We start from the raw sequence: 55,853 nt of genomic DNA, 5'->3' as shown, positions 1-55,853 counted from the left end.
ACCCCTATGGTCACGGGTCGATCGTGACGGCGCTCCTCGGAGGAGCGACCCAAGGCACCTACGACAATACGCAAGGGCCAGTGAACTTCTTTGCTGGCGGCGTTGCGCCAGATGCGACGCTTTACGTCGCCCAGACCTGCGATGCCACCGGCGCCTGCACGCTCTACGGCAAGACGTATCAGGACCTGATGGCCAACGGTGTTCATCTGTTCAACCAGTCCCTCGCAGAAAATGCCAGCAGTTTCTCGACGGCCTCGGCCGCCATCCAGGCTTCGCAGCAGATCGGGGCACTATTCGCGCCATTCGGTACCGGCAATCTTTATGTGTGGGCAGCGGGCAACAACCCGCAGTCGCCAAACGACATCAGCGTCGAGGCAGAGGCGCCGGCTTACACGAATTCGTTGCAGCCCCAATGGATCTCGGCGGTGAATGTCGACATCAATAGCCTGGGTCAGGTGAGCGGCCTCGACCCGACATCCAACGCCTGCGGCATCACCGCCCAATGGTGCATTGCCGCGCCGGGTTACGACCAGGTGCCGATCGTCGCCGGGACCTCATTCAATACCGGCTTTGCAGTTGGCACGTCTTTTTCCGCGCCGATCATCACCGGTGTGGCCGCGCTGATCTGGCAGAAATTTCCGTGGTTCACGCCGGCCAATGTCTCCGATACACTCCTGACCACAGCGACGCCTCTCGGCTCGGCGCCCGCCCCCAACACCACCTATGGCTGGGGCCTTGTGAACGCCGCCGCTGCGATCAACGGACCCGCTCAGTTCGCCTTCGGCACCTTCACCGCCAACATTGGCAGCGATCAGGGCACGTTCTCGAACAATATCGGCGGCTCCGGCGGCCTCGTCGTTGACGGCACCACCGGCACGCTCACCCTCACCGGCAACGACGGATATGCCGGCGGCACCACCATCAACGGCGGAAACCTTGCCCTCACGGGTTCGCTCGGCTCGGCCGTCACGATCAACGGAGGCAGCTTCGGCGGCTCCGGCACCGTCAATGGAAGCGTGACAAACGCCGGCGGCACGTTGGTCAGCCAGGCCGCCGCCGGTGGCAGCGGCCTTACCATCAACGGAAACTACGCAACAGGCTCCGGGAGTTCGACGGCGATCGCGATCGGCAATCCGCTGACCGTCAGCGGCAAGGCGCAACTCAACGGAACCTTCAAGGTTCTGGCGCCGCCGCAGACCTACCTGCCGCAATCGATCGAGACATTCATCAGCGCCGGCTCGATTCAGGGCGCCTTCTCCAACCAGACCTATGGCGCTGGCGTTTATTATACCGTGAGCAACCTGCAATATGGCGCTCAGGATCTGACGGCGACGGTAACGCGTTCGAACGTCGCCCAGGTCGCTGCGGCCATGCCGGGCGCAACCCCGGTTGCGGTGGCGGCGGCTTCCGGCGTTCAGGGAGCCCTGCAGCAGATCAACACCTGGTCAGCTGGTGAGGCGGCGGCTAACCCGACCTTCCTCAACGCTGTCGCCGCCGTTCTCTCCGCCAGAACCGCCCAGCAGGCACAGGCAAGCCTCATCAGCCTGTCCGGTGAAATCTATCCAACGCTTCGCACGATCACGATCGACGAGGACATGTCGATCAGCCGTGCGATCGCCGGTCATGCGGCCGAACACCAAGCCGGCCCGACGACCTCCGTCTGGGTGCGCTATCTTGGAACCTTCGGCAGCTTCCGTGAGACCGGGACAGATGGCGCCCATTACAACGACAACGGGGTTGTGGTGGGCCTTGACACGCCTATCGCACCGGACTTCACGGCCGGGGTCGCCTTTGCCCATGATCAGGCCAATGCAAGCCTCAACGGCTTCGGCGGGCGGTTCCACAGCGACCTTGATACCGCAACCGCCTATGCCCGGCTTGGCGGTGCCGCCGGCCCCTACCTGACAGGTCAGGTCAGTTATGGGTGGATGAACGGGCGGGTCGATCGCTCGGTCCTGCTCGGCTACCAGACGGCCCCCGTCAGCAGCGAACCGACGGGAACGATCGGCGGCCTCGCGGCGGAAGCGGGCTATCGCATCGGGGCCTGGACGCCCTATGTTCGACTCGGCGCCGTGCACCTCTATGAACACGCGGTCAGTGAAACCGGCGGCCTCGGGTTCGGCCTCGCGATGCCGGCTGTCGACCAGACAGACGGGTATGTGACGACCGGCCTGCGCGGCCGGACGGTGCTCGATCTCTTCGGCCACGCGATACTGGCCAGCGGGCGTCTGGCATGGCAGCATCGGCTGGGCGGAAGCAGCAATAGTCAGGGTGCCTTCGAAGCGACGCCGGCTGCCACATTCAACCTGTCGGGACAGAACCTGCCGGTGAATGTCCTTCGGGCCGGCTTTCAGCTGAGCGGCAGGCTTGACCGGGCATGGAGCTGGAATGCCGGTGTCAGCGTAAATTACGCGCCGTCCGGCATGAATGCCGAGGCCGTCAATGTCGGGCTCAAGGCCCGGTTCTGAACGCCGCGTGACGCATCATTGCGGCAGCGGCTGCCCTTTCGTTTCCGGCATGAACGGCGCGACAACGAGGCCGATGACATAGATCACGGAAAAGGCCAGCGCGACATGTGCCAGCCCGCCCAGCGCGCCAATCAATTCCCCAGCCATCAGCGGACCGAGAAACGCGATAAACCGCGAGGCATTGAAGACAAATGCCGAAGCAGTACCGCGCACATTGGTTGCGAAGAGTTCCGGCAGATAGATCGCGTACCAGGAAAACGCGCCGAGGGTCCAGAAGCCGTTCAGCCATGAGGCGAAGAGCAGCGTGGCGAGGGAATGTGACCATAGATAGACCGCCGGTGTCATGACGAGGCCACCGACGAACAGGAAGACTAGGTAACGCCGCCTGCCCATCCAGTCGGCAAGGAAGCCAGAAACGAGATAGCCAACCACGGCTCCCGCAGTGTAGACGAGCCCGGCAACGCTCGCCCAGTATGGCCCGTGAAGCCCGTGATGGGCAGCGAAGCCCCCGACGAAGCCGGGTATCCAAGTGGCGATTCCCCACCACCCCATCGTCGTGCTGATCGACATCAGGCAGGCCAGCACGGTCCGGCGCCGGCCCTCCGGATCGGCGAAGAGCTGGAAGAGCGTGAAAGGACGCGCCGACAGGCTCAGCCTGCCGGAATTTTCAGTCACGGCCCAGCGCTTCTCGCGAACCGCCCGTGCCCATGCTTCTGAATCGTCGATGCGGCGACGCAGAAACAGCACAAGAAAGCCCGGAAGGACGCCGACCAGAAACATCGCACGCCACGCGTCGGGCCCCAACGGACGCAGCAGGTACCAGACGGCTGCAGCGAGGAAGGCGCCGAACCCGAAGCCGGACTGCAGAAAGCCGGCGCCCTTGGGGCGGGCCTCGTTCGGCCAGGTTTCGGCCAGCAGCGAATTGCCAGTGCTCCATTCGCTACCGAGAAACAGGCCGGTGAGGAAGCGGAACGCCACGAGCATGCCGACCGACGTGCTGAATGCGGTCAGACCGGTAAACAGGCTGTAGCCAACCACCGATATCAGCAGCATCCGCTTGCGGCCGATATAATCGGCAGCAATGCCGCCAACCGTTCCACCGGCCGCCCAGCCGAGCAGGGTAATGGCAATGGCAAGGCCGGCGGCGGCATGGATGTGCCCGCGTTCGGACGCTGGCAGAAGCGCGGCCATCGCAGGGCCAATCACGGTGATCAGGGCGTAGGTCTCATATCCGTCGAACACCCAGCCGAAGAAGGCGGCGGTCAACACCCGCCAATGGGCGGGGGTCAGACGCGCGCTCCAGGACGAAGGCGCAGCGGCGCTCGTGGTATCGGTCATGGTCTCATCCTCCCCGGACGCTATGCTGGATGAAGAGATGACGCGGACAGATTGCGCCCCGCACCCGCCGCCCCGTTTCATGGCCCGCATTCCGCAATTGATCACGGTATCGGGACGGCGCGGTCGGATGTCAATCAGAGTCGAAATGAACCGGGAGGCGCGGAATCACGCCATCGATGACGCAGCTTCCTGGCGCGGTGATTGTGGCGGAGCATTGTCCCTCTGGGACAGGATGAGACGCGCCCGCAGGCCCGGCTCGTTGTTTTCCAGGAGCAGCGAACCTCCATGGAGTTGTGCGATTGCGGAAACAAGCGCAAGCCCCAACCCTGACCCCGGCGTGGAACGCGCCGCCTCGGCGCGATAGAATCGCTCGGTGGCACGTGACAGGTCTGCCTCCGGAATGCCCGGACCATGATCAGCGATCTGGATTTCCACATGGCCACCGCCGGCATGGGCGGCTATGACCACCCTGTCGGTTTCACGGGAAAACTTGATCGCGTTATCCAGCAGGTTGGAGACCGCCTGCTGCAGCATGTCGCGGTCGCCAAAAATCGGGATCGATTTCGGCCAGTCACGGACAATGAGAATGCCTCGTTCCTCGGCCAACGCATCGAAAAACTCTGCCAAATCGTCGAGCACAGGCGCGAGATCGACATCCCTGAACGCCGAACGGCGGGCGCCGGCCTCGATCTCGGCGATGCGAAGCAGGGCCTGAAACACGTTAACAATTCCGTCGAGATCCAAGGTCGCCCGCTCAACGGCGCTTTGCAGTTCCTCGGTGGTTCGCGCATGTGCGGCGGCGTCTTCGAGCCTCGCACGGGCGCGCGTAATCGGCGTGCGAAGATCGTGCGCGATCGAATTCGACACTTCGCGGACGCCGTCCATGAGTTTCGCGATGCGATCGAGCATGTCGTTGATCGTTTCAGCAAGTTCATCGAACTCGTCACCGTTGCCCGAGCGGCGGACCCGCCGGGTCAGGTCTCCGCGGGCGATGGCCCGGGTTATGCCGGAAATGTCGGCCAGTGACCGCTTGAACAGGCCGCGAATGACGATCGCTCCGAGCACACCAAGAAACGCCATTGCCGCAAGGGCCCAGAGCAGCCCATCGCGGAGAATGCGCCGCAACTGGGCGCGCGTGCTGACATCCCGGCCGACCAGCAGTTGAAACCCGCCCGGCAGTTCGTAATAGCGCATCAGAGCCGTCGATTTGCGGCCGCCTCGCTCGAGCGGCACCTGATACCAGACGTGAGCAGTATTGATGCCTTGCGGCCATCGGCTCATGTTGCCGGCGATCCGGTTTCCCAGCGGATCGACCAGCAGGTAGATGGCGTGGTCGTTGATGTCCTCGCTGATCCGACTGTCCAGGGTCAGAACCAGTCCGGTCAACCCGCCTGCCTCGAAATGAGCGGCCAGGCTGCGCGCGTCGACGCGGATCGCCTCATGGGTCTGCCTCCCGAGCAGGCCGATCGTCGAATAGTAGAGCGAGCCGGCCAGAACGATGGCCGAAATCCCGAAAACAAGCGCGTAGAAAATCGCAAACCGAACGCCAGCCGAACGCAATAGGCGATTATGTCGGACGTGCCTCTGGGGCAAGCCTCGCAGTTCTTCGGTATCGGAGGCGCCGCTGCTCACAACGCGTTCTCAGGGTTCCTCGACCCTCAACATGTATCCGGCATTGCGTACCGTATGCAGAAGCGGGGTGTCGAAGGGCTTGTCGATCTTCTGGCGGAGACGGGAGATATGAACGTCGATCACGTTCGTCTGCGGATCGAAGTGATAGTCCCACACTCCCTCCAGCAACATGGTCCGGGTCACGACCTGGCCGGCATGGCGCATCAGATACTCGAGCAGCCGGAATTCACGGGGCTGCAGATCGATCTTTTGTCCGGCCCGCTTCACGCCTCTCGACAGCAGGTCCATTTCGAGGTCGCCGACGTTCAGGCGCGTCGCCGGACCTTCGCCCTTGCCACGCCGGGCCATCGCTTCGACCCGGGCCAGAAGTTCGGCAAACGCGAAAGGTTTGGTGAGATAGTCATCGCCGCCGGCCTTGAGGCCCTTGACGCGATCATCCACCTCACCCAGGGCCGACAGGAACAGAACCGGCGTCACGTTGTCCTGCGCACGAAGCGTCTCCAGAAGGCGCAGGCCGTCGATCCCGCCCGGCAGCATCCGGTCGAGAATGATCGCATCGAAATTCTCCGATGCCGCCATGAAAAGCCCATCCCGCCCGTTATCCGCATGCTCGACCGTATGCCCCGCCTCGCGCAGCCCCTTCACCACGAAGCCGCCGACATCCTTGTCATCTTCCACCACGAGTATTCGCATCAGTCGCTCCCAAGTTCGCCGGCCTGCGGCCGACCATGACAGACAGGCCAGAGATGTCGCCGTCTCGCATCACCTGCAATGTTCAATATGCGCCGACCGCACCGAGATGAAGGCTCGCATCAACACACCCGCATCATATATCGGAACTCTGTTCATCGCGTGAACGATGTCACCTCGCCGCAGCCCCGGATTCGAGGCAAGTTCAGGGAATTCAACGCCAACCAGCCTCACCCCTGCACTCGTTCCGGCCGATCGATCCCTGATACGCCAGACGGGCCTTATGGAATACAACCATCGGCTGTTGTGCCTGACAATGTGAGAAGGAACAGGTTGGCCACAGCCGCGCGTCACGGTGAACGTCCTGGAAGTCGCCGTAACCAGGCGATTGGTTGCGATGAAGTCTGCGCCGCCTTGATGGAATATCCACGCTTCGCCGGGCCAATCATGACATTGCCGCGACCAGATGCAGGACGCCGAAAGGAAATCCTGCTGGGCTGGATACATTCTCCGGGTCGCCGCCGCGCATCACTGTCGCTGGCAATCGCAAGGCCTGCGACCATGAGCAACGATCCGCCCCGAAAGCGCCGGGCGATATTCACCGGCATGGCTTCGCGGCCGGCCGTGACAAAACGACAGTGCGAACGATGAAGCCGATCAAAAAAGCACGGCATGAAGCCGGCATGGCAATTCCTACTGATTGGGCCAGACCGCCTGCAACATCAGCCGTCTGCAACCTAGGATCGCTCAAGCACCTTTGCATAAGCGTTGCAGCAACGTTACGACGCATGCATGTTTGCATCCGAATTGCTGCCGGAAGCGACAGAAAACAAAAGGAGTCCTTGAACAGCCCACACACCGGATTGCTCGCGTTGAAATTTTTTCATATTTTTGGATTATATTAATTAATTAAATTTTATCAAATCCTTATTTCCTGAAATATCTCGTTTTCTGCCTTTGTTGGCCTCACGGCAATACGTCGAACCGGGCCAGCGGCATCGTCAGAGCGGCATCGTCGGCTGCCCCCTTCCTCTTTCGCCTGAAACTTGCCACAATTAAACTCAAATGCTTTTGCATGGTTCTTGTGCGGCACTAGGCGACGACGCGGTTTTGCTGCTGGGCCCGCCCGGGTCCGGCAAATCTGACTTGTTGCTCAAGCTGATCGACCGCGGCTTCAACCTTGTGGCCGATGATCAGGTGCAGGTCGCCGGGGACCAGGTATCCGCACCGGACACACTTGCTGGCATGATTGAGTTGCGTGGGATCGGGCTGTTCGGCGTGCCAGCAGTCCGCCAGGCGACTTTGAAGCTCGTCGTTCAGCTCTGCGGGATCGAAGAACGTTTGCCGAAACCTCGCACCAATGACATCCTGAACGCACCGGAGATCACCATAAACCCGCATTCCTGCTCGGCACCGATCCGGATTCATTGGGCGCTCGACGCACTTGGCGGCCGCCGTATGCAGTATTGCGGGAGCTTCGTCGAATGAGCGCACGCATGGTGATCGTTACCGGCCTCTCCGGCGCAGGACGCAATTCCGTTTTGCGCGCGCTGGAAGATATCGGTTATGAGGCGGTGGATAACCCGCCGTTGCGGATCGTCGAAACGTTGGTGCGGGGCGACAAGCCGCTGGCAGTCGGCGTGGACGCTCGGACCCGGGATTTTTCGGCCGAGGATGTCCTGTCGACCATCGATCGGCTGCAGACACGGGGAAGTGTCCGCCCAGAACTCATATTCATCACGGCGAGCCCAGAAGCATTGCAGCGCCGCTTCAGCGAAACGAGGCGTCGGCATCCTTTGGCATTGGCCGGCACCGTGAGCGAAGGAATCGAAACCGAACAGGCCCTGACCCGCACCCTTCGCAATGCGGCGGACTGGGTTATCGATACCTCCGAACTCTCCCTGGCCGGGCTTCGGCAAATCATTGATCAGCGTTTCGGGCTTGGCGGCCCGGGAATGTCCATCACGCTGGTTTCATTCGGATATCCGTCTGGATTGCCGCAGGAAGCCGACCTTGTGCTCGACACCCGCTTCCTGCGCAATCCCCATTACATACCGGACCTGCGCGACAGGACCGGCCTCGATCCCCAGGTAAGGGACTATATCCGACAGGATCCCGATTTTCCCGAATTCTTCGAGCGGGTCAGCGGCCTGACCGATTATCTGTTGCCGCGTTTTGTTCGTGAGGGCAAGAAATACGTCATGATCGCGTTTGGTTGCACGGGCGGAAAGCACCGCTCGGTCTCTCTCGTGGAGATGCTGGGGAGCCGTCTGCGCAATGCTGACTGGAATGTCCTGATTGAGCATCGCAGCCTCGGCTCCAGATCCGCAGGCGGTGCGTGGAAGGCGATGCCGGGAGCCCATCAAGGTGCTCCGATGCCCGGAGTCCAGAAATGATCGGTATGGTGCTCGTAAGCCATGGCAAGCTTGGCGTCGCTCTCCGCGAGGCGCTGGAGCATGTCGTCGGTCCGCAGAGAAACATCGCGACCGTCTCCGTCGAGGCGGATGCCGATATTGAAACCCAGCGCAAGGAAATTGCCGATCGCGTTGCCGATGTCGATACAGGTGACGGCGTGGTGGTTCTGACCGACATGTTCGGAGGAACGCCGTGCAACCTGTCGATGAGCATGCTGGAGCGCGACGACGTGGAGGTAATCGCCGGGGTCAACCTGCCGATGCTGGTCAAGCTGGCAAAGGTCCGCGGCTCACATAGCCTGGCAGATGCCGTTCATTGCGCGGAAGAAGCCGGTCGAAAATACATTGCCTGTGGATCAGAGATCCTCCACCCCGTCACACCGAAGCGTGCGTGCGGATGAGCGCCGATCATTCGCCCGTTCGCTTGGCCCAGACGGTCACCATCTGCAATGCCCGCGGCCTTCATGCGCGCGCCGCAGCCAAATTGGTGACTTTGGCCGAGAAATTCAGCGCGTCCGTCGAGGTATCCCGCGATGGTCAGTCCGTTTCGGCGCAATCAATCATGGGATTGATGATGTTGGGGGCGGGACTCGGTTCAACGATCGAGATTACCGCCGAAGGCTGGGACGCTAAGGAAGCCTTGGCGGCCGTTGTCGAACTGGTCGAGGCCGGATTTTACGAGAACGGCTGAATTCGTTCCTCTGATCGTGACAGGTCTGAGCAAAAAAACAGGCTCCAGAAATCAACTGGAGCCTGCTCTGCAAGGATTTACAGATCCTGAAATCAGTTCCGACGATTGCCCATGAACTGCAACAGGAAGAGGAACAGGTTGATGAAGTTCAGATAGAGTTGAAGTGCGTCATAAACGCTCCGCTTCGCCGCCATTCCGGCGCCGAACCGGTAACCGTACTGGACATAATCAGCCTTGATCCGTTGCGTGTCGTATGCCGCAAGCCCAGTGAACACCAGCACACCGATCGCGCTGATTGCAAACTGCATGGCCGGAGAGTGAAGAAAGATGTTCACCACCATGGCAATCAGCAGACCGATCACACCCATCACCAGAAAGCTGCCGAATTTCGTAAGGTCGGTTCGCGTCGTGTAGCCGTAGATGCTCATCGCCGCGAAGGTGCCGGCCGTGACGAAAAACGTCGTCAGGATGGACTGCCCGGTATAAACTAGAAAAATATTGGTCAGACTTGCGCCCATCAGACCACAGAATGCCCAGAACAGGGCCTGAGCCTGCGTGGTGCTCAGCTTGTTCACTCCGAAGCTCATCACGAGCATGAACGCCAGCGGTGCGAAAATGCTGATATAGGCAAGGATGCCAGGCTCGCGGATCATTGCGCCGCCGGGCGTCGCAACCAGCGGATAGAACGCGTTGATCAGCCCGGTATGCGAGATCGCATACGAGACAATGGCCGTCAGCAGCAGGCCTGACGCCATCCAGTTATAGACCCGCAGCATATAGGCGCGCAGACCCTCGTCCAGAACGCCTGCACCTGCCGCAACGGTTGCGCTGCGATAGGAACGCATGTCGGGACCCATAGCCATGATTGCTTGATACTCCTCGTCGAGCGGCGGAATGCCGCTGTCGACCCTATTTTGGCCATTCGCGCCCGCCGATCAAGCGGAATCGGCGGGCGGCATGTGAGTTCGGCGTAACGATTTGGAGCGCGAAACGCTCCAGCCGGTCAACGGCGCAGGCCGAGACGGCCGATCAGGGCCTCGTAACGCTTGACGTCCTGGCGTTTCACATAATCGAGCAGTCGGCGGCGACGGCCAACCAGCATCAGCAGGCCGCGGCGCGAGTGGAAATCCTTGGCATGTGTCTTGAGATGCTCGGTGAGGTTGACGATCCGCTCGGTCAACAGCGCGACCTGCACCTCGGGGCTGCCCGTATCATTCGCCTTGTTGGCATATTCGCCGATCAGTTCCTGCCGGCGGTCCGGTGTAATCGACATCGCGTAGACTCCTGTTTCTGAAATTAAAGCACACGTTCCGGCTTGAGTTGGCCGTCAGTCAGACGACCTAGCGCCACGAAACGGCGACCCGCCATCAGCCGCGCCAATCCGCCATCGGGATCGCAGGCCAACGGAATCCGACCCATGAACTGGACAAGGCTCAATGCCTGGCCATTTCTAAGGGCAGCGGCTTCCGCTTCGGTCAGGGCCAGGGCCGGGATGTCGTCCAGCGCGGTCTCGACGGGAAGCAGGAAGTCCGGATCGCGGGCGAGGCTATCGCCGGAATCGGCGATCTTGTCCAGCGTCGTCGAGCCCGTTTCGGCAAAGGGGCCAACGGAAAGACGACGCAATGCAGCTATGTGCCCCACAGTGTTCACCGCACGCGCCAAATCGCGCGCCAACGACCGCATGTAGACCCCTTTGCCTGACTCCACCTCGAAAATCGCATGATCAGGGTCGGGCCGGTCGATAAGGTCGAACCGGTCGATCTGCGCCGGGCGAGGCGGCAACTCAGGCGGCAGACCGGCGCGCGCCAGGTCGTAGGCACGCTCACCATCAACCTTGATTGCTGAGAACGCCGGCGGAACCTGCATGATCGTACCGCGAAACGCGACGAGGGCAGCATCGATGTCCGACGTTTCCGGCCGGAAATCGGACGTCATGACTACCGCGCCATCCGCGTCGTCGGTATCACGCGCCTCGCCGAAACGAAGGGTGAAGCGATACCGCTTGGTCCCGTCCATGACATAGGGCACCATCTTTGTCGCCCGGCCCAGGGCAATCGGCAGGACGCCCGTCGCCAACGGATCGAGCGTGCCGCCGTGGCCGACTTTCGCGGCCTGGAGCAATCGCTTGATGCGGGCCACAGCATGCGCACTGGTAATCCCCGGCGGCTTGTCCAGCACGATCCAGCCGTCGATAATACGTCCACGCTTCTGCCGCGTCTGATTCGGCGCCATATTGACCTTCGGATTGCTCGGGTTGTGCGGCTGATAGCGAAGCCGGTGCCCCGTGGCAAACCGGCAAGGCCTCGCTCAGGCCTGATTGATGTCGATCAGCGCCTGGCGGATCTTGCGGCCGCGCAGAACCTTGTCCTCGATGTAAGCGGCATCGCCCCACCGAACGGCGCGTGCCATGGCCTGCGCATCCTCAGTGAAGCGGGCCAGCATTTCCAGTAGTGCCTCGCGATTGTTGAGGAACACGTCGCGCCACATTGTCGGGTCGGACGCAGCGATCCGGGTGAAATCCCGGAAGCCCGAGGCGGCGAACTGCAGCACTTCCTGCCTGGTCTCGTCGGCGAGGTCGTCCGCCGTGCCGCAGATCGTGAAGGCAATGAGGTGCGGCAGATGACTGACAATCGCCACCACCCGATCGTGATGGGCGGCATCCATGACGCTGACCATCGCGCCACAGCGCTCCCAGAACGTCCGCATGCGGCTGATCGCATCCTGATCCGTGCCCGGCACCGGAGTAAGAAGACACCAGCGGCCCTTGAACAGACCCGCGAACCCTGCATCGGGACCCGAAAACTCTGTCCCGGCCATCGGATGGGCGGGGACAAAATGCACCCCTTCCGGCAGGTGCGGCCCGATATCGCGGATGACGGACTGCTTGGTCGATCCGACATCGCTGACGATCGCGCCCGGCGCGAGATGGGGGCCAATCTCCTCGGCCAAGGCGGCGTAGGCGCCCACCGGCGCGCAGAAGATAACGCAATCCGCCCCCTGCACGGCGCGTGCGGGGTCAATCTCGCATTCATCGGCAATGCCCAGTTCCATGACACGGTCGAGCGTTGCCTGCGTTCGGGCATTGGCTACGATCGTCCGGGCCAGATCGCCGCGCTCGCGGGCAACCCGCGCGATCGACGAGCCGATCAACCCGATTCCCAGCAGGGCAAGGCGGTTGAACAGCGGCTCAGCCATGGTTTTGGCCGAAATCATCGAGCGCGTCGGCGACGGTCGAGCATTCCTCGTCGGTTCCGATCGTGATCCTCAGGCATTGCGGCAATCCATAGGCCGCCACCTGCCGAACAATGATGCCCCGGCTGCGCAGATGAGTATCGGCAGCAGCCGCACGATCGGCGGTCTCAAGATCGGCCAGCAGGAAATTCGCCTCGCTCGGCCAGACGCGGAATCCCGCTCGTTCGATCCGCGCCGCCAGTTCCGTCCGGGCGCGGGTGTTATGGTTGCGGCAACGCTCGACCCAGCCCGGCTCGTCGAGCGCGGCAATCCCCGCGGCGGCGGCGGGGCCGCTCACGTTGAAGGGCATACGGGTCCGGTTCAGCACATCGACAATCGCGAGTGGCGCATAGGCCCAGCCCAGGCGCACGCCACCAAGCCCGAACATTTTCGAGAATGTGCGGGTCATCACCGTGTTCTGGCCGGAATCGACCAGTTCGACGCCCGGGTCGTAATCGGCGCGCTCGACATATTCCGCATAGGCTGCGTCGAGGACCAGCAATACATCCGGCGGTAGTTCCGCCCGAAGCCGGGAGACGTCCGAGGCGGGCACGAGGCTGCCGGTCGGATTGTTCGGATTGGCCAGGAACACAAGCCGGGTCGCCGGCGTCACCTCGGCGAGCATGGCATCGATATCGGCCGTCAGATTTCGTTCCGGCGCCTTCCGTACATTCATCCCGGCGAGCCGTGCGGCGATCTCATAGATCAGGAACCCGTGCCGGCTCATCACCAGTTCGGTCCCCGGCCCACCATAGGACTGGATCAGCAGGGCAATCAGGTCATCGGATCCGTTCCCACAAACGATCCGCGCCGGGTCGAGGCAGAAGCGACGACCGATCGCCGCACGCAGCGATGTCGCCCCTCCATCCGGATAGCGATGGGCGATTGCCGCCACTTCGGTCAGCGCCGCGATGGCGCCAGGCGGCGGGCCGAACGCGCCCTCGTTGGACGACAGCTTGATGACCCGGTTCACCCCATCGAGCCTTGATTCGCCCCCGACGTAGGGTGGAACCGAAAAGACGGCGGGGCGCGCGGTGGGCAGACCGCTCATCGCGAGGGACCAGACGCACCAACTGGCGCGGCATACGACCCGAGCACGACAGGCGGCGCGAGGAAACCGGCCAGCGTGCCGAGTCGGGCATCCTCGCGCGGCACATACCCCTCGACGTCAGCCAGCGCATAACCGACCTCCCGCCGCGTAACCCTGCGGAGCAGCAGGGAGCCGACGTCGAATCCGGCATCGCGCAACATCCCGACGATCCGCGCCGTGCTGGTATCGGGGACGATCTCAATGCCGATCAGGCTGCGGTCATTCCCGCTTGCGTCCGGCACAAAGGATGAGACGACATAGGCGTCGGCCTGCGGCACACCCTCCCCTCGCCGTCCCCAGAAGGGCAGCTTTGCAACGATGGACAGACGCGGCGGGCCTCCATGCATCAGGCCGACCCACCACGCCGCCTGATCATCGTCCTCATCGGATGGAAGCGGCAAAACCGCTGCATGCGCCGCAGCGCCGGTGACATCGGCGAGGGCCTGGGAGGGCGTGCGGTGGCGGCGCATGGCGGTCAGCGGCCCGAAATGCTCGCGCGCGACGGCCAGCAGTTCGGCCTGCACGCCGTCAGCGACGGCGATGACGAGCCCTCCCTCGATCATCAGGGCGCCGGAAAACAGTTCCCGCCAGATCCTGACGATCGTGTGCTGGGGGAGCGATCCCTGGTGCCGATCGAGCAGGCGGCGCAGGATCGCCGCCTCGCGCCCGGGACGGATCGGCACGCCGCGTTTCCCCCCCTGAGAGGCAACGCGCTCGATGATCTCCGCGCGCTGCATCAGCATGTCGTGGATCCGGTCATCCAGCGCATCGATCTCGGCGCGAAGCCTGGCAAGCGTCTCCGGAGCAGTATCGTTCGGGGTCGGCGAAGGCGGCGTTTCAGACATGATAATCCAACATACTGACTTTCAATCTATCTGATACAGGAGGCACGCCGCACGGCAAGCCCCATCCTTGCCGCCCGCATGGGTTGAGCGCATATCGGGCGGGCCATGGATCAGTCCCCTTTCCCTGACATAGCCCATCAGACGGCATCGTTTTCAGATGGCCTCGTTCTTGACTGCGGCACGACGCTGCTGCGGCTCGAGGTGGCCTACCGCACCTATGGCTCGCTGAACGCCGAGAAGAGCAACGCGATCCTCATCTGTCATGCGCTAACGGGAGACCAGTACGTTGCCGAGCCGCACCCTCTTACGGGAAAGCCGGGCTGGTGGAACGCCCTGGTCGGCGCCGGCAAGCCGGTCGACACTGATCGGTTCTTCGTGATCTGCGCGAATGTGCTGGGCGGATGCATGGGATCGACGGGACCACGCAGCCGGCGCGATCACGGGGCCGACGAGCCCTGGTCGATCGACTTTCCTGCGATCACCGTTCAGGACATGGTGCGCGCCCAGAAGAAGCTGGTTGACTGGCTTGGAATCGAACGCCTTTTCGCGGTTGTCGGCGGATCGATGGGGGGCATGCAGGTGCTCGCCTGGGCTTCGCTGTTTCCGGACCGCGTGTTTGCCGCCGTGCCGATCGCGACCGCGCCCTATCATTCCGCGCAGAACATTGCTTTCCATGAGGTCGGCCGGCAAGCGATCTATACCGACCCTGATTTTCATGGTGGCCACTACCGGACACATGGCGTGATTCCCGCCCGCGGCCTCGCCGTCGCGCGCATGACCGCACATATCACCTACCTCTCGGAAGCGGCCCTGGCCAGGAAATTCGGCCGCCGGCTACAGCGCCAGAACGCCCTCGCCGCGCCCGTCTTCGGTGAACGCTTCGCGGTCGAAAGCTATCTCGAACATCAGGGATCGAGCTTCGTGCGGCGATTCGATGCCAACTCGTATCTCGTGATCACGCGGGCAATGGACTATTTCGATCTCGCCGCCGATCATGGCGGGTCGCTGTCGGCCGCCTTTCGCGGCACGAAGACACGCTTCCTTCTGGTATCCTTCAGTTCCGACTGGCTGTTCCCGACAGCGGAAAGCCGGGCTATGGCGCGCGCACTGAATCAGGTCGCGGCGAATGTCAGCTTCGTCGAGATCGTCAGTGACAAGGGGCACGATGCTTTCCTGCTCGACGAACCCGACTTCCATCGTACCGTCGCCGGCTTCATCTCCGGCGCGGCCGAAGCGGCGGGCCTGCAATGAGCCAGCAAGCGCCGGTGCGGTTCGTCGGCAAGAACATGCGCGTCGACCTCGAACTGATCGCAGAGATGATCCCGCCAGGCTCGCGGGTCCTCGATATCGGCTGCGGCGACGGCGCATTGATCGACCTTCTCGCTCGCACGCGCAGGTGCGATGCGCGGGGCATCGAGATCGACATGGCGGAAGTCACGCGCGCCGTAGCCCATGGCCTGCCGGTCATGCAGGGCGATGCGGATGCGGACCTTATCCACTACCCCGATGCCGCGTTCGATTACGTCGTGCTTTCGCGCACGCTTCAGGCGGTCGAACAGCCGCGGGAGGTGCTGCGCCAGATGCTGCGGGTCGGCACCAGGGCCATCGTCAGCTTCCCGAATTTCGGCCACTGGAGCCTGCGCTGGCAGCTCTTTTCGACCGGGCGCATGCCGATGACGACGACATGGAACAGGATGTGGTACGAGACGCCGAATATCCATCCATGCACGATTCGCGACTTCTTCGACCTCTGCGCGACGGAACACTATCAGGTCGAGCAATGGCTTGCCGCCGACGAGGCCGGCCGCCGTGCCCCTTGGCGGCGCTTTCCACTGCTTGCCAATCTGTTTGGGGAACAGGGGCTTTTCGTGCTGAGGCGCGAGCCGGCGGCGGAAGACTGAAAACGGCCTCAGTGACATCGGCATGGATGCGATCAACGTCGAGAACCTGACCAAGAGCTTCGGCGCCGTGCGCGCGGTGGAGGGCGTGAGTTTCAGAGTCGCTCCGGGCACCACCTGCGGCCTGCTCGGGGGCAATGGCGCGGGCAAGACGACAACGATTTCGATGCTTCTTGGCATCCTGGCGCCCGACGCCGGAGCGATCCGCGTGCTCGGCCACGACATGGCGCGCGACCGGTTCGCCGCGCTGGCCCGGATGAATTATTCGTCGCCCTATGTCGCCTTGCCGATGCGGCTGACCGTCGAGGAAAATCTGCGCGTCTACGGTCATCTATACAACGTTCCGCAGCTTGAGCGGCGGATTCGCGAACTGGCCCGGGATTTCGATCTCGAGGCACTCCTGCGCCGCAAGGCGGGCGCGCTTTCGGCCGGACAGAAAACCCGCGTCGCGCTGGCCAAGGCGCTGATCAACCGCCCCGCCCTGATTCTGCTCGATGAGCCAACAGCAAGCCTCGATCCGGATACCGCGGATTACGTTCGCACCGGGCTCGAACGCTATCGCGACGAAACGGGCGCGGCGATCCTGCTCGCCTCGCACAACATGGCCGAAGTGGAGCGGCTCTGTGCCGAGGTTCTGATGATGAAGGGTGGACGCATCGTCGATCGCGGCACGCCGGCCGGGCTGATTGCGCGATATGGCCGCGGTGATCTTGAGCAGGTCTTTCTCGCCATCGCGCGCGGCACGGAGTCCCGGGCATCATGATTGCCGCTCTGCGCCGCATCTGGGGTCTGATGTATCGCCATTTCTGCCTTTACCGGCGGTCCTGGCCGCGCCTGCTCGAACTCGCCTACTGGCCGACGCTCGAATTGCTGATCTGGGGCTTCACGGCGAAATTCGTCGTTCAGGGCCATGCAGACCTGCCGGTACGCGCCGCCGGCGCGCTGATCGGCGGCGTGCTGCTCTGGGAAGTCGCCCTTCGCGCGCAGATGGGGGTAACGATCTCGTTCCTCGAAGAAATCTGGTCCCGTAACCTGGGCCATGTCTTCGTCAGCCCGCTGCGCCCGCGTGAGATGGTCTTCGCGCTGCTCGGTGTCTCCGTCATGCGCTCCCTCGCCGGCCTTGCGCCGGCCGCCGTCATCGCCTTTCTGCTCTACGACTTCAACGTCTTTACATTTGGCCCCGCCCTCATCCTGTTCATGCTGAACCTGTTTCTCATGGGCTGGTGGCTCGCCCTTGGCGTGATTTCGCTGCTGTTCCGCTATGGGGCGTCGGCTGAGGCGTTGGCCTGGACACTGGCTTTCGGCCTCACTCCGGTCGCCTGCGTCTTCTATCCGGCCTCGATTCTCCCCGGCTGGTTACGCCCCGTCGCCGAGGCGCTGCCGGCCGCCCACATTTTCGCGGGCATGCGCAGCGCGCTCTACCGGCACGTGACAGATTTCAGCCAACTTGGAATCGCGTTCGGCCTGAATGGCATCTGGATGGCTGCCGCAGCCATGATTTTTGCCGCCCAGTTCAGGGCGGCGCGACGCAGTGGCGCGCTGGTCACGATCGGCGAATGACGCCAGCCCGGCCCCACCTCGAATGACGGAACCCGACATGAAACCGACGACCTTCTGGCTGATCCGCCATGCCACCGTCACGCCGGATGCACTCGCCCTTCTCTATGGGCAGATGGACGTGCCGATCTGCGGCGAACGCCGCCTGCGGGACACGCCACGCTATGCCGCGCTCGCCAGCAGCCTGCCCCGCCCGGCTCATTGGGTCGTCACCCCGCTCTCCCGCACGCGGCTGACAGCTGAAGCGATCATGGCTGCCGGATACGGACCGGTCGTCCCTCAGGTCGAGGAAACCCTGATCGAGCAGGATTTCGGGATCTGGCAGGGAATGAACATGTCGGAGTTCAACCGGCGCGGTTCGCCGCATCCGTTCTGGCCGGTGGGCGGAGATGAACAGCCGCCGGAAGGCGAGAGCTTCGCCCAGTTGCGCGCGCGTGTCGGCACCGGTCTCGACCGGCTGGGCGAAGCGCACCGGGGGAAGGACGTCGTTGCCGTCTCTCACGGCGGAGCAATCCGGGCGGCCGTTGCCCACGCTCTCGACCTCACGGCGCACCAGGCGCTCAGCCTCGCGATCGAGAATCTTTCCGTCACACGGATCGAGCACCACGGTCACGCATGGCGGGTCGTCACGGTCAATGAACAAATTTCCATTTGAACGACAGGCGGATTGAGGCCAAATCAATTCCCCAGATCGTTCAGACGGAGACGGTTGATGATGAAACATAATGACGTGGTTCGCGGCGTCGCTCGCGGAACGACCAGGGTTGGCATCGCAGCGCTGCTGCTCGCGATTCCGCTTGCCTCCTGCGCATCGGACGCGGGAACGCCGAATGCGGCACAGGAACTCGTCGACCGGTCGACGCTCACCATCGAGACCATGCTGGGGTCGGGCACTGCGTCCGCCGGCCAGGCGACTCAGCTGCTACGCAACGCAAAGGCCGTCGTCGTTTGTCCAAGGATCTTCAAGGCCGGATTCTTCGTTGGCGGCGAAGGCGGGAGTTGCGTTCTCGTGTCGCGCGCGGCGGGCGGCTCCTGGTCTGATCCGGCATTCTACACCATGGGCAGCGGCAGCTTCGGCCTGCAGATCGGCGCCCAGGACGCCGAGGTCATCATGCTGCTGATGAACAACACCGCACTGAACGCGTTCCTCAACAGCCAGTTCAAGATTGGCGCCGATGCCGGCGTATCGGTGGCAACCCTCGGCGCCGGCATTGGCGGTTCCAGTGGCACCGCCCTCGGCGCCGATATCGTGACCTTCGCCAAGTCCCGCGGACTTTATGGCGGGATATCCTTGTCAGGCTCGGTTTTCTCGAATGACGCGGCACTAGACCAGCAATATTACGGCCAGACGGTCGGCCCGCGGCAGATTGTTGTGAACATGACGGTCAACAACGCAGGGGCCAATCCGCTTCGCGCCATGCTTGCCAAATACGGCGGATAATGCTTTTCCGGCACGTCCCGCCGGGCTAGGCTGTTGTCATGTCGAAAGCTGGCAACGCACCGTTCTGGCGCACGAAACGCCTCGAAGAGATGACCCCGTCGGAATGGGAGTCCCTTTGCGACGGGTGCGGCCGCTGCTGCCTGCACAAGCTGCGGGACGAGGAAACGAATGAACTTGCGTTCACCAATGTCTCGTGCCGCCTGCTGGATACGGCAACGGGGCGATGCCGAAATTATGAAAACCGGCTTCGCGAGGTGCCCGACTGTTCGGCGCTCACACCCGAGCTTGTCACTGCCATCGACTGGCTGCCGCCATCCTGCGCGTATCGGCTGATTGCCGAAGGCAAGGATTTGCCGGATTGGCACCCGCTGCTGACGGGTGATCCGGAAAGCACATTTCGTGCAGGCGCGTCGGTTGCGGGACGGGTGCGAAGCGAGACCTCGGTGCATCACCTTGAGGACCATATCGTGAACTGGCCGGCCCGTTGGCCGCGCGCCAGGTGCCACGCCGGATAGGAGCCAACGTGCCGGTCGTCCCGTTCGATGTCGAACCACATGACGGGGCCGAACCCGTAGTGATCGGCGGATTGCAGACATCGATTTTATGGCGACGAAGCGCCCGCGCGCGGCGGATCGCCCTGCGAATCGACCCTCAGGGCGGACGGATCGTGATCACGCTGCCGCCTCGCGGATCGCGGAAAGCGGGCCTGGCACTGCTCCGCGGCCATGAAATATGGGTTGCCGAACGTCTTGCCGCCCTGCCCGCTCCGGTCATCATCGCGGATGGCAACGAAATCCCGATTTTTGGACGGCCTCACCGGATCGTCCATGACCCGTCTCTGCGCGGTGGCGCAATCATCGAACAGGCCGCCATACGGATCGGCGGTCATCCAGAGTTCCTGGCCCGGCGCGTGAGGGATGCGTTGCACGACCTTGCGTTGCGGGAACTGTCGGCCCAGGCGCGCGACAAGGCCGCACATGTCGGCGCCCGCCCCGCGGCCATCCGGGTCAAGGACACCAGGACGCGATGGGGCAGTTGCGCGGCGAACGGGACCCTGATGTTTTCATGGCGCCTGATCATGGCGCCGTCTTTCGTTCAGGACTATGTCGTTGCGCACGAAGCGGCGCATCTGCGCCACATGAATCATGGCCCGGATTTCTGGCGGCTTGCCGAGATGCTGACGCCGCACCGGGTCACGGCAACATCCTGGCTCGCCGCTGAGGGGCCTGGATTGTTGCGGATTTCCTGAAACGGGCACGGATCTTCCGTCCCCAAAGATGAGGCCAACTCATGAAAGCTGTCGCCTTCACTCACTCTCTGCCAGTCACTGCCGACGAGGCGCTGATCGATATCGAGGCACCCGATCCGGTATTGCGGACTCACGACGTTCTGGTCGAGGTTCGCGCCGTGTCGGTGAACCCGGTGGACACCAAGATCCGGCGGCGTAACGAACCGCTCGGCGAGCCCCGCATCCTCGGCTTCGATGCCGCTGGAATCGTGCGCTCGGTTGGTCCCGGCGTCACGCGGTTCGGTATCGGCGACGAGGTCTTCTACGCCGGCTCCGTCGACCGCCAGGGCAGCAACGCCCAGTTCCACGCAGTCGATGAGCGGATCATCGCCCGCAAGCCGCGCTCGCTGAGCTTCGCCGAAGCCGCAGCCCTGCCGCTGACGACACTCACAGCATGGGAAATGCTCTTCGACCGGTTTTCCATCCCGCGCGACCGCGTGCATCACGATACGTTGCTGATTGTCGGCGGCGCAGGCGGCGTCGGCTCGATGGCGATCCAGCTTGCCTGCCAGTTGACGGGACTCGTCGTGGTCGCGACGGCCTCACGGCCGGAAACCATCAACTGGTGCTCATCTCTCGGCGCGCATCACGTGATCAATCACCACCATCCGCTGGCGCACCAGCTCGAGACATGCGAAGTGAGCGCGCCAAGCTACATATTCTGCACCAACCACGTCGAACGGCACTGGCGCGAATTGTGCCATGTGCTTGCCCCGGAAGGGCGGATCGGGCTCATCGAATCGACGGGGCCGCTTGATATGAACGAAATCTTCAACAAGTCGGCCTCGGTGCACACCGAATACATGTTCGCGCGCTCGCTGCATCAGACGACGCAGATGATCGAACAGCATCACATCCTGCAATCGGTGAGCCGGCTCGTCGACCAAGGTGTCCTCCGCACTACGATGACCGAGAATTACGGCCCGATCACGGCCGCCAATCTGCGCCGTGCCCACGCGGCAATCGAAAGCGGAACCACCCGCGGGAAGATCGTGCTCGAGGGGTTCTGAGTGCGGGTGATTCTCGCCAGCACCTCGGTCACCCGGCAGTCGATGCTGAAGGCGGCCGGTGTGCTGGCGGATACCGAGTCATCGGGGGTCGATGAAACGCCCATCAAGCGCGCCGGCACGCTGGCCGGCCAGTCGGCTGCGGTGGTTGCGGCCAGGCTTGCCCGGGAGAAGGCACTCGCGGTGTCTGCCCGTCATCCCGATGCGGTCGTGATCGGCGCCGATCAGATGCTGGATTGCGAAGGCACATGGTTTGACAAGCCCGCCGACCGGGAGGAGGCCGCCGAAACCCTGCACCGGCTTTCCGGCCGGACGCACCGGCTCGAGACCAGCATTGCCTGCGTCCGTGACGGCGAAGTGACGTGGTTTCACGGCGAGGCGCCGAGGCTGACCATGCGGCCTCTCTCGGACGCCTTCATTACCGCCTATCTAGCCGCCGAGGGCGAGGCCGCACTGCACTCGGTCGGCGCCTATCGCCTTGAGGGGCAGGGAATTCAACTTTTCGAGCGGATCGAGGGGGATTTCTTCACGATCCTCGGCCTGCCCCTGCTGCCGCTGCTTGGCTATCTGCGTCAGATCGGCGCATTGCCATCCTGATCCGGGACCGCCAGCGGACCCGATGCCGGCGCCTCGGCCACCCCGTCGGCACCGGCATCGGGTCCGACAGGGCGTGGAGCCGCCGGAATTACCATGTCCTCAAGATGCGCAACACGGGAGGCAAGAGCTTCGGATTCCGCACGCGCCCTGACCGCAAGCTCCATCACCGCATCGAATTCCTCGCGCCTGACAAGGTCGAGCCGCCGGATCGCCTCGTCGACCCGCGCCCGCACCAGGGCTGAGATTTCGTCGCGCAGGCCGCTGGCCGCCGAGAGCGCGCCGCCGGCAAGGCCTGCCAGATCATCAAAAAACCGCGGTCTCTCGGTCATGCCAATTCTCCTGCAGAGTGGTGATGACGGATCATCTCCGCCTCTCTATAAACGCCTCCATGATACTGGTCACGGGCGGAGCGGGTTTCATCGGCTCCAATCTCCACGCAGCACTGCACGAACGCGATCTGAACGTCGTCATTGTCGACAGGCTCCGCACAACGGGGAAATGGCGCAACCTGCGCGCTCACCCACCGGCGATGATCGTTGAACCGCGTGAACTCGGCGATTTCCTCGCCAGCCAGCCGCCACTCGATGCGGTGATCCATCTCGGCGCGATCAGCGAAACGACCGCCATCGATGGCGATCTGGTCTGGCAGTCGAATGTTGCCCTGAGCCAGATGTTATGGCGCTGGTGCGCGGCGCAGCGGTTGCCCTTCATCTATGCATCGTCGGCCTCGACCTATGGCGACGGTTCGGCAGGCTTTGACGACGACAATGACCTCGCGGCACTGCGAAGGTTGCGGCCGCTGAACCTGTATGGGTGGTCCAAACACGCTTTCGACTTGTGGGTGACCGGCGAATGCGCGGCGGGCCGACCCCGACCGCCGCAGTGGGCCGGCCTGAAATTCTTCAACGTCTACGGACCCAATGAATATCACAAGGGCCGCATGATCTCGGTCGTCAAGGTGAAGTTCGACGAGGTCGCTTCCGGCAGCCCGGCCCGCCTGTTTCGGTCTGACCGGGCTGATATAGCGGACGGCCAGCAGGCGCGCGATTTCATCTGGGTGGACGATGTTGTCGCCGCGATCCTCTTCCTGCTCGATCATCCCGAGGTGAGCGGGCTGTTCAACCTCGGCACCGGCACCGCGCGCAGCTATGTCGATCTCGCCCGCGCAGTCTGCTCTGCATGTGGCGTCGGCGAGCGGATCGAATTCGTTCCGATGCCGGAGAGTCTGGTCGGGCAATATCAATCCTTCACCGAGGCTCGGATGGACCGCTTGCGCGCGGCCGGCTTCGACCGTCCCTTCACGCCCCTCGAACAGGGCGTCGAGGCCTATATCAGGAACTTCCTCAGCCGGCCGGATCAGTACCGATGAAAAACGTTTATGTCTGGCCGCATTTCGATCCGATTCTTGTCCGGTTCGGACCATTCGCCATCCATTACTATGCGCTGGCCTATATCACCGCGTTGGTGCTTGGCTGGCGGCTGATGCGCCGCCTCGTGCGCGAGGCGCCGGTCGTCGCAACCCACGAGCAGGTGGACGATTTCCTGTCCTGGGCAACTCTCGGCGTCGTCCTCGGCGGTCGGCTCGGTTATATTCTGTTCTATCAGCCGGTCTATTTTCTCGATCATCTGAACCGGACCTATGCCGTGTGGGATGGCGGGATGAGTTTCCACGGCGGCATGCTGGGTGTGGCGGTCGCAATCCTGATCTATTGCCGCCGGCATGGCATCGACCCGTGGCGTTTCGGCGACCGCGTCGCCGTGCCGGTGCCGATCGGCCTGTTTCTCGGCCGCATTGCCAATTTCGTGAACGGCGAACTTTGGGGACGCCCCGCGCCAGCCTGGTTTCCGTTCCGCATGATCTATCCCGAATCCGGGTCGGACGTGCCGCGCTACCCATCCGAACTGATCGAAGCCACGCTCGAGGGGCTCGTGCTGTTCATCGTTCTGCTCATTGCCTCCCGCAACGAGCGGATCCGCAGCCAGCCCGGCTATCTCGGCGGCATGTTCGTCATGGGCTACGGCATTGCCCGCACGACCGCCGAATGTTTCCGACAGCCGGACTGGTTTCTCGGCTACCTCATGTTCGGGCTGACCATGGGACAGTTGCTGTCGATCCCGATGATCGTGATCGGCGCGACGATGATCTGGCGCGCGAAATACGTCGCTCGCCGCCAAGGCGCCCTCGCCACCGCATGATTGAGCGGCTTGACGCCTTCATGGCCCGCGCCAATGCAGCTTACTACGCGAGCCGCGATCCGTTTGTGGATTTCGTGACAGCACCGGAAATCAGCCAGGTTTTCGGTGAGCTGCTCGGCCTGTGGGCTGCCATGGCCTGGAGCATGCTCGGCAGCCCGGCCCCCTTTGCTCTGGTCGAGGCCGGGCCGGGCCGCGGTCATCTGATGACCGACGCGCTCCGCGCGGCAAAGCGGGCCATGCCCGCGTTCGTCGAAGCCGCCGACATTCATCTGATCGAAACCTCGCCCCGACTGATCGGGCTGCTGAAAGACAGGCTGCCGCAGGCGATGTTCCACGCCGATCTATCGACAATCCCGGATCAATCGATCATCCTTCTCGCCAACGAATTTCTTGATGCCCTGCCGATCCGCCAGTTCGTCCGGCGCGGTCCGGCATGGCGCGAGCGTTACGTCGCCGATGGTGCTTTCGTCGAGGCATCCGCGGAGACGGCTCTGCCCGATGCGCCGGAGGGAACGGTCATCGAGCGGAACGAGACCGCAGAGGCCTTCGTGGCCGCCCTTGCCTCGCGTATCTCCCGCCGTGGCGGCAGCGCACTTCTGATCGACTACGGCCATGATGGCGGCGCTACCGGCGAGTCCCTCCAAGCGATCATGGATGGCCAGCCGGCCGATCCGCTCGCCGAACCAGGCCGGCGGGATCTCACCGCCCATGTCGATTTTAGCCGTCTGGCCATGGCGGCCCGCAACGCGGGGGCCGAGATCCGAGGGCCAGCGGCGCAGGGTGCGTTCCTCGCAGCCTTGGGGATTCATGAACGCACTGCCCAACTCGGTCATCATGCGGGACAGGACGATGCGCTGCGCCTGCTGGCCGCAACACGGCGGCTGACCTCCCCTGAGGCTATGGGGAGCCTGTTCCGTGTGATGGCCATCTGCCCACGAGGGATGGAGCCACTTCCAGGATTTGGGGCATGATTTCGTTCGTCACCGCTTCGCTCGATGTTCCTCACGGGTTCTTCACCCGCGCGGGCGGCGTGTCTCCGGGGCCTTATGCAAGCCTAAATTGCGGCCGGTCCGGGCAGGACGATCCTGCCAACGTCGCGGAGAACCGTGCCCGCGCCGTCATGGCCATCGGCGGCCATCGCGACCGTCTGGCCGGACTGCGACAGGTTCACGGGGCGGTTGCCGTCACCTCCCCCGATCCGGAGGGGCCGTTCCACGAAGCCGACGCCATGGTGACCGACCAGCCGGGCCTCGCCCTGGGAATCATCACCGCAGATTGCGCTCCCGTGCTCTTCAGTTCCGCCGATGGCAGGATCGTAGGCGCGGCCCATGCCGGCTGGCGTGGTGCCGCCGCTGGCGTTCTCGAGCAGACCGCCGCTCTGATGCGCCGGATGGGCGCTTCAAAGATTGTCGCCGCAATCGGTCCCTGCATCCACAGGGAGAGCTATGAGGTGGGATTGGACATGAGAACGGCAGTGCTCGCCAGCGGCGCTGAAAGCGAATGTTTTTTCTCGGCCGGTCGTCCGGGCCATTGGCACTTCGACCTTCCGGGTTATTGCGCCGCGCGCCTGGCGATGGTGGGCATCGACGCAGCGATCCTGCCGCACGATACGCTCAGCGATGAAACCGCATTTTTCTCCCACCGCCGCCGAACCCTGCGCGGCGAAGGCGCGGGCGGCCACCAGATCTCGATCATCATGGTGCGGTCATGAGGCGGCGGCTGCTCGTTGCGCTGCCGTTGCTGCTGGCAGGCTGCGGAACGCTTCCCCAGCCTCTTCTGGGGAAGCCCGGGGCGATGGGCGCCCGCCTTGCGGTGCCGCCACCGCCGGTCCTCATCGTCCCTCCGCCGCCGGATGCGCTCCTTGGCAACCGCGCTGCCGATGCCTACGCGCACGATCTTGCCAAAGCGCTTGTCGACCGGAATGTGCCCAGCATCGTCCGCCCGGCGCGTCCCTATGACTGGCAACTGGAAGCAACGGCGCGCACAGCGAATGCGACGGTCATTCCCGGCTTCCGGATCATCGGTCCCGGTCACAAGGAATATGGCCACCTGACAGGCGCCGAAGTGAGCGGAGCCGCCTGGGCCGCGGGGGATCCCGCAACGCTCAGGCAGGCAGCGGATGCGGCGGCGCCCGGCCTCGTGAAACAGCTTTCCGCGATCAATGCCGCCGTGCAGCAAAGCAATCCGGCGTCTCTTGAAAACCGCCCTCCCCGCGTCAGGCTCATTCGCGTGACCGGAGCGCCGGGTGATGGCAACCATGCCCTGAAACTCGATGTCTCCCGGGATCTGCCGAAACTCGGTGTGGTCATGGTCGACCACACGGCCGACGCCGATTTCCTGATCGACGGCGTCGTGAAGGTAAGCCCGGCCAACAAGGACGGCAAACCGGGCGGAAGCGACCTGGTCGAACTTGACTGGACAGTCCGGAACCGGCGCGGCGGATTCATCGGCAAGGTCTCCCAGCTTCACGACCTGAAGCCGAGCGAAATGACACCCTACTGGGGCGACGTTGCCGCCGCCGCGGCCAGTCAGGCGGCGCTAGGCCTGCGGCAGGTCATTCGCAACGCGACACTCAAGCACGATGCCTTACCGAAACACCGCAAGACGGAGCCGGCACATCCCACACCGGCGCAACAGCCCTAACGGTGAAGGCCAGTTCGCGGGCGCCAGCCGCGTCGATCGTCGCGGTCCCGTCGGTCCAGCGGAACCAGCCATCTCCCGCATGTTCGGGACCATGAAATCCCCGGCCAAAGAATGGTGCCGCGATGTCGACCGGATCGCCGTCCAGCACAGCGTCGCATATGGCGATCCCAAGCCACCGCCAGTCCTCCGAAGCCGGGTCAAGTTCTGCCGGGCGAGAGGCGGTTGACAGCAGTTTGAGGTCGCAAGGCGCGGGCGGCAACCGGTAAATCCGGTGCCGGTCCGCCGACCAGACAGGCGCCACTGTCTTTCCATCTGCAACGACCTGGAAGTTTCCTGCCTTCTGGCGAATGCCACGTGAGGCAACCCGGTATTGCAGACCCGCCCGGATCCGCGCGAGATCCGGGCCACCGTCGACAACCGGCGCATAGAGGCGGCCGGGGTCGCGCGCCAGAGCCCCGAAGTCCGGGAACAGCGAAATGGTGGCGTCGCCATCCTCGAACTGGAAACGATTCCCGCAATCGAGATAGGTCTCCGCCGGCAGCATCTCGGCCAGAACAACGTCGTGGCTTTCCAGTTCGACATGATAATAGGTCACGGTCGGCACCGTTACCTGCCGGATGGACAGGCCGTTGATCAAACGTTTGATCTCGACCAGTGAACCGTCGATCCAGATTGCATGATCGGGCGAGAGATACAGGTCACGGCAGGGTTGCCCGACACCGAAGGCATCTTTTTCGATCAGCACGGGCAACACCGATTCCGGCACAGGATGCCGGCGACAATCAATCCGCCGCTGGCCGCGCCAGGCAATCTGCCGGACCTCTCCACGCAGCGTGATCACCTCATCCCCCTCGGAAAGGGTTTCCACTGGCCGCAGGCCCGAAGGCGTCAGCAGGCGTGTGCCGTGGCGGAAACAAGGCACAACGACCTCGAAAGTCTTCGGGTTCGTGCCGCCGATCGCCACGACGGCAAGTGGTCCAGGCGCCGTTGCAAACGTCACGTAAAGGGGTGCCAGACCGTTATTCAGGGTCAGGACATTACCCGCAACCGTTCCGCTCAGTTGCTGCGACGCGCCAAATCCGGTGATGTCGATCGTATCACCCGGCGTGAATCCTTCGACGGTACCGGAGAACGGATGCGACTGGTTGAACTGCATGAACGAGCCGGGCGCGTTGAAGTCGATTGTCGTGCCGGCGGCAACGGTGTTTGCGAAATCGACAAAACCACCCGCGAGGTCGATCACTCCGGAGCCGGAAACCGCCGCTCCGAAATCGATCGCATCTCCAGCCTGCACGAGGAGTGTTCCGTCATTCCGGAAGGGCGACGATATCGTCGAGATGCCCGCAAGATCCCACGTTGCTCCCGCCGCGATCGAAATCGTATTGAACTGCACGAATTCCTGCGTTGGATTGACGAAGGTGCCTTCCGTCGTCCCGCCAAACACGAGATCGGCGACCTGCCCGCCGATGGCGGCGCCGTCGAACGTGGCGCCCGGCAGAACAGTCAGGGTATCGGTTACCGTCATCACGGCTCCGCCAGTGAAGGAAATCGCCGGGCCGGAACTGGCACTCACCAAGCCGCCCTGGACGATGTCCACATAATTCTGGCCGATGGGAACCAGAATGCCAGTCGAGCCGCCAACGGTCCCGAAATTATCGAAACTGGCGACATTGCCGAGAACCACGCCCGCGGACCCGCCTTCGATCACCCCTCCCGCCTCATTGACGGCCACCGCCGCGCCGATCTGAAGACCGATTCCGGCGTTCCCCGCGGAGATCAGGCCGGCATTCAGCAGAGTGCTTCCCGTCACGCCGCCACTCAGCTTCACCGCATCGCCAGAGGCACTCGCGAGGGTTCCGCTGGCCTCGTTCTGGATGTCGAAAGCACGACCCGACGTGGACAACACGGCATCGCTCGCGGCGGTCACCAGGCCATGATTGTCGATTTGACCGCCTGCGAGAAGCAGAACTCCTCCGTCATCTGATGCGGCGATTGTCCCGGTCACGTCGATTGTCCACGTCAGGGGCGCCACGAGGGCATTTCCCCCAGCCACGTCGATGATGCCTTCGATGGCCACCGGGTCGGCATACTGCGCTGACGATAGGGTAACCCCGGAGAGCACGGTGCCGCTGATCGTGTCTGACATGACCACTCCTTAAGGTGCATCAAATGCAAAATACAACTCTACGGTTGTATTTAACATTAAACCTTAAGTTGTGTCGATGAAATTTTTAACCCGCCGTCAATCTTTCCGGATTCCTCCTGCGGGAAGATCGTCAAATCGAGCATCCGGGTTGAAGTATCCGTAAATCAGTCGGGCCGTCGTCCGGTTTATGCCGGAGACAGCTTCCAGATCCTTCAATCCGGCCTGGCGCACGCCCCGTGCCGAACCGAAATGATTGAGCAGGGCCTTCTTTCGCGCCGATCCGATACCAGGAATGCCATCTAGCTCACTCGTGGTGATTTTGCGGCTGCGACTCGCTCGATGGGTCGTGATCGCATAGCGGTGCGCCTCGTCGCGCAACCTCTGGAGAAAATAAAGCACGGGGTCACGGGGCGGCAGTTGAAAGGGAGAACGGTCCGGCAGATGAAACCATTCACGCCCCGCGTCACGATCGGGCCCCTTGGCGATCGCGACCAGCGGAACATCGCTTACCCCGAGTTCGTCCAGTACCGCGCGCGCCGCCGATAATTGCCCGGCGCCGCCATCTATCACGATAAGATCCGGCCAGGTGCCATCTTCACGCGACGGGTCTTCGGCCGTCGCCCGGACAAAACGACGTGTCAGCACCTCGCGCATCATTGCGAAATCGTCGCCCGGCGTGATCGGCCCCTTGATCGAGAAGCGCCGATAAGCCGGTTTGATGAAGCCCTCGGGACCGGCAACGATCATCACACCATAGGCATTGGTGCCCATGATGTGAGAGTTGTCGTAAACCTCGATCCGTTCCGGATTTCCCTCAAGACCGAACAGAGCGGCCGTCGCCGCAAGCAGTTTTTCCTGCCCCGCGGACTCCGCCAGCTTTCGCTCGAGTGCTTCCCGGGCATTGGTTGCCGCGTGCTCGACGACATGGCGCTTCTCACCGCGCTGCGGCACGGCAAGTTCAACCTTGTACCCTGCCTTGAGACCAAGCGCATCCTTGAGCAGGTCGGCCTGGGGGACGGTGTTGCTGAGCAAAATGAGAGGAGGCGGAGTCTTGTCGTCATAAAACTGGGCAATGAACGCGCCGAGCACATCGCCCGGCGTCGCTCCCTGGGCCTGGGTGGGAAAGAAACTCCGGTTGCCATAATTCCGCCCGCCTCGGATGAAGAAGACCTGAAGACAGGACTGACCCGCCGCCTGATGGATCGCGATCACATCGGCATCGCCAACACTTTCGGGGTTGATCACGTCACCGCCGCGAATGTGCGCAAGGCCACGGATGCGATCCCGGATCGCCGCCGCACGCTCGTATTCCATGACGTCCGCGGCAGCTGCCATTGCGGCGGCCAGATCGTGCTGCACCGTCCCCGCGCGGCCGGACAGAAAATCACTCGCCTGGCGGACCAGCGCCCCATAGGCCTCGGCATCGATGCGCCCGACGCACGGAGCCGAGCATCGCTTGATCTGGAACAGGAGGCAGGGCCGCGTGCGATTGGCGAAGACCGTATCGGGGCATGTACGGAGCAAAAAGACACGCTGCAGCGCCTGGATCGTCTGGTTCACCGACCACGCCGAAGCGAACGGCCCCCAGTAGCGCCCCTTGCGCACTTGTGCGCCGCGGTGCTTCGCGAGTTGGGGAAACTCCCCATCCTCCGTGATCACCAACCAGGGATAGGATTTGTCATCCCTCAGCAGGATATTGTATTTAGGCTTCAACCTCTTGATCAAATTGGCTTCAAGAAGCAGCGCCTCGGCTTCCGTATGGGTGGTGATGATCTCGACGGTGGAGGTTTCCGACACCATGCGCCGCAACCGTTCGGGCAAACGTGCGATCTGCGTATAGGTCGTGACTCTTTTCTTCAGGCTGCGCGCCTTGCCAACATAAAGCGCGTTTCCGGAGAGATCGAGCATCCGGTATACGCCAGGCGCCGCCGGCATGGAGACGAGCGCGCCTGAGATCACTTCAATCCCCTTTGGCGCGGGTCGCTGCGTATCACTCATCATCCTGGTCCATTGGCACCGTAAGGTTGTGGATAAGTCTGTGCATGGTTTGCAAGAATGGAGATGTGACTGACCAGTCAACCCCTCTCAGGAAATTTACGGCCCGATCCGATGATCTCTCTAAGGCTCTGATATTAAAACATTCCAGAATTGCCAAAAGTAAAAAAAAGAGGCCTGTGGAAGATGACATCGGAGTTATATGCGTCACATCCAGGAGTGGACAACTTTCCGAACGAAATGATCCAATGTTTTCAGCCTGCTGCGACCGGGCATTCAGGCTTCGATCGATGTCGGTCAAGAGTTGCCGATCACCTGCGGTTTCCGGCATTCTCGCACCGGATTTGCGGCTCAGCAACGACGTGACCGATACGCCTGTTATAACGTGCGGAAACCATGATGATTCTCACTCCTGATCCCCAGACATCACATTCCGGCCCCAGGCTACCGATCCGGGCGCTGCGTCCGGATGCCGTGGAACCGTTTCTCGCCACCGCAGATACGCCGACCGCAGCATCTGTCCGCATGCAGGGATTTACGGGGCAGGCCTCTGCGGTGGTTCTCCTACACGGCCCGAATGGCTGTTCGGGTGCATTGCTCGGGCTTGGCGACCGACCTACCCAGGCCACGTTCGGCGATTTGCACACGAAGTTGCCGCCGGGCGCCGAATGGTCGCTGCTGCCAGGCGACTACGATCCTGGCCAGGCATGGCTTGGAATTGCCCTGGGTACCTACCGATTCGAGCGGTTTCGTAGGCCCCGGCCTCCTCTGCCTCGGATTTCGGTCGACCACGCGCCCGACCGGGCCCGGCACCTCGCGTCCGCGATCTGCTTCGCGCGCGACCTCATCAATACACCAGCCAATCATCTCGGCCCTTCCGATCTAGCCGATGCGGGAACCACCCTGGCGGAACGCTACGGCGCCGCCGTCAGGCGAATCAGAGGCGCGGAACTTGAAGACGGATATCCCGCGGTGCACGCGGTGGGCGCCGGTTCAGAGCGCCCACCGGAGGTCCTGCAGTTCAACTGGGGCAGCGACAGTTCTCATCCGCTGATCTCGCTTTGCGGCAAGGGAGTTTGTTTTGATTCCGGCGGTTACGACCTCAAGCCGAGCGCCGCAATGTTACGGATGAAGAAGGATATGGGCGGCGCCGCAATTGCCCTCGGAGTCGCGCAGGCCGTGATGGCGCTGAATCTTCCGGTTCGGCTCGATGTGCGGATCGGCTGCGTTGAGAACAGCGTGTCCGGACACGCGATGCGCCCCCTCGACATCATCCGCACGCGCGCGGGCCTGAATGTGGAGGTAGGCAACACCGACGCCGAGGGCCGACTGGTCCTGGCCGACCTGCTAGCCGACGCAGCCGACGCAAAGCCCCATTGGCTGATCGATTTCGCGACGCTGACGGGGGCGGCCCGCGTTGCCCTCGGGCCGGATCTGCCGGCACTTTTCTCGAATGATGATGCGCTCGCCAACGGGCTCTTAGCGGCGGGCACGGCCGCCGATGATCCGCTCTGGCGCCTGCCGTTATGGCAAGGTTACGAATCCTGGCTGGACAGCCCAACCGCTGACCTGAATTCGGTCGCCTCGAAGCCGTTCGCCGGGGCGATCATCGCAGCCCTGTTCCTGCGCCGCTTCGTCCCCTCCGGAACGCCCTGGGCACATATCGACACCTACGCGTGGAACGACTCTACCAGAGCGGGAAAGCCTGAGGGCGGCGAGGCGCAGGCCCTTCAGGCCACTTTTGGCGCCATCGAAGCCCTTGCCAGCGTATCGACCACGAAACGGCCTTGATAATGACCTATGAATTAAGGCAAATATTCGGCAATGGAATTGCAATGTTTTCATGTTTCAATGTCTTGTGCGTAAGCTTCAGGATTCATAATTGATCTCAGGTTGTCCTCCTGAGACAAGGCTGCACGTAATTCGATCGTCCCTTTTTGGGAGGCCTGAGACCGCCAGTTCCCTCTGGTGATCATGAGCGTCAGACAACCGGAGAGGAGAAAAAGTTGCATGGGCCAGCAAATGAATTCTGAGGAGCTCGTCGGGGTTCTACGAGACACGATCGTTGCTCTGGTGAGACGTGAGGGGGTCGACCTGTCGGCACGACAGCTCGGCGTATTCCTCACTTGTTATCTGAATGATGACGCTCATACCGTCCGCGGGCTTGCGAGCGAACTCAACGTGTCGAAGCCCGCCATCACCCGGGCCCTCGACCGTCTGTCCGATCTCGATCTCGCCCGCCGGAAGGTCGATCCGTCGGATCGCCGCAGCGTTCTGGTGCAGCGCACGACCAAAGGTTCGGCTTTTCTGCGGGAAATCCGTAGCGTCATGACCGAGGTGACAAGTGACGGACGCAGCCGTCCGGAGCAGACGAGCCGCCGTTCGGTCGCGGCAAACTGAGTGGAATACGGGAACGGAATGATTGCCAGAAGAGCTTTGCTGGGCATTGCCGCAACCTGCGTTGCGGCATCCTTTTCCCCTGCGTGGTCGGCCCCCCTTTCGTCCGGCCACACACAGCAGGTCCTGGGTAAAGTTCTCGATTACCTGAACAGCCTGAAGACCGTCACCGCCCGCTTCATGCAGGTTGGCCCCGATGGTTCCGTCCGAACCGGCACCGCCATCGTGCAGCGCCCTGGGAAAATGCGGTTCGAATATGACAAGCCGGACCCTCAACTGCTCGTCGCGGGCTTCGGGTTGCTTGTGTATCACGATCCGCAGCTGGACCAGACAACCAACATTCCGCTGTCGTCCACGCCTCTCGGCATCCTTCTCGCCAAGCACATAACCTTCGGCGGCGATGTCAAGCTCCTGCGCGTCTCGACGCCACCAGGGGAAATCCAGGTCACGCTGACGCGGGCGGGCAGGGAAGCGCAGGGCCACATCACCCTCGTCTTCTCGACCAATCCGATCGAGTTGCGGCAATGGCGGCTTACCGACGCGCAAGACCGCGTGACCCAGGTCAGCTTGTACGACCTGAAGCCGGCCGCACCGTTCCCCGACAAAACCTTCGAATTCGTTCCCGGCTACAACACGAACTGAACCCGTGGAAGCCCAGGCGGCAACCACGGCCGCAACTCTGGCAGTCCCCAGCGCGATGCTGACACGGCGTTCCGGATTTGCGAGAAAGTCGAGCATGATATCGCGGTCATCGAAACTGATCGGCATTTCCTGTTGCCGAAAGCTCTTCGGCGTTTTCGGAATGCTCAATCATGCGGCCTCGGACACATATGTCCGGGCCGTCGACCTGGTCATCGGTGGTGTCCCTGTTCTGATTCCGGCCAATGGCGACCGTTCGCATGTCGACATCCTGCTTGACCGGCTGGACGGGCTGATCCTGACCGGTAGCCGCAGCAATGTGGCGGCGGTGTTCTACGGCGGCCCACCGCAACCGCCGGACGACGCGCCCGAGGATCCGGAACGAGACCGCGTAACGCTGCCGCTTGTCCGTGGCGCGGTCGCACGGGGCCTGCCGGTTCTGGCCATCTGCCGCGGCCTCCAGGAACTGAATGTCGCACTCGGCGGCACGTTGCATCAGCGGTTGCAGGATCTGCCGGGGCGCATCGACCATTCGACGCCGATGCAGCCACACGCCCCAGTGCGAACCGGAAAGGCCCATCACGTCACGTTGCGCTCCGGCGGACGTCTCGCCCGGATCGTGGAAAGCAACCTTCTCTCCGTCAATTCCCTTCACAATCAGGGAATCGACCGGCTTGCTCCCGGCCTGCTGGTTGAGGCCCGCGCCACGGATGGAACCATTGAAGCGGTGACAGGGACCGGTCCGGGCTATCTGGTCGGTGTGCAATGGCATCCGGAATATGATTTCGAACATGATGCGGCATCTCGCCGCATTTTCGAGAGCTTCGGGGCCGCCGTGAACAAGGCGGTCTGATCAGTCACAACAAAGGCAGGAACAGAATATGTCCGAATTCGTGATCGCACCGCCGGCAATACCGGCTGTTCCCGTTGCGGGCGGTGGGCTCTTCCCGGTCCGACGCATCTTCTGTGTCGGCCGCAATTACGCGGCGCACACGCGGGAAATGGGGGGCGATCCGAATCGCGAGCCGCCGTTCTTCTTCACCAAACCCGCCGATGCGATTGCGCTGGGCGACAGCGTCCCCTTCCCTTCGGCAACGCAGAACCTTCATCACGAGATGGAACTCGTCGTGGCGCTGGGCGCAGGCGGCCGGGATATCCCGTCCGACGCGGCGCTGGCCCATATCTATGGCTATGCGGCCGGCGTGGATCTGACCCGCCGGGATCTGCAGGACGAAGCAAAGTCGCTTCGCCGTCCGTGGGACATGAGCAAGGGTTTCGATCTCTCTGCGCCGATCAGCCTCATTGTTCCGGCCGCACGAATTGGTCATCCTGCTACTGGCCGCATCTCCCTCGCGGTGAATGGCGAGCGGCGCCAGAACGGCGATCTGTCCGACATGATCTGGCCGGTCGCCGACATTATCTCGTTCCTCTCGTCCCTCGTGGAACTGAAGCCGGGCGATCTGATCTATACCGGCACGCCCGATGGCGTCGGCCAGATCCAACCAGGCGACCGCGTTTACGGCGTCATCGATGGCGTCGGCGAACTGGAATTCATCCTCGCATGACCGCTCTGACCGTCGCGACCTGGAACATAAATTCGGTTCGACTCCGTCGGGATCTGCTGCATAGTCTCATGGATCAGGCCGCGCCCGATATCGTTTGCCTGCAGGAAACCAAGGTCCCCGACGACCTTTTCCCGGAAGACCTCGGCGCGGCACTCGGCCTGCCTCATGTGCTCAAACGCGGCATGAAAGGTTATAACGGCGTTGCGATCCTCTCCCGCCTTCCGCTTACAGCGGTCGAGGCTACGCCCGACTGGTGCATGAAATCGGACTGCCGGCACATTGCCGCGAGAATCGATACCGGAACCGATCCGCTTGTGCTGCACAATTTCTACGTCCCTGCCGGCGGCGATATCCCTGATCGGGCAGAGAACCCGAAATATGGGCACAAGCTCGATTTCATTGCGGAAGCCCGCGACCACTTCGCAATGAACCGCCCGCATCGCACCATGCTGGTGGGTGATCTGAATATCGCGCCGCTGGAAAACGATGTCTGGAGCCACAAGCAGCTATTGAACGTCGTTAGCCATACGCCGCCGGAAACCGAGGGTCTGAACGCCTGGCGGGCCGAAGGTTTCATCGACGCCATCCGGCATTTCGTCCCCGATGACCAGAAGCTTTTCACCTGGTGGTCTTATCGGAACAGGGACTGGCGGGCCTCCAACAGGGGCCGGCGACTCGATCACATCTGGGTCTCGACGGACCTGATCGGCAATCTGGCGCGCCATGCCATTCTTCAGGACGCCCGGGACTGGGAACGCGGTTCCGATCACGTCCCGGTGGTGTTGACCCTCGACCTGTAGAACTCGAGCGCGCGCTGCAGAGTCCGGCGCGCGGCGGCGGCTTCACGGCCCAGCGCGATCAGATCCGGGATCTGCGCGGGCCGGCGGAAAACGCTTTTCAGGACCTGTTCGATGGAGATTCGGCCGTCGGGGCCGAGCGCCACGAGGGCAGCCGGCGGCAAGCGCCGTCGCGCGGGATCGGCAATCGCGCGCAATACGGCAAAATCCAGACCGTACTCGGCGGCAACACGCGCAACGGCCGCTGATTCGAGATCGATCGCGGCAGCTCCGGTCGACGCGAACAGCACCCGCTTGTGTTCAGGGGTCACGGCCACGCTCCCGCCACCGATCAGGGCATCCACAGTCGCCCCCCCGAACATCTCCGTCAGCCGGAGCTCGCAAGAATACGTAGCCTTTTGTGAACCAAGGACCTTTCGCGGCACAAGAAGCGTTCCCGCCGCGAGGCCCGGATCCAGTCCTCCGGCAAGACCAAAGCTGATCAGCGCCGAAACCGCTTTGTCCTGAGCCAGAGTTCGGGCAGCATGCAGGGCACCGTCAGGAGTTCCGCCGCCGACAACCACCCTGGCTCTTACCCCACGCAGCAGGGCGGCTTCCGCAGTCAGTCCAGTCACAAAACCCAGCATGACGCTGCGCGGGTGCTCAGCGCGGGCTGAGCACCATGATCATCTGACGGTTTTCCATCTTCGGCATCTGCTCGACCTTGGTATCGGTTTCCATATCGAGTCGGATGCGCTCGAGCACCTTCACGCCGAGTTCCTGATGCGCCATTTCACGCCCGCGGAACCGCAGCGTGACCTTCACCTTGTCCCCATCGCCGATAAAGCTCTTCATGGCGCGCAGCTTCACCTGATAATCGTTCTCGTCGATGTTCGGGCGGACCTTGATCTCCTTGATCTCGATCACTTTCTGCTTCTTGCGCGCCTCGTTCTTTTTCTTCTGCTGCTCGTACTTGAACTTGCCATAATCGAGCAGCTTGCAGACCGGCGGGTCCGCGTTCGGGCTGATTTCAACGAGGTCCAGTCCCACCTCGCCGGCGCGGCGCTGCGCCTCTCTGGTGCTCATCACACCCAGCATTTCACCATCCTGGTCGATGAGACGGACCTGGGGCACACGAATGTCTTCATTGACGCGCGGGCCTTCGCGGCTGGGCGGGCTCGGCGGAACGGGTAGTCTGGCTATGTCGCTCTCCTGTCGTTGTGGAAGAAACGCGAATACGAGATCTTCGCTCTAGACGATATCGGGCTGTCAAGGCAACAGAACAAGCGCCATCCCCATCGGGGGGTCAGTTCCGCGGGAACGGATCAACCTCGTAGCGGACCGCGACCAGCACCAGCCCATCCGGCGGTGCGGTCGGCCCCGCCGCCGAACGATCGCGCGCCGCGAGCGCCTCGGCCACGCGACCGACGCGCCAGCGGCCCTCACCCACCAGCTTGAGTGTTCCAACCATGTTCCGCACCTGGTGGTGAAGAAAACTGCGTGCCTCCGCCTCGATCACGACCGTTTCGCCGTCCCGCCGGACATCGAGCCGATCGAGCGTGCGCAGCGGCGAATTCGCCTGGCACGAGCTGGCCCGGAAACTGGTGAAATCGTGGCGTCCCAGCAGCGACTGGGCCGCTTCGTGCATGGCCGGAGCATCGAGCGGCGCCTTCACGTGCCAGACGAACCCATCCCGCAGGGCCGGCCGGGCGGATCGATTAAGAATCAAATAGCGATAGGCCCGCCCGATCGCCGAAAATCGCGGACTCCACGCCGCCGACGGCGCAGGCGCCGCCTCGATTACCGCCACCGCGTGCGGCTTCATGTGGAAATTCAGCGCTTCGCGTACCGCCCGCGCATCGAGCCGGTCCGGTAGTTCCAGCGCCGCGACCTGTCCAGCGGCATGAACACCGGCATCGGTGCGGCCAGCAACCACGCTGTCAGGCACATCGCCGCCACATAGCCGGGATGCGGCCGTCTCCAGCACTTCCTGCACCGACAGCCCGTTCTCCTGGCGCTGCCAGCCCACAAAGCCCCGGCCGTCATATTCGAGCCTGAGCGCCCAGCGCCTCACCCCAGACGCGTCCCGATGGCGACCGGATGGCCGCGCAGGAACGCCTCGGCCGGCATTGCGGCCCGCCCCGCGCGCTGAACAAGAGTCGGCCGTATCGCAGCATCGCCGCAGGCAATGGCCAGGCGGTCATCAAGCACCGTTCCCGGTTCGCCCTGCCCCGCCGCCGGTTCGGCGCGGATAATCTTGAGCGCCTCGCCGTCGAGCCGCGTCTCCGTTCCCGGCCAGGGCCGGAATGCCCGAATCCGCCGCAGAATCACTGCGGCAGATGCCGACCAGTCGATCTCCGCGTCCGCCTTCGAGAGTTTCGGAGCATAGGTCACCCCCCCCTCCGGTTGCGGCACAGGCGGAAAATTCCCGTCAAGCACCTTGATGACCAGCGCGGCACCCAGATCGGCGAGCCGGTCAAGCAGATCCACCGTTGTATCCTCAGGGCCGATCGGCACCGCTTCGGCCAGCAGCGTCGCCCCGGTGTCGAGCCCCTCATCCATCTGCATGATGGTCACGCCGGTCTGCGCATCCCCCGCAAGAATCGCGGCATGGATCGGCGCGGCTCCACGCCAGCGCGGCAGCAGACTCGCGTGGATATTGATGCAGCCGCGTCGCGGGGCGACCAGCATGTCCGCTGGAAGAATCTGTCCATAGGCGGCGACGACTGCGGCATCGAGGTCGAGCGCGCGGAAATAGGCCCGCTCGGCATCGTCCCGGCGCAGGCGCTCCGGCGTCCGCACCGTCAGGCCGAGCGCCTCCGCAGCCTCATGAACCGGGCATTTGTGAATGCGATGGCCCCGCCCGACCGGTCGCGGCGGCTGGCAATAGACCGCGACGATATCATGGCCCGCGGCATGCAGCGCCCGCAGCGCCGGCACCGCGAATCCAGGCGATCCCATGAACGCGAGACGCATCAGCGTGCCGGCTTCCGCGCGGCCTTTTCGCGCAGATCCTTCGCGAGCTTGCGCAGGATCATGTTCCGTTTGAGCGCCGACAGATGATCGACGAACAGGACCCCGTCGAGATGATCGATCTCGTGCTGGATGCAGGCCGCCAGCAACCCGTCGGCATCGATCGTTCGCTTCTTGCCGTCCTCGTCCTCGAATGCCACGCTGATCTGCCCCGGCCGGATCACCTCGGCATACTGACCCGGCAGCGACAGGCAGCCCTCCTCGCGCGAGACGAGTTCTTCGCTCCGCGCCGTGATCTCGGGATTGATCATGACCATCGGCTGCTTCTGGTCGTCCGGCGCCAGATCCATCACCACCAGACGCAGCGACACGCCGATCTGCGGCGCAGCGAGGCCGATACCCGGCGCGCGGTACATCGCTGCGAACATCCGCGGCACCAGTTCCGCCACGTCGTCACGGTCCGCGCCGACCACACGGCGCGCTTTCATCCGCAGCCGCTTGTCGGGAACAATCAGGATCTCCGGGATTCCGGCATCCGCAATATCGGTCGTCGCACTCATGGCCGGCATGTAGCCCCGCCGCCGCGCCCGATCAATCGGTACTTGCAATGGACGCGATTTATGCCCATTTCGGAGGTGCGAAACGCCGTCCGGGTTTCGCTTGTCTCGCTCGAAAGGAGGAGGCTTTGACAACTCGCGTTTTTACTTCGCCCTTGTTTCTGGGCTTTGATCATCTTGAACAGGTGATCGAACGTGCCGCGAAGACGTCGTCGGAAGGGTATCCGCCCTACAACATCGAGCAACTCAGCTCGACAAGCCTGCGGATCACCATCGCCGTTGCCGGTTTCACGATGGACGATCTCCAGATCACGCAGGAAGACAACCAGCTGGTGATCCGGGGCCGCCAGAACGACGACATGCAGGGGCGTATCTTCCTGCATCGCGGAATAGCCGCGCGTCAGTTCCAGCGGGCTTTCGTTCTCGCGGAAGGTATCGAGGTCAAGGGCGCCTGGCTCGATAACGGGCTCCTGCATATCGACCTCGCCCGGCCATTGCCGGAAGCGAAGATCCGCACGATCGCCATCAAGAAGGGAGCAGGCGGCCAAAACGGCGCCAGCTCAGCACGCACGCTCGACAGTGATGCAGTTGCGTCGCGCATCGTTGGGCGTGAACTTCAGGAGGGTTCCTGACATGAACATCAAGACCCATGACGGTATCGCCGAAGACGCGCCGTTCCAGGCGTTTCTCGATCCGCATCAGATCACCGAGGCCCAGCTCGCCGAACTCGGACTCGAGGAAATCGCCTATGTCCGCCCGATCATGACACCGAACGGACCGGCCTTCGGCGTCTTCGCCGCCAACGGCGTGCCTATGGCCGTCGCCGCCGACAATAGCGTTGCGCGTGCCGCGATCGTCCAACACGAACTGGCGCCAGTCTCGGTTCACTGAACCATGCGCCGCAGCCGACCGGCCTGAAATGATACCTCAGGTTTTCAATCGGCGGGCATGACACCAGCGGGACAGGTCACGCCTGTCCCGCCAAGCCCGCAATAACCGTCAGGGTTCTTGGCCAGATATTGCTGGTGATAGGCTTCGGCGAAAAAGAACGTCGGCGCGGGAAGGATTTCTGTCGTGATTCTGCCGAAACCGGCCTCGGACAGCACGTTCTGATACGCGTCGCGTGACAACTCGGCGAGGCGAAGCTGTTCGTCGGACAAGGCGTAGATCGCCGAGCGATACTGCGTGCCAATGTCACCACCCTGACGCATGCCCTGCGTCGGGTCATGGTTTTCCCAGAACAGCTTCAACAGGTTCTGATATGAGGTCGCCCGCGGATCGAACACGACCAGCACGACCTCGGCATGGCCCGTGCGACCGGAACACACCTCCTCATAGGTGGGGTTCGGCGTAAATCCGCCAGCATAGCCCACGGCCGTGACCAGCACGCCCGGCGCTTGCCAGAACTTGCGTTCCGCGCCCCAGAAACAGCCAAGACCGAAGATCGCGACTTCCGATCCTGGCGGATAGGGCTCTGCGAGCCGCGCGCCGCTGACGTAGTGGAATTCCGGAATCGGCATCGGCGTCGCCCGCCCCGGCAGCGCCTCACCGGCTGTCGGCATCCGTGTCTTCATCGTGCTCATAATCGCCCTGATCTGATCCACCAGCGTCATGCACCATGCTCCGGCGCAACCTTGTCAGGCCAGTTCGGCCAGCAGCGAGAGTTGCGCGTCCCGCGGCTCGGCGTGGTCGGTCAACGGAATGGGATAATCACCGCTGAAGCAGGCGTCGCAATAGGCCGGGTCAGCGGCGTCGCGCCCCTGGTGGCCAAGCGCGCGATACAGCCCGTCGATCGAGATGAACGCCAGGCTGTCCACGCCGATCAGCGCGGCCATCTCGGCTTCGCTGTTGCGGGCGGCAAGCAGCTTGCCGCGCTCGGGCGTGTCGATGCCATAGAAGCAGGAATGCGTTGTCGGGGGCGAGGAAATCCGCATATGCACTTCGCGCGCCCCTGCCGCGCGCACCATCTCGACGATCTTCTTCGACGTCGTGCCGCGCACGATCGAATCGTCCACCAGCACGACGCGCTTGCCCTCGAGCGCCGGCCGGTTCGCCGAATGCTTGAGCCGCACGCCGAGATGGCGGATCTGATCGGTCGGCTCGATGAAGGTCCGCCCGACATAATGGTTACGGATAATGCCCAGTTCGAAGGGAATGCCGCTCCGCTCGGCATAACCCATCGCCGCCGGCACGCCAGAATCCGGAACCGGGACGATCAGGTCGGCTTCCACCGGCGATTCCTGCGCCAGTTCGCTGCCTATGCGCTTGCGCGCGGCATAGACCGACATGCCGTCGACGATCGAATCAGGACGCGCGAAGTAGATATATTCGAACACGCAGAAGCGCGGCTTCTGCGGCACGAACGGCTTGAGGCTCCGCACCCCGCCGCGGTCGATCGCAACGATCTCGCCAGGCTCGATATCGCGCACGAACTCGGCGCCGACCATCTCCAGCGCGCAGCTTTCCGATGCCAGCACCCAGCCCGGCCCGCTTCCATCGGCACCGTGCGTGCGGCCGAGGATCAAAGGCCGGACCCCAAGCGGGTCCCTTACGCCAATCAGCATGTCATTGGTCAGGGCAACCAGCGAGTACGCACCCTGGACCTGCTTGAGCGCGTCGATCAGACGGTCGAGCACTGTCGCATAGAGGCTGATCGCGATCAGATGAACGAAAACCTCCGAGTCGGTCGTCGACTGGAACAGACAGCCCCGCCGCACCAGGGCGCGCTTCAGCGTATGGGCATTGGTCAGGTTGCCATTATGGCCGACAGCCAGACCACCGAACTCGAATTCGGCGAACAATGGCTGCACATTGCGCAGAAGCGTTGCGCCGGTCGTCGCATAGCGGTTGTGTCCGATCGCCCGCGTGCCAGGCAAACCCGCCATGACCTTGGCATCGCCGTAATTGTCACCGACCAGGCCAATCCCCTTGTGCGCGTGAAAACGCACCCCGTCATGGGTGACGATGCCTGTCGCCTCCTGGCCGCGATGCTGGAGCGCGTGCAGACCAAGCGCCGTGATCGCCGCCGCATCGGTGACGTTCCAGACGCCAACGACGCCACACTCCTCGTGCAGCTTGTCATCGTCGTCGCGAATGACTGGATTTTCGGATTGTGTCACGCCGCCTGATCCCCTTGCGACCGGAAACTGTCACATAATGCCTAGGTTCGGCCCTGTCGAGGATCGAACCATGCCCAACCTTACTGGCTGGGTCCTGTTCCGCCTGCGGCGGAACTGACCGGCGCAGCGGCCGGCGCCGCCGCAGGGCCGATCCTGTCGACGTGCGGCCGGTAGGCCGCCGGCAAGAACGCCACCAGGAAAGTCGATCCGTTCTCCGCGTAGGTGAGGAATTTCGCCCGCCGGATCGCCGACGGCCATTCGGATGGCTGGAGAAAGATCGAAAGGGCGATATAGGCGAGACAGACGATCACCGCCCCGCGCACGAGGCCGAACGCGAGCCCCAGCGTGCGATCGACGCCTGAAAGCACCGAATCCCGCACCATCGAACCAAGCCATGCGCTCAGGATCGACAGGACGATCAGAACAACGATGAACACGATCCCGATCGACACCGGCAGAACCAGTTTGGGGTTTCCCACAATGCCGGTGATCTGGGGTTCGACCAGCGGGTAAGAGACGAAAGCAGCCAGGCCCGCGCCAATCCAGGCGCCGATGCCCAGCACCTCGCGCACAAAGCCACGGGCCAGCGCCAGTAGGCCGGACAAAAGAACGACACCGATCGCGATACCGTCAGCCCAGGTCATCACGCCTCCTCCCCATTGCCGGTCACTGCGCCCATGGCCGCGACAAGATCGCTCAGATGCCCGTATTCCGCGAGAACCATCCCCTCCGGCGCCGACAACCGCCTCGTCCCGCCGGCGACACGACGCGGTAGGGCCGCCCGGCCGAAGCCGAGCTTCGCCGCCTCCTTGAGCCGCAATTCCACCTGCGCCACCTGCCGCAATTCGCCCGACAATCCGATCTCGCCGAAAAACACCGTCTCCGGATCGGCGGGCACGCCGCTCGCGGCGGAGATCAGCGCGGCGGCCACGGCGAGGTCCGCGGCCGGTTCCGAGACGCGCAACCCGCCGGCGACATTGAGATAGACGTCATGCCCGCCCAGTTTCAGGCCGCAGCGCGCATCGAGCACCGCCAGCAGCATCGACAGCCGCCCCTGGTCCCAGCCGATCACCGAGCGCCGCGCCGAGCCCGCGCCATTGGCGGAGAGCAGCGCCTGCACCTCCATCAGCACCGGGCGCGATCCTTCAAGGCCGGCAAACACCGCGCTGCCGGTCACGTTGCCATGCCGCTCGGCAAGAAACAGGGCCGAAGGGTTCGCCACCTCGGCCAGCCCCCGTCCGGTCATCTCGAAGACGCCGATCTCGTCGGTCGCGCCGAACCGGTTTTTTGCTCCGCGCAGGATCCGGAACTGGTGGCCGCGATCACCTTCGAAGTGCAGCACCACATCCACCATGTGCTCCAGCACGCGCGGTCCGGCGAGCGCGCCCTCCTTGGTCACATGGCCAACGAGCATCAGCGCGAATCCCTGCGTCTTCGCGGCCTGGATCAGGGCGAAGGCATTGGCGCGCACCTGGCTGACCGTACCGGGCGCAGACTCGACTGTCTCGTCCCAGATCGTCTGGATACTGTCGATCACGACCAGCGCCGCGTCACGTTCGGCGCGCAATGACCCCAGAATATCGGCCAGCACCGTTGCCGAAGCCAGATTGACCGGCGCCGTCTTGAGATCGAGCCGTTCGGCGCGAAGCCTGATCTGCGCGACCGACTCCTCGCCCGACACATACAGCACCCGCCGCCCGGAAGCGGCAAGCCGGGCCGCCGCCTGCAACAGGAGCGTCGATTTCCCGATTCCCGGATCGCCGCCGACAAGAATGGCAGAGGCCGGCACCATGCCACCGCCGAGCACACGATCGAACTCCTCGATTCCGAGCGGAATCCGCGGCGGCGGCGGCGTCTCCCCGGCCAGACCGACGAAGTCGATCCCCCGCCCGGCCTGAACCGCCGCCTTGCGTCCGGTGCCGGTGGGCACGACCGCCTGCGGCTCGAGCGTGTTCCATGCGCCGCAGGCCTCGCACCTTCCGGCCCATTTCGGCGCCACGGCACCGCACTCATTGCAGACAAAACGGGTGGCACTCTTCGCCATTCAGGCTGCCGCCCCGGACGGACCGCGCATCAGCTGGGCCGCCAGCCGAACCGCGTGAACAGGAATTGGCGCAGCGCCAGCAGCGCTTCGGGCGACGCGGCGATCGGCGCAAGCGCGACCGCCGCACCGTTAACGGTCAGGCTGATTGCGCTCGCCGTCGCCGCCGATTGCAAGGCGGATCCCTGAATCGCCCCAAGTGCAGCCTGCCGCCAGAGCGCGACCGACGCCGCCGGCGTCAGATGCGGCAAAACCATGATGAAATCGAGGCGGCTCGCCGCTGCGACGCCCTGGAACGCCCGCTCGAGCGGTGGCGACAGCGCCTTCGCGTGCCGTATCCCGGCAAGCTCAGCAACTGTCGGCACGTTCGCGAAACGCGGATCCCGTACTGTTCGTCCCGCCTGGTCAACGGTACCGAGTGAACAGATCGCCACGCCACCTTCGGCCTGGAGGGATGCGAGATCGGCAGGAATATCCTCACCAGTCAGCATCACCGCGTCGACTTCGCCAAGCCCGAACGCGCGCGCCACGGCCGTCGTGCCGCGCAGTCCGAAAATCGGCGAAATCGGCACCCCCAAACGCTCGAACGCCAGAATGGCGGCCAGGTCCGGACTTTCCGGCGCGGCGGCGGCGAGGCGGACCGGCGCCGCTTGCGCCAGTCGGCCAGCCCCGCCGCGCAACACGATCACGCCGGAACTGAGTCCGGCGAGGATCGGAATCCACTCACCCGGCCGGAAATGCACGCGCGGATCGCCGGTCAGGAAAGCAATCGACGACTCGCCCGGCAACAGCGCGGCCGTATGACCGTCGGATACCATCAATGTCTGCAGGCGATTTGCGCCGGTCACCCCATCTTGCCCGCCGACGGTCTCGATGCGGAGCGGCGTTCTGGGTGAGAGGATTTTCTCCAGGCCAAGCGCAATCGCGCGCCCCCAGCGATCGGCCTGCCCGCCAGGCAGGCCACCGACAACAATCCGGTAGGACCCGCCAAATGTATCGGCAAAGATCGCGTTGGCAGGCGTAGGGAGATCGCTGGCGCGCGCAAAAGGCAGGGCAGAGCCGGCGATGATCGTTCCAAGCGCACCGAGCGCGGCACGGCGCTTCACGGTTCGAGGCCTCGCGGCCCGAACCTATTGATCGTAGCTGACAAGGGCTTCGAACGGCACATCGAGACGATCCCTGCCTTTCAGGAACGCCAGCTCGATCAACGCGGCGGCGGCCGGAACCTCTGCGCCCACCTTCCGCAGCAGCTTGATACCGGCGGCCATCGTCCCTCCGGTGGCAAGCAGGTCATCGACGACGACAACCCGCTGACCCGGCTGGACCGCATCGGCCTGGATCTCGATCCGGTCCTGCCCATACTCGAGATCGTAGTCGTAGCCGACAGTCGCGCCGGGCAACTTGCCGCGCTTGCGCAGCATGATGAAGCCGCAACCGAGCTTGAGGGCGAGCGGCGCGGCAAGGATGAAGCCGCGGCTCTCGACGCCTGCAAGCAGGTCCGGGTGATGCGCGCGCACCACCTTGGCAAGCCGTCCCATCGCCACCTGCCACGCATCCGCATGGCGGATCAGGGTCGAGATATCGTAGAAGAGGATCCCCGGTTTCGGGAAATCGGGGATGCCGCGGATATGATCCTTGAGATTCATGGCGCCGGTATAGCCGAGGTATCGTCCGTGGCAACCCGATCCGGTGGCGCACGCTTCAAAACCTGCGCCACGCTGAATTGAAGCGGCGCCGCTCTCGTCACTCCTGGGGCGATCGGCTATGCATCGGACCAGCACAGGCGCCGTTTCCGCTCGACGTGGCGGAACGCTTCCGCTACACAACATATAGAGGTAGATATCGTCATGGACCGTCGTTCGCTACTAGGGATGGTAGGTGGGCTTGCGACCGCAGGCTCTCTGGGGATCGCCTTTCCGGCGGCCGCCGCGGAAACGAAAGCCGATTCCCCCTATTCGATCCGCAGCCTCGGCAATCCGAATGCCCCCGTAACCGTCTATGAATATTTTTCCCTCAACTGTCCGCATTGCGCCGAATTCGCCACGCACGCGCTGCCCAAGGTCATCGAAAGCTACGTCAAGCCAGGCAAGGTCTATTACGTCTTCAAGGACTTCCCGCTGAACGAGGACGCACTCTGGGCCGCGCAGATCGCCCGCGCGCTGCCGGCGAAGGCATATTATCCGTTCATCTCGGAACTCTTCCGCACGCAGGATGAATGGGCCTACGCGCCGGGGCTGAAAACGCCCAAGGATTACCAGAACGCCCTGTTCCGCTACGCCGCCCTCGCCGGCATGGACCGCACGACGTTCGACGCCGCCATAGCCAACAAGAAGCTGCGCGCCTTCGTCCTCAACGAACTGAACGACGCCGAGAAGACCTACAAGGTCAATTCGACCCCGACCTTCATCATCAATGGCCGCAAGCGGGAGGGAGCGGTTTCGTTCGACACCTTCTCCTCCTGGCTGAAGGCCGCGTAGGTCCGGCTTGCCCGCGCGTTTCGCCCGCCTGCGGATCAGCGGGTTCAAGAGTTTCGCCGATCCGACCACGATCGACATCCTGCCAGGGCTGACCGGCATCATTGGGCCGAACGGCTGCGGCAAGTCGAACGTGGTCGACGCGCTGCGCTGGGCGATGGGCGAAGCCAGCGCCAAGTCCCTGCGCGGCGGCGAGATGGAGGACGTCATTTTCGCCGGCACGATGGCACGTGCCGCGCGAAATCTTGCCGAAGTGTCGATCACCCTGACCGACACCGCGGGCCTCGCCCCGGTTCCGTTCCAGAACGAGCCGGAACTCCAGGTCTCGCGCAAGATCGAGCGCGGCAGCGGCAGTTCGTACCGGATCAACGGGCGCGAAGTGCGCGCGCGCGATGTCGCGACCCTGTTCGCCGACCTCGCCTCCGGTGCCCGCAATTCTGCGATGATCAGCCAGGGCCGGGTTTCCGCCCTAGTGAACGCCCGCCCGGACGAGCGGCGCGCCCTGCTGGAGGAAGCCGCCGGCATCACCGGCCTGCACGCCCGCCGGCACGAGGCCGAACTCAAGCTGCGGGCGGCCGAGCAGAACCTTCTCCGGGCCGACGACCTGCGCGCCCAGCAGGAGGCGCGCCTCGCCGAGTTGCGCAAGCAGGCCCGCCAGGCCAATCGCTACCGGAACATCTCGGGGTTGATCCGCGACGCCGAGGCTGAATATCTCGCCATCGAACGCGAGCTCGCCGAACGCCGGCGCCGGGCGGCGCGCGCGCAGTTCGCCGAGGCCGAAGCAGCGGTTGGCCACGCCGAAAAGCTTCGCGACGACGTGCTGGGCCGCGAAACCTCGCAGAACGATGCGCTGCCGGCCTTGCGCGCGCGCGAAGCGGACACGCGCACACGCCTCGAGCGCGCACGGATCCTCGCCGAGCAGATCGATGCCGAGATCGCGCGCCTCGAAGCGGCCCGGCGCGAAGCCGAAGCGCGGGTGGCCACCCTGCGAAAGGACCATGCCGGCGCCGAACGGATCGCGCGCGACGCCGAAGCCGCCGCGATCCGGCTGGAGGCCGAGCGGTCGCAACTCGCCGCCGATCACGAACTGGCTCCCGCCCGAATCGAGCAGGCGCGGCGCGAGGCCGAGGCCGCGTCGGTCGCACTCGCCCAGTGCGAAGCCGCAACCCAACAGGCGACGGAAGCGGCCGCCCGCACCCAGGCCCAGCGTCAGGCCATGGAAACCCGGCTGACCCAGGCCCGCGGCACCGCCGGCCAGGCGGATCGCCGGGCCCGCGAAGCCGAAGCCGCGCACGCCACAGCACAGGCCGCCCTCGTTTCTCCCGAACGTCTCGCCGCGGCGGAAGCCACCCGCGAGGCAGCCGAACGGGCAGTGGCTGCAGCTGAAACCACCTATGCCGAGGCCCAGAACAGGGTGCAGGGGGCGGAAACGCGGCGCACGGAAGCCCATGCTGCCGCGATCCGCGCCCGCTCTGCCGCAACCGAGGCGGATGCCGCGGCGGCGCGGCTCAAGGCCGAAACCGATGCGCTGAAAGCCCTGCTCGCCCAGAAATTCGGCCGCGATCCGGACCCGGTGCTGGACCGCATCAAGGTTCCCGCAGGGCTGGAAACGGCACTGGGCGCCGCGCTGGGCGCCGAGCTCTCGGCGGGCGAGCAGGCCAGCGCCGCCCGGCACTGGCGCTCCTTGCCGGCCATCGCGTCCGATGCCGCGCTGCCCCGGATCGGCGAAACGATCACCGCGCCGGATGCCCTCCGACGCGCCCTCGATCACATTCTCCTGCTGCCGGATGGCGAAGACGGCGAAGCCTTGCAGGCGACACTGCGCCCGGGCCAGATTCTCGTTTCGATCGAGGGCGGGGTCTGGCGTTGGGACGGGTTCGTGGTCCGCCCTGGTGCGCCGACCGAGGCGGCAGTCCGCCTCGCCCAGCGCAACCGGCTGGATCAGCTTGACGTCGAGTTCGCCCGTGCGCGGCAGAGCGCCGAGGCCACCCGCGCCGCGCTGCAGGAAGCCGAAGCCGCCGAGCGCGACGCACGGCATGCCGAGGAGGAGGCGCGCACAGCCCGCCGCGCCGCCGAATCGGCCATCGACCGGACCCGCAAGGATCTGCGAACGACGGCGGAGACGGCGAGCCGGCTGGCGGCCGAAGCCGAACGGCTAGCCGCCCGCGAGGCCGCGGCGGCCGAAACACGTGCCCGAATCGAGGCCGAGGCCGGAGAAGCACGCGCCGCGCTCGCCGCCATCGAAGCCGAATTCGCGACACTGGACGACGCCCAGGCCTTTCGCGACGCGCTCGATCGCGCGCGCTCCGCCCTGTCCGAGAGTCGCCGGCGCGACAGCGAGGCAACCCAGGCCCTTCAACGCCTGCAGACGGAAACCGACGCCCGCGCCCGCCGTCTGGACACGATCATCCGCGAACAGTCGGACTGGGCCGAACGTGCGCGCGACGCCAATGACCGCCGCACCGACCTCGGCGCCCGCTTGCGCGAGGCCGAAGCCAGCCTGGAAACCCTCGGCGCCGATGGCGGCGCGCGGGAACGGCGGGCCGAGGCGGGCGCCGAGCTGGAAGCGGCAGAGTCCGACCACCACGCCGCCGCGCGGGATCTGGCCAGCGCCGAAGAGGCCGCACGGCGGAATTCCGCCGCCGCGCGCGCCGCGGAGCAGGATCTCGCCCGCGCCCGCGAAGCCCGCATCGGCGCTGAATCCGCCGTGCGCGAAGCCGACCACGCCTGGGGCACCGTCGCCGAAAAGATGCTGGAGCGCCTGGGGGTCGATCCCGCTCTGCCCGCAGTCGCCGATCCGTCGCCCGACGCCGCCGAAAAGGCGCGGAAGCGGTTCGAGCGCCTCACCCGCGAACGCGACGAGATGGGTCCCGTCAACCTGCGCGCCGATATCGAGGTCGGCGAGATCGAGACCCGCCTTGCCGCGATCGACCGCGACCGCGAGGAGATCACCAGCGCAATCGCAAAGCTGCGCGGCTCCATCGGCCATCTGAACCGGGAGGGCCGCGAGCGCCTTTCGGCCGTCTTCACCGAGATCGACCGCCATTTCCAGGCGCTGTTCACCCGGATGTTCGGCGGCGGGCGCGCCCATCTTGCCCTCACCGGCTCCGACGACCCGCTCGAAGCCGGGCTTGAGATCTTCGCCGAACCGCCGGGCAAGAAACTCGCAACACTGTCCCTTCTCTCCGGCGGCGAGCAGGCCCTCACCGCGCTGTCACTGATTTTCGCGGTCTTCCGCTGCAACCCCGCGCCGCTCTCCGTCCTCGACGAGGTCGACGCCCCGCTCGACGATGCGAACGTCGAACGCTTCTGCCGCCTGCTGGAGGACATCTCCCAGGATACCGGCACCCGGTTCATCGTCGTCACCCATCACCACCACACGATGGCGCGAATGGACCGGCTCTACGGCGTCACGATGCAGGAGCGGGGCATTTCCCGTGTCCTGTCCGTGGATCTCGGTACCGCGGCGGCGATGGTCGAACCCGCCGGGGCGATCGCCGCGGAATAGATTTCACGCTCGCGATATGTTGACTTGGAACGGCAGCGTCGGTAGCAACCGCTGCCGCCTGTCGGCGGGCGTAAGGGTGTGAAAATGGGTGACGAACCGGCTCAGGGGCCAGATGATCGGAGCGATTTCGATCAGCGCCTTGCCGCTGCGCGCAGCCGCGCCGGGCTCGACAAGCCCGCCGGAAAGAGCGCGGAGCAGGACAAGGGGCCCAATCCGTTCAGCGTCGCAACGCGGCTGGGCGCCGAAATGGTGGCGTCTCTGGTCGTGGCTGTCGCGATCGGCTATGGACTGGATCGTCTTTTTCATTCAGCACCCTGGTTCATGATCGGCTTCGTGCCCATCGGCGCGGCTGCGGGGCTTCGAAACGTGTTCCGGGCCATGGGACCGGGCGACAAGGACTGACCGGAGGATACGGATGGCGCAAGAATCGGGGATCAACGCTCTCGGGCAGTTCCAGCTGACCACCGGATTCGGTGCGTTCGGCAAGGCGATCGAATTCACAAATTCGAACGAGATGATGCTGCTCGCCGCCGTGATCGTCACCTCGCTTTTCGTTGTCGCGCTGCGCCAGCGCGCTCTGGTTCCCGGCCGCATGCAGGGCCTCGCCGAGATCAGCTATGAATTCGTCCACAACATGGTGCTCGACACGATCGGCGAGGAAGGCAAGCGCTTCTTCCCCTTCGTCTTCACCCTGTTCGCCTTCATCCTGATCGGCAACATCCTTGGCCTTTTCCCGTATTTCTTCGCCTTCACCAGCCACATCGCGATCACCGGCGCCCTGGCGCTGTTCGTCTTCGCCCTCTCGACGCTGGTAGGTTTCTGGTATCACGGCATCGGCTTCCTGAAGTTCTTTTCCCCCCCGGGCGTGCCGGGCTGGCTGCTTCCGCTGCTGATTCCGATCGAGATCGTTTCCTTCCTCTCGCGCCCGATCTCGCTTTCGGTTCGACTGTTCGCGAACATCACGGCGGGCCATGTGATGTGGGAGGTGTTCGCCGGCTTCATGCTGATGCTGGTCTCCGGTCTCGGCGCGGTCGGCGTGGTGGCGGCGATCATACCGCTCGGCCTGAACATCGCGCTCACGGCGCTCGAATTCCTGGTCGCGTTCCTGCAGGCCTACGTGTTCGCGATCCTGACCTGCCTTTACCTGCACGATGCGATCCACATGCACTGATCGCCTCGCGCTCTCTTCAACCCGCCGGCCCGACCGGCCTCGCTACCGCTTGAACTGAAAGGAATCCAAGTTATGGCCATTGACACCCTCCTCCTCGCTCGCGACGTCGGTGCGGGTCTTGCGACCATCGGCGTTGCCGGCGCGGGCGTCGGTATCGGCAACCTGTTCGGCGCCTTCGTCGGTGCGGTCGGCCGTAACCCGGCGGCGCGCGACAAGATGTTCCGCGACGTTCTGCTCGGCTTCGCGCTGACCGAGGCGGTTGCGCTCTACGCGCTGGTCATCGCGCTCATCATCCTGTTCGCCTGATCCAACGGCGGGGAAACTTCACGCGATGCGTCGAACCACCATACTGCTCGCCGCCACCGCCCTGGGCCTGACGCCGGCAATCGCCATGGCCGAAGGCAAGATGCCGCAGATGGATTTCTCCAATCCGCTGACCGGTGCGCAGGTCGTGTGGATGGCGGTCATCATGGTCGTGCTCTATTTCGTGCTGGCGCGATGGGCCCTGCCCCGCATCGGCGGCGTGATCGAGAACCGCCACAACCGCATCGCCACCGACCTCGAAACCGCACGCCGCGCAAAGGCGGAAGCCGAACACGCGGTCCGGGAACTGAATCTTGCCATCCAGAACGCGCGGGAGTCGAGCCAGGGCGCAATTGCCGAGGCGGTCAACGCCGCCAAGGAACGTGCCCGCGCGCAAACGGCAGCGCTCAACGACCGTCTTAGCGCTCAGATCGCTTCTGCCGAGGCCGAGATCGACTCCGCGCGCCGGACAGCCGTGGGCGCGCTGGCTCCGATCGCCCGCGATGTGGCGTCGAGCTTGTTGCAACGCCTGATCGGCGAGGCCGTCGAGCCGGGCCGCATCGAGCAGGCGGTATCGGCACTTTCAACCCAAGGGTGAGAGATCATGGAATACGAAGCCCTCACCGGTACGCTTTGGGACAAGGGGACTTTCTGGGTCACCGTCGCGGTCCTGATCTTTCTGGCCTTCTTTGGAAGAAAGATCGTCGGCGCCATCACCACCATGCTCGACCAGCGCAGCGCCGCCATCCAGCACGAACTTGACGAGGCGTCGCGCTTGCGCGCCGAGGCTGAGGCCATGCTCAAGGATGCCGAATCCCGGCGCGAGGCCGCGCTGGCACAGGCCAAGGACATGCTGGCCATGGCTGGCCGTGAGGCCGAACGGCTTGCCGCCGACCTGCTCGCCGAAGCCGAGGCATCCGCCCGCCGGCGCGAGCAGATGGCCCGTGAGCGCATTTCGGCGGCCGAGGCCGCTGCGATCGCTGAAGTGCGGGATGCCGCGGCCGCGCTCGCCGCACGCGCCGCCGAGCAGATCCTGAAAGAGACAATCGACGAGGCCCATGATCGGGGCCTGATTGATCAGGCCATCGGCGGATTGCCCGCTGCGCTCAGACAGAAGGCTGCCTGATACCGGCTGGCGCTGCCACCACGGGGCAGCGTCTGCCTCCGGGCATGGCGCAAACCGCTGCCGGTTGATATACCCGGTCGCGTGCGGCCTCACCGTTTCCCATCAGCCGCCGAGATACGAGGTTCACCCATGGCGCGTCGCCGGCAACTTTATGAAGGCAAGGCAAAAATCCTGTTCGAAGGGCCGGAACCCGGCACCCTCGTGCAGTATTTCAAGGACGACGCCACCGCGTTCAACGCCCAGAAGAAGGGCGTGATCACGGGGAAGGGCGTGTTGAACAACCGCATCAGCGAGTTCCTGATGCAGCGCCTCGGCGAAATCGGCATCCCGACCCATTTCGTCCGCCGCCTCAACATGCGCGAACAACTCGTGCGCGAGGTCGAGATCATTCCGATCGAGGTCGTCATTCGCAACGTTGCCGCGGGCAGCATGAGCACGCGCCTCGGCATCCCTGAGGGCACGCGGCTCCCCCGATCGATCATCGAATATTATTACAAGAACGACGCCCTGAACGATCCGATGGTGTCCGAGGACCACATCACCGCGTTCGGCTGGGCCAGCACCCAGGATATGGATGACATTGTCCATCTGAGCCTGCGCATCAACGACTTTCTCACTGGCCTGTTCCTCGGCGTCGGCATCGTGCTGGTGGACTTCAAGATCGAGTTCGGCCGGCTGTGGGAGAACGACGATATGCGCATCGTCCTCGCCGACGAAATCAGCCCGGACAATTGCCGTCTCTGGGATGCCAAGACCAACGAGAAGATGGACAAGGACCGCTTCCGCCGCGATCTCGGCCGGGTTGAGGAAGCATATCAGGAAGTCGCCAAGCGTCTCGGAATCCTGCCCGAGGCCGGGACACGCGATATGAAGGGCCCGGAGACGATGCAATGAAGGTTCTGGTCGCCGTGAAGCTGAAGGCCGGCGTGCTCGATCCGCAGGGCAAGGCCATCGGCCACGCGCTCGAAGGGCTTGGATACAATGACGTGAACGACGTAAGGGTCGGCAAGCTGATCGAACTCGATCTCGCCGAGACCGACCGTGAAAAGGCCCGCGACGCAGCCGACTCCATGGCTCGCCGCCTGCTTGCCAATACCGTGATCGAGAGTTTCGAAATCACCATTCCCTGACCGGCGGGCGTTGCACCGCTGCCGGTCTGCGCCCATCTGCCTTCCGGATGTCTGGTGTGATGAAATGCGGCAGGGGCCGAGGTCGCCGTGCGTAGGGCATTATCGCTCGTTGCCCGGCAGACGCGGTTGCTCAGCAACCGCTGGTACCGCCGTTTGCGGATGGACCTCTGGTTCCCTCACGTGCCTCTGGCGCTCGCCGTCGGTGTCGCCGGGGCCCTCGCGATTTTGCCCACGATCCAGAAGTTCGCGGCACAATATCTCCGTATCTGCTCATCCTGGTCCGTCGATAAGTTGAATCGATTGTGAATTGACGTGACCACGGCGGATACGATTCGACGGGAGGCGTGAACGAGCTTCCTGACCTGTCTCTCCTATCGCACGCTGAGAAAGACGCGCTGATCCGCGCGCTATGGGACGCGTTGCAATCATCCGAGCGCAGGAACGCGGAACTGGCAATCCGGCTTTCGGATGCGGAACGCCGGATTGCGGAGTTGGAGGCGCGGCTAAACGAACCGCCGAAGCGGCCGGACAATTCGAGCCTGCCGCCATCGCGCGGGCAGAAGCCAAACCGGCCCGAGAAAAGTCCGCGCAAGGGGCCCCGCAAAGGCAGTCTCGGCCGTGAGGGTGGCGGTCGCTTGCTTGCCGAGAACCCCGATCAGACGGTGATCGCGAAGGCGGCGCATTGCCAGCACTGCCGTGCCGGGCTGACTGACGCGGATCAGCGCCTCGCGCAGCGCTACGACAAGATCGATCTGCCGCCGATCAAGCCGGTCGTCACCCGCGTCGAACGCTATGCCGGCCATTGTCCGTGCTGTGGGGCGACCACGCTGGCAGCCGTCCCGGAAGGCATGGAGACCGGCACACCATTCAGCCTCAACCTCGTGGCTCTCGCGATCTACCTGCGCGT

61 protein-coding genes (1 of these 61 running past the window's edge) are annotated in these 55,853 nt (G+C 63.9%); 38 read left to right on the top strand and 23 right to left on the bottom strand.

What is annotated here, in order from left to right; genetic code table 11:
• On the top strand, positions 1–2,468 hold the 3' portion of the coding sequence (locus RT91_RS00645) for an autotransporter domain-containing protein (RefSeq protein ID WP_152982764.1). It extends 412 nt beyond the left edge of the window; only the last 2,468 of its 2,880 coding nucleotides appear in the window; its start codon lies beyond the left edge, outside the window; the stop codon is at positions 2,466–2,468.
• A gap of 15 nt (positions 2,469–2,483) precedes the next feature.
• Here the strand turns inward: RT91_RS00645 and RT91_RS00640 are convergent, their stop codons facing one another.
• The 3 genes from RT91_RS00640 to RT91_RS00630 all read right to left on the bottom strand — a co-directional run bounded on the left by RT91_RS00640 (position 2,484) and on the right by RT91_RS00630 (position 6,131).
• The gene (locus RT91_RS00640; protein ID WP_013639473.1) at positions 2,484–3,806 is read right to left on the bottom strand and encodes an MFS transporter; all 1,323 of its coding nucleotides are present in this window, start codon (positions 3,804–3,806) and stop codon (positions 2,484–2,486) included.
• A 165-nt stretch (positions 3,807–3,971) separates the two neighbouring features.
• Entirely contained in the window at positions 3,972–5,438 is a 1,467-nt protein-coding gene (locus tag RT91_RS00635) for a HAMP domain-containing sensor histidine kinase (RefSeq protein WP_011941534.1), read from the bottom strand.
• 9 nt (positions 5,439–5,447) lie between these two features.
• Positions 5,448–6,131: a response regulator transcription factor gene (locus RT91_RS00630; RefSeq protein WP_011941533.1), complete on the bottom strand. Its 684-nt coding sequence runs from the start codon at positions 6,129–6,131 to the stop codon at positions 5,448–5,450.
• Between the two features lie 1,062 nt (positions 6,132–7,193).
• Between RT91_RS00630 and RT91_RS00625 the strand changes: the two genes are divergently transcribed.
• From RT91_RS00625 to RT91_RS00610, 4 genes are read left to right on the top strand one after another with little or no spacing between them, the layout of a single operon-like run.
• On the top strand, positions 7,194–7,616 hold the full coding sequence (locus tag RT91_RS00625) for an HPr kinase/phosphorylase (protein WP_011941530.1): 423 nt from the start codon (positions 7,194–7,196) through the stop codon (positions 7,614–7,616).
• The gene (rapZ, locus tag RT91_RS00620) at positions 7,613–8,524 is read left to right on the top strand and encodes an RNase adapter RapZ (protein WP_035185055.1); all 912 of its coding nucleotides are present in this window, start codon (positions 7,613–7,615) and stop codon (positions 8,522–8,524) included. Before RT91_RS00625 ends, rapZ begins: the two co-directional genes overlap by 4 nt.
• Positions 8,521–8,943 carry a PTS sugar transporter subunit IIA gene (locus tag RT91_RS00615; protein WP_011941528.1) on the top strand — a complete coding sequence of 141 codons (423 nt, stop codon included), beginning with the start codon at positions 8,521–8,523 and terminating at the stop codon, positions 8,941–8,943. Before rapZ ends, RT91_RS00615 begins: the two co-directional genes overlap by 4 nt.
• Entirely contained in the window at positions 8,940–9,233 is a 294-nt protein-coding gene (locus tag RT91_RS00610; RefSeq protein ID WP_013639469.1) for an HPr family phosphocarrier protein, read from the top strand. Before RT91_RS00615 ends, RT91_RS00610 begins: the two co-directional genes overlap by 4 nt.
• 92 nt (positions 9,234–9,325) lie before the next feature.
• Here RT91_RS00610 and RT91_RS00605 read toward each other — a convergent pair whose 3' ends face one another.
• The 6 genes from RT91_RS00605 to RT91_RS00580 all read right to left on the bottom strand — a co-directional run bounded on the left by RT91_RS00605 (position 9,326) and on the right by RT91_RS00580 (position 14,399).
• Positions 9,326–10,096 carry a Bax inhibitor-1/YccA family protein gene (locus RT91_RS00605; RefSeq protein WP_007422286.1) on the bottom strand — a complete coding sequence of 257 codons (771 nt, stop codon included), beginning with the start codon at positions 10,094–10,096 and terminating at the stop codon, positions 9,326–9,328.
• A 140-nt stretch (positions 10,097–10,236) separates the two neighbouring features.
• Entirely contained in the window at positions 10,237–10,506 is a 270-nt protein-coding gene (gene rpsO, locus RT91_RS00600) for a 30S ribosomal protein S15 (protein WP_007422287.1), read from the bottom strand.
• A 23-nt stretch (positions 10,507–10,529) separates the two neighbouring features.
• Complete coding sequence (gene truB, locus RT91_RS00595) at positions 10,530–11,465, bottom strand: tRNA pseudouridine(55) synthase TruB (protein ID WP_007422288.1); 936 nt, start codon at positions 11,463–11,465, stop codon at positions 10,530–10,532.
• Positions 11,466–11,540: 75 nt separating this feature from the next.
• On the bottom strand, positions 11,541–12,428 hold the full coding sequence (locus tag RT91_RS00590) for a prephenate/arogenate dehydrogenase family protein (RefSeq protein ID WP_035185051.1): 888 nt from the start codon (positions 12,426–12,428) through the stop codon (positions 11,541–11,543).
• Complete coding sequence (gene hisC / locus RT91_RS00585; protein ID WP_013639466.1) at positions 12,421–13,515, bottom strand: histidinol-phosphate transaminase; 1,095 nt, start codon at positions 13,513–13,515, stop codon at positions 12,421–12,423. The genes RT91_RS00590 and hisC overlap by 8 nt, the downstream gene beginning before the upstream one ends.
• On the bottom strand, positions 13,512–14,399 hold the full coding sequence (locus tag RT91_RS00580; protein ID WP_011941525.1) for a chorismate mutase: 888 nt from the start codon (positions 14,397–14,399) through the stop codon (positions 13,512–13,514). The genes hisC and RT91_RS00580 overlap by 4 nt, the downstream gene beginning before the upstream one ends.
• A gap of 105 nt (positions 14,400–14,504) precedes the next feature.
• Here RT91_RS00580 and RT91_RS00575 point away from each other — a divergent pair, with 105 nt between their 5' ends.
• The 10 genes from RT91_RS00575 to RT91_RS00530 all read left to right on the top strand — a co-directional run bounded on the left by RT91_RS00575 (position 14,505) and on the right by RT91_RS00530 (position 22,187).
• Positions 14,505–15,650, top strand: coding sequence for a homoserine O-acetyltransferase (locus RT91_RS00575; protein WP_035185048.1), 1,146 nt, complete (start codon positions 14,505–14,507; stop codon positions 15,648–15,650).
• A 35-nt stretch (positions 15,651–15,685) separates the two neighbouring features.
• On the top strand, positions 15,686–16,300 hold the full coding sequence (gene metW / locus RT91_RS00570; RefSeq protein ID WP_035185074.1) for a methionine biosynthesis protein MetW: 615 nt from the start codon (positions 15,686–15,688) through the stop codon (positions 16,298–16,300).
• 22 nt (positions 16,301–16,322) lie between these two features.
• Entirely contained in the window at positions 16,323–17,060 is a 738-nt protein-coding gene (locus RT91_RS00565) for an ABC transporter ATP-binding protein (RefSeq protein WP_013639464.1), read from the top strand.
• Positions 17,057–17,857 (top strand): ABC transporter permease, encoded by an 801-nt coding sequence (locus RT91_RS00560; protein WP_035185045.1) that lies wholly within the window; start codon positions 17,057–17,059, stop codon positions 17,855–17,857. The genes RT91_RS00565 and RT91_RS00560 overlap by 4 nt, the downstream gene beginning before the upstream one ends.
• A gap of 37 nt (positions 17,858–17,894) precedes the next feature.
• Complete coding sequence (locus RT91_RS00555; RefSeq protein ID WP_240314130.1) at positions 17,895–18,509, top strand: histidine phosphatase family protein; 615 nt, start codon at positions 17,895–17,897, stop codon at positions 18,507–18,509.
• A gap of 75 nt (positions 18,510–18,584) precedes the next feature.
• Complete coding sequence (locus tag RT91_RS00550) at positions 18,585–19,295, top strand: lipid-binding SYLF domain-containing protein (RefSeq protein WP_240314129.1); 711 nt, start codon at positions 18,585–18,587, stop codon at positions 19,293–19,295.
• A 38-nt stretch (positions 19,296–19,333) separates the two neighbouring features.
• Positions 19,334–19,810, top strand: a complete 477-nt coding sequence (locus RT91_RS00545; protein WP_013639461.1) for a YcgN family cysteine cluster protein — start codon at positions 19,334–19,336, stop codon at positions 19,808–19,810.
• Positions 19,795–20,544 carry a SprT family zinc-dependent metalloprotease gene (locus RT91_RS00540; protein ID WP_343205816.1) on the top strand — a complete coding sequence of 250 codons (750 nt, stop codon included), beginning with the start codon at positions 19,795–19,797 and terminating at the stop codon, positions 20,542–20,544. The genes RT91_RS00545 and RT91_RS00540 overlap by 16 nt, the downstream gene beginning before the upstream one ends.
• 41 nt (positions 20,545–20,585) lie before the next feature.
• Complete coding sequence (locus RT91_RS00535; protein WP_035185037.1) at positions 20,586–21,593, top strand: zinc-binding alcohol dehydrogenase family protein; 1,008 nt, start codon at positions 20,586–20,588, stop codon at positions 21,591–21,593.
• The gene (locus RT91_RS00530) at positions 21,594–22,187 is read left to right on the top strand and encodes a nucleoside triphosphate pyrophosphatase (RefSeq protein ID WP_035185035.1); all 594 of its coding nucleotides are present in this window, start codon (positions 21,594–21,596) and stop codon (positions 22,185–22,187) included. It abuts the gene before it with no gap.
• Here RT91_RS00530 and RT91_RS00525 read toward each other — a convergent pair.
• A complete protein-coding gene (locus RT91_RS00525) occupies positions 22,163–22,516 on the bottom strand; it encodes an accessory factor UbiK family protein (RefSeq protein ID WP_007422302.1) in 354 nt (117 codons plus the stop codon). The two genes, RT91_RS00530 and RT91_RS00525, sit on opposite strands and share 25 nt — an antisense overlap.
• A 59-nt stretch (positions 22,517–22,575) precedes the next feature.
• Here RT91_RS00525 and rfaD point away from each other — a divergent pair, with 59 nt between their 5' ends.
• The 5 genes from rfaD to RT91_RS00500 are packed head-to-tail and all read left to right on the top strand — an operon-like array spanning position 22,576 to position 27,026.
• Complete coding sequence (rfaD, locus tag RT91_RS00520) at positions 22,576–23,556, top strand: ADP-glyceromanno-heptose 6-epimerase (RefSeq protein ID WP_035185029.1); 981 nt, start codon at positions 22,576–22,578, stop codon at positions 23,554–23,556.
• Positions 23,553–24,383, top strand: a complete 831-nt coding sequence (lgt, locus tag RT91_RS00515; RefSeq protein ID WP_007422304.1) for a prolipoprotein diacylglyceryl transferase — start codon at positions 23,553–23,555, stop codon at positions 24,381–24,383. Before rfaD ends, lgt begins: the two co-directional genes overlap by 4 nt.
• Positions 24,380–25,354: a class I SAM-dependent methyltransferase gene (locus RT91_RS00510; RefSeq protein ID WP_007422305.1), complete on the top strand. Its 975-nt coding sequence runs from the start codon at positions 24,380–24,382 to the stop codon at positions 25,352–25,354. Before lgt ends, RT91_RS00510 begins: the two co-directional genes overlap by 4 nt.
• Positions 25,351–26,094 carry a peptidoglycan editing factor PgeF gene (gene pgeF, locus RT91_RS00505; RefSeq protein WP_013639456.1) on the top strand — a complete coding sequence of 248 codons (744 nt, stop codon included), beginning with the start codon at positions 25,351–25,353 and terminating at the stop codon, positions 26,092–26,094. The genes RT91_RS00510 and pgeF overlap by 4 nt, the downstream gene beginning before the upstream one ends.
• Entirely contained in the window at positions 26,091–27,026 is a 936-nt protein-coding gene (locus RT91_RS00500; RefSeq protein ID WP_013639455.1) for a hypothetical protein, read from the top strand. The genes pgeF and RT91_RS00500 overlap by 4 nt, the downstream gene beginning before the upstream one ends.
• Here RT91_RS00500 and RT91_RS00495 read toward each other — a convergent pair.
• Both RT91_RS00495 and uvrC read right to left on the bottom strand, forming a co-directional pair.
• A complete protein-coding gene (locus tag RT91_RS00495; RefSeq protein ID WP_035185025.1) occupies positions 26,956–29,172 on the bottom strand; it encodes a Hint domain-containing protein in 2,217 nt (738 codons plus the stop codon). The two genes, RT91_RS00500 and RT91_RS00495, sit on opposite strands and share 71 nt — an antisense overlap.
• Before the next feature lie 96 nt (positions 29,173–29,268).
• Entirely contained in the window at positions 29,269–31,173 is a 1,905-nt protein-coding gene (gene uvrC, locus RT91_RS00490) for an excinuclease ABC subunit UvrC (RefSeq protein ID WP_035185022.1), read from the bottom strand.
• Between the two features lie 393 nt (positions 31,174–31,566).
• On the opposite strand from uvrC, the gene RT91_RS00485 reads away from it, so the two are divergent.
• The 6 genes from RT91_RS00485 (at position 31,567) to RT91_RS00460 (ending at position 36,568) form a co-directional block, all read left to right on the top strand.
• Complete coding sequence (locus RT91_RS00485) at positions 31,567–32,958, top strand: M17 family metallopeptidase (RefSeq protein ID WP_007422309.1); 1,392 nt, start codon at positions 31,567–31,569, stop codon at positions 32,956–32,958.
• 219 nt (positions 32,959–33,177) lie between these two features.
• Positions 33,178–33,567 carry a MarR family transcriptional regulator gene (locus tag RT91_RS00480; RefSeq protein WP_007422310.1) on the top strand — a complete coding sequence of 130 codons (390 nt, stop codon included), beginning with the start codon at positions 33,178–33,180 and terminating at the stop codon, positions 33,565–33,567.
• Entirely contained in the window at positions 33,568–34,206 is a 639-nt protein-coding gene (locus RT91_RS00475) for an outer membrane lipoprotein carrier protein LolA (RefSeq protein ID WP_233489952.1), read from the top strand.
• 94 nt (positions 34,207–34,300) lie between these two features.
• The gene (locus RT91_RS00470) at positions 34,301–35,056 is read left to right on the top strand and encodes a gamma-glutamyl-gamma-aminobutyrate hydrolase family protein (protein WP_035185019.1); all 756 of its coding nucleotides are present in this window, start codon (positions 34,301–34,303) and stop codon (positions 35,054–35,056) included.
• Between the two features lie 28 nt (positions 35,057–35,084).
• On the top strand, positions 35,085–35,768 hold the full coding sequence (locus RT91_RS00465) for a fumarylacetoacetate hydrolase family protein (protein WP_035185017.1): 684 nt from the start codon (positions 35,085–35,087) through the stop codon (positions 35,766–35,768).
• Positions 35,765–36,568, top strand: a complete 804-nt coding sequence (locus RT91_RS00460) for an exodeoxyribonuclease III (RefSeq protein ID WP_007422314.1) — start codon at positions 35,765–35,767, stop codon at positions 36,566–36,568. The genes RT91_RS00465 and RT91_RS00460 overlap by 4 nt, the downstream gene beginning before the upstream one ends.
• On the opposite strand, the gene RT91_RS22415 is transcribed toward RT91_RS00460, so the two are convergent.
• The 5 genes from RT91_RS22415 to def form a co-directional block, all read right to left on the bottom strand.
• The gene (locus tag RT91_RS22415; protein WP_011941509.1) at positions 36,535–37,191 is read right to left on the bottom strand and encodes a hypothetical protein; all 657 of its coding nucleotides are present in this window, start codon (positions 37,189–37,191) and stop codon (positions 36,535–36,537) included. The genes RT91_RS00460 and RT91_RS22415 overlap by 34 nt on opposite strands.
• Before the next feature lie 16 nt (positions 37,192–37,207).
• Positions 37,208–37,747, bottom strand: coding sequence for a translation initiation factor IF-3 (infC, locus tag RT91_RS00450; RefSeq protein ID WP_035185014.1), 540 nt, complete (start codon positions 37,745–37,747; stop codon positions 37,208–37,210).
• A gap of 103 nt (positions 37,748–37,850) precedes the next feature.
• Complete coding sequence (gene truA, locus RT91_RS00445) at positions 37,851–38,618, bottom strand: tRNA pseudouridine(38-40) synthase TruA (RefSeq protein WP_007422317.1); 768 nt, start codon at positions 38,616–38,618, stop codon at positions 37,851–37,853.
• Complete coding sequence (gene fmt / locus RT91_RS00440; RefSeq protein ID WP_007422318.1) at positions 38,615–39,520, bottom strand: methionyl-tRNA formyltransferase; 906 nt, start codon at positions 39,518–39,520, stop codon at positions 38,615–38,617. Before fmt ends, truA begins: the two co-directional genes overlap by 4 nt.
• Positions 39,520–40,086: a peptide deformylase gene (def, locus tag RT91_RS00435; protein WP_007422319.1), complete on the bottom strand. Its 567-nt coding sequence runs from the start codon at positions 40,084–40,086 to the stop codon at positions 39,520–39,522. The genes fmt and def overlap by 1 nt, the downstream gene beginning before the upstream one ends.
• Positions 40,087–40,202: 116 nt before the next feature.
• On the opposite strand from def, the gene RT91_RS00430 reads away from it, so the two are divergent.
• Complete coding sequence (locus RT91_RS00430) at positions 40,203–40,706, top strand: Hsp20 family protein (protein ID WP_007422320.1); 504 nt, start codon at positions 40,203–40,205, stop codon at positions 40,704–40,706.
• Between the two features lies 1 nt (position 40,707).
• On the top strand, positions 40,708–40,965 hold the full coding sequence (locus RT91_RS00425; protein WP_007422321.1) for a DUF1150 family protein: 258 nt from the start codon (positions 40,708–40,710) through the stop codon (positions 40,963–40,965).
• A gap of 44 nt (positions 40,966–41,009) precedes the next feature.
• On the opposite strand, the gene msrA is transcribed toward RT91_RS00425, so the two are convergent.
• From msrA to RT91_RS00395, 6 genes are all read right to left on the bottom strand, one after another.
• On the bottom strand, positions 41,010–41,687 hold the full coding sequence (gene msrA, locus RT91_RS00420) for a peptide-methionine (S)-S-oxide reductase MsrA (RefSeq protein ID WP_007422322.1): 678 nt from the start codon (positions 41,685–41,687) through the stop codon (positions 41,010–41,012).
• Positions 41,688–41,711: 24 nt separating this feature from the next.
• A complete protein-coding gene (gene purF, locus RT91_RS00415; protein ID WP_007422323.1) occupies positions 41,712–43,193 on the bottom strand; it encodes an amidophosphoribosyltransferase in 1,482 nt (493 codons plus the stop codon).
• A gap of 80 nt (positions 43,194–43,273) precedes the next feature.
• Positions 43,274–43,837 carry a CvpA family protein gene (locus tag RT91_RS00410; RefSeq protein WP_035185011.1) on the bottom strand — a complete coding sequence of 188 codons (564 nt, stop codon included), beginning with the start codon at positions 43,835–43,837 and terminating at the stop codon, positions 43,274–43,276.
• Complete coding sequence (gene radA / locus RT91_RS00405) at positions 43,837–45,237, bottom strand: DNA repair protein RadA (protein ID WP_011941505.1); 1,401 nt, start codon at positions 45,235–45,237, stop codon at positions 43,837–43,839. The genes RT91_RS00410 and radA overlap by 1 nt, the downstream gene beginning before the upstream one ends.
• Before the next feature lie 29 nt (positions 45,238–45,266).
• The gene (locus RT91_RS00400) at positions 45,267–46,340 is read right to left on the bottom strand and encodes a hypothetical protein (protein WP_007422326.1); all 1,074 of its coding nucleotides are present in this window, start codon (positions 46,338–46,340) and stop codon (positions 45,267–45,269) included.
• A gap of 24 nt (positions 46,341–46,364) precedes the next feature.
• Positions 46,365–46,880, bottom strand: coding sequence for an adenine phosphoribosyltransferase (locus RT91_RS00395; protein ID WP_011941503.1), 516 nt, complete (start codon positions 46,878–46,880; stop codon positions 46,365–46,367).
• Positions 46,881–47,081: 201 nt separating this feature from the next.
• Between RT91_RS00395 and RT91_RS00390 the strand changes: the two genes are divergently transcribed.
• From RT91_RS00390 to RT91_RS00340, 10 genes are all read left to right on the top strand, one after another.
• Positions 47,082–47,711 carry a DsbA family protein gene (locus RT91_RS00390; RefSeq protein WP_013639445.1) on the top strand — a complete coding sequence of 210 codons (630 nt, stop codon included), beginning with the start codon at positions 47,082–47,084 and terminating at the stop codon, positions 47,709–47,711.
• 7 nt (positions 47,712–47,718) lie between these two features.
• Positions 47,719–51,216 carry a chromosome segregation protein SMC gene (smc, locus tag RT91_RS00385; RefSeq protein ID WP_035185004.1) on the top strand — a complete coding sequence of 1,166 codons (3,498 nt, stop codon included), beginning with the start codon at positions 47,719–47,721 and terminating at the stop codon, positions 51,214–51,216.
• 84 nt (positions 51,217–51,300) lie between these two features.
• Positions 51,301–51,618 (top strand): AtpZ/AtpI family protein, encoded by a 318-nt coding sequence (locus RT91_RS00380; protein ID WP_007422331.1) that lies wholly within the window; start codon positions 51,301–51,303, stop codon positions 51,616–51,618.
• A gap of 13 nt (positions 51,619–51,631) precedes the next feature.
• A complete protein-coding gene (locus tag RT91_RS00375; RefSeq protein WP_007422332.1) occupies positions 51,632–52,387 on the top strand; it encodes a F0F1 ATP synthase subunit A in 756 nt (251 codons plus the stop codon).
• A gap of 72 nt (positions 52,388–52,459) precedes the next feature.
• Complete coding sequence (locus RT91_RS00370) at positions 52,460–52,693, top strand: ATP synthase subunit C (RefSeq protein ID WP_007422333.1); 234 nt, start codon at positions 52,460–52,462, stop codon at positions 52,691–52,693.
• A 25-nt stretch (positions 52,694–52,718) separates the two neighbouring features.
• Complete coding sequence (locus tag RT91_RS00365) at positions 52,719–53,288, top strand: ATP synthase subunit b 2 (protein WP_011941499.1); 570 nt, start codon at positions 52,719–52,721, stop codon at positions 53,286–53,288.
• A 6-nt stretch (positions 53,289–53,294) separates the two neighbouring features.
• A complete protein-coding gene (locus tag RT91_RS00360) occupies positions 53,295–53,816 on the top strand; it encodes an ATP synthase subunit b 1 (RefSeq protein ID WP_007422335.1) in 522 nt (173 codons plus the stop codon).
• A 129-nt stretch (positions 53,817–53,945) separates the two neighbouring features.
• Positions 53,946–54,710, top strand: coding sequence for a phosphoribosylaminoimidazolesuccinocarboxamide synthase (gene purC, locus RT91_RS00355; protein WP_007422336.1), 765 nt, complete (start codon positions 53,946–53,948; stop codon positions 54,708–54,710).
• Positions 54,707–54,946, top strand: a complete 240-nt coding sequence (purS, locus tag RT91_RS00350) for a phosphoribosylformylglycinamidine synthase subunit PurS (protein WP_007422337.1) — start codon at positions 54,707–54,709, stop codon at positions 54,944–54,946. The genes purC and purS overlap by 4 nt, the downstream gene beginning before the upstream one ends.
• 344 nt (positions 54,947–55,290) lie before the next feature.
• The coding region (locus RT91_RS00340) for a DUF6444 domain-containing protein (protein WP_240314128.1) at positions 55,291–55,853 on the top strand (563 nt) is incomplete at its 3' end.

The sequence above is a fragment of the Acidiphilium sp. JA12-A1 genome (assembly GCF_000724705.2).
In the GTDB taxonomy this organism is placed as follows: Bacteria; Pseudomonadota; Alphaproteobacteria; order Acetobacterales; family Acetobacteraceae; genus Acidiphilium; species Acidiphilium multivorum.
The sequence above is the reverse complement of the archived record's forward strand: the minus strand, read 5'-3'. Positions and strand labels throughout refer to the sequence as shown.

Excerpts from the sequence above, each read along its gene's own strand:
- RT91_RS00465 (WP_035185017.1), top strand. The coding sequence starts at position 35,085 with ATGTCCGAATTCGTGATCGCACCGCCGGCAATACCGGCTGTTCCCGTT.
- rfaD (WP_035185029.1), top strand. The coding sequence starts at position 22,576 with ATGATACTGGTCACGGGCGGAGCGGGTTTCATCGGCTCCAATCTCCAC.
- purS (WP_007422337.1), top strand. The coding sequence starts at position 54,707 with ATGAAGGTTCTGGTCGCCGTGAAGCTGAAGGCCGGCGTGCTCGATCCG.
- RT91_RS00460 (WP_007422314.1), top strand. The coding sequence starts at position 35,765 with ATGACCGCTCTGACCGTCGCGACCTGGAACATAAATTCGGTTCGACTC.
- RT91_RS00500 (WP_013639455.1), top strand. The coding sequence starts at position 26,091 with ATGAGGCGGCGGCTGCTCGTTGCGCTGCCGTTGCTGCTGGCAGGCTGC.
- RT91_RS00390 (WP_013639445.1), top strand. The coding sequence starts at position 47,082 with ATGGACCGTCGTTCGCTACTAGGGATGGTAGGTGGGCTTGCGACCGCA.
- msrA (WP_007422322.1), bottom strand. The coding sequence starts at position 41,687 with ATGACGCTGGTGGATCAGATCAGGGCGATTATGAGCACGATGAAGACA.
- pgeF (WP_013639456.1), top strand. The coding sequence starts at position 25,351 with ATGATTTCGTTCGTCACCGCTTCGCTCGATGTTCCTCACGGGTTCTTC.
- RT91_RS00525 (WP_007422302.1), bottom strand. The coding sequence starts at position 22,516 with ATGACCGAGAGACCGCGGTTTTTTGATGATCTGGCAGGCCTTGCCGGC.
- RT91_RS00610 (WP_013639469.1), top strand. The coding sequence starts at position 8,940 with ATGAGCGCCGATCATTCGCCCGTTCGCTTGGCCCAGACGGTCACCATC.
- uvrC (WP_035185022.1), bottom strand. The coding sequence starts at position 31,173 with ATGATGAGTGATACGCAGCGACCCGCGCCAAAGGGGATTGAAGTGATC.
- RT91_RS00575 (WP_035185048.1), top strand. The coding sequence starts at position 14,505 with ATGGATCAGTCCCCTTTCCCTGACATAGCCCATCAGACGGCATCGTTT.
- RT91_RS00555 (WP_240314130.1), top strand. The coding sequence starts at position 17,895 with ATGAAACCGACGACCTTCTGGCTGATCCGCCATGCCACCGTCACGCCG.
- RT91_RS00360 (WP_007422335.1), top strand. The coding sequence starts at position 53,295 with ATGGAATACGAAGCCCTCACCGGTACGCTTTGGGACAAGGGGACTTTC.
- radA (WP_011941505.1), bottom strand. The coding sequence starts at position 45,237 with ATGGCGAAGAGTGCCACCCGTTTTGTCTGCAATGAGTGCGGTGCCGTG.
- RT91_RS00380 (WP_007422331.1), top strand. The coding sequence starts at position 51,301 with ATGGGTGACGAACCGGCTCAGGGGCCAGATGATCGGAGCGATTTCGAT.
- RT91_RS00580 (WP_011941525.1), bottom strand. The coding sequence starts at position 14,399 with ATGTCTGAAACGCCGCCTTCGCCGACCCCGAACGATACTGCTCCGGAG.
- metW (WP_035185074.1), top strand. The coding sequence starts at position 15,686 with ATGCGCGTCGACCTCGAACTGATCGCAGAGATGATCCCGCCAGGCTCG.
- RT91_RS00640 (WP_013639473.1), bottom strand. The coding sequence starts at position 3,806 with ATGACCGATACCACGAGCGCCGCTGCGCCTTCGTCCTGGAGCGCGCGT.
- RT91_RS00485 (WP_007422309.1), top strand. The coding sequence starts at position 31,567 with ATGATTCTCACTCCTGATCCCCAGACATCACATTCCGGCCCCAGGCTA.
- RT91_RS00510 (WP_007422305.1), top strand. The coding sequence starts at position 24,380 with ATGATTGAGCGGCTTGACGCCTTCATGGCCCGCGCCAATGCAGCTTAC.
- RT91_RS00395 (WP_011941503.1), bottom strand. The coding sequence starts at position 46,880 with ATGAATCTCAAGGATCATATCCGCGGCATCCCCGATTTCCCGAAACCG.
- truB (WP_007422288.1), bottom strand. The coding sequence starts at position 11,465 with ATGGCGCCGAATCAGACGCGGCAGAAGCGTGGACGTATTATCGACGGC.
- RT91_RS00565 (WP_013639464.1), top strand. The coding sequence starts at position 16,323 with ATGGATGCGATCAACGTCGAGAACCTGACCAAGAGCTTCGGCGCCGTG.
- RT91_RS00375 (WP_007422332.1), top strand. The coding sequence starts at position 51,632 with ATGGCGCAAGAATCGGGGATCAACGCTCTCGGGCAGTTCCAGCTGACC.
- RT91_RS00560 (WP_035185045.1), top strand. The coding sequence starts at position 17,057 with ATGATTGCCGCTCTGCGCCGCATCTGGGGTCTGATGTATCGCCATTTC.
- RT91_RS00425 (WP_007422321.1), top strand. The coding sequence starts at position 40,708 with ATGAACATCAAGACCCATGACGGTATCGCCGAAGACGCGCCGTTCCAG.
- fmt (WP_007422318.1), bottom strand. The coding sequence starts at position 39,520 with ATGCGTCTCGCGTTCATGGGATCGCCTGGATTCGCGGTGCCGGCGCTG.
- purC (WP_007422336.1), top strand. The coding sequence starts at position 53,946 with ATGGCGCGTCGCCGGCAACTTTATGAAGGCAAGGCAAAAATCCTGTTC.
- lgt (WP_007422304.1), top strand. The coding sequence starts at position 23,553 with ATGAAAAACGTTTATGTCTGGCCGCATTTCGATCCGATTCTTGTCCGG.
- def (WP_007422319.1), bottom strand. The coding sequence starts at position 40,086 with ATGCCGGCCATGAGTGCGACGACCGATATTGCGGATGCCGGAATCCCG.
- hisC (WP_013639466.1), bottom strand. The coding sequence starts at position 13,515 with ATGAGCGGTCTGCCCACCGCGCGCCCCGCCGTCTTTTCGGTTCCACCC.
- RT91_RS00365 (WP_011941499.1), top strand. The coding sequence starts at position 52,719 with ATGCGTCGAACCACCATACTGCTCGCCGCCACCGCCCTGGGCCTGACG.
- RT91_RS22415 (WP_011941509.1), bottom strand. The coding sequence starts at position 37,191 with ATGCTGGGTTTTGTGACTGGACTGACTGCGGAAGCCGCCCTGCTGCGT.
- RT91_RS00495 (WP_035185025.1), bottom strand. The coding sequence starts at position 29,172 with ATGTCAGACACGATCAGCGGCACCGTGCTCTCCGGGGTTACCCTATCG.
- RT91_RS00615 (WP_011941528.1), top strand. The coding sequence starts at position 8,521 with ATGATCGGTATGGTGCTCGTAAGCCATGGCAAGCTTGGCGTCGCTCTC.
- RT91_RS00480 (WP_007422310.1), top strand. The coding sequence starts at position 33,178 with ATGGGCCAGCAAATGAATTCTGAGGAGCTCGTCGGGGTTCTACGAGAC.
- RT91_RS00410 (WP_035185011.1), bottom strand. The coding sequence starts at position 43,837 with ATGACCTGGGCTGACGGTATCGCGATCGGTGTCGTTCTTTTGTCCGGC.
- rapZ (WP_035185055.1), top strand. The coding sequence starts at position 7,613 with ATGAGCGCACGCATGGTGATCGTTACCGGCCTCTCCGGCGCAGGACGC.
- RT91_RS00535 (WP_035185037.1), top strand. The coding sequence starts at position 20,586 with ATGAAAGCTGTCGCCTTCACTCACTCTCTGCCAGTCACTGCCGACGAG.
- RT91_RS00630 (WP_011941533.1), bottom strand. The coding sequence starts at position 6,131 with ATGCGAATACTCGTGGTGGAAGATGACAAGGATGTCGGCGGCTTCGTG.
- RT91_RS00470 (WP_035185019.1), top strand. The coding sequence starts at position 34,301 with ATGATATCGCGGTCATCGAAACTGATCGGCATTTCCTGTTGCCGAAAG.
- RT91_RS00625 (WP_011941530.1), top strand. The coding sequence starts at position 7,194 with ATGCTTTTGCATGGTTCTTGTGCGGCACTAGGCGACGACGCGGTTTTG.
- RT91_RS00590 (WP_035185051.1), bottom strand. The coding sequence starts at position 12,428 with ATGGCTGAGCCGCTGTTCAACCGCCTTGCCCTGCTGGGAATCGGGTTG.
- rpsO (WP_007422287.1), bottom strand. The coding sequence starts at position 10,506 with ATGTCGATTACACCGGACCGCCGGCAGGAACTGATCGGCGAATATGCC.
- RT91_RS00370 (WP_007422333.1), top strand. The coding sequence starts at position 52,460 with ATGGCCATTGACACCCTCCTCCTCGCTCGCGACGTCGGTGCGGGTCTT.
- RT91_RS00545 (WP_013639461.1), top strand. The coding sequence starts at position 19,334 with ATGTCGAAAGCTGGCAACGCACCGTTCTGGCGCACGAAACGCCTCGAA.
- RT91_RS00605 (WP_007422286.1), bottom strand. The coding sequence starts at position 10,096 with ATGGCTATGGGTCCCGACATGCGTTCCTATCGCAGCGCAACCGTTGCG.